This is a genomic window from Achromobacter sp. JCM 18799 (genome assembly GCF_055395645.1).
In genome coordinates, this window is sequence record NZ_AP043866.1 from 4,376,119 (window position 1) to 4,431,368 (window position 55,250).

A 55,250-nucleotide genomic window follows, 5' to 3' on the forward strand; every position below is an offset into this window, starting at 1 on the left:
AACCCTTCGTACAGCGTCGGATAGAACAGCAGGCGGTTCCATTTCTCGACCACCGGCAGCACCGCCTTGCGGCTGCTGGACATGTAGCAGCCGAATATGACGTTGACGCGGTCTTGCGTGATGAGTCTTTCGGCCAGCACGCTATAGGTGGCGGGGTCGGACCTCGGGTCGTAGCGCACCGGCACGATCTCGCGGCCATCCACCCCGCCCGCCTCGTTGATCTCGTCGATGGCCAGCAAGGTGCCATGCAGCTGGGACCGGCCTATGGTCGATGTGGCACCTGTTTCGGAAAACAACACGCCTACGCGGATAGGATCTTTGTTTGCCATGATCGGGAGGCCCGCTGGCGCGGACATCCATCCTTTGTCGAGTTCATCAGTTTCAGCACAGCCGCAGCCGCCGTCAACACGTGGATTCCTGGGGTGGTCATGCCGCCGTCCTGGCATAGGCGCGGATCAGCGCCTGCGGCAATGCCGCCGGGCTTGTCACGATCCGGTAACCGCGAAAACCGAACATCGCGCGCAGCTGCGGTTCGGCCTGCGCGTCCAACGCGACGCAATGCACGCTGACGCCTCGCCCGCGCAGTTCCAGCACCGCCTCGCGGGCATCGTCCACCAGATAGCGCGGGTCGTGCACGTCGATATCGGAGGGTTCGCCATCGGTCACGACGATGATGGCGCGCCGCTCTCCCGGCACCTGCAGCGCCAGCGCGCCGGCATGCCGCAACGCCGCGCCCAGGCGCGTCGAATAACGGGCCTGGGCCCCGCCTATGCGGCCCAACGCGGCCGCGATCGGGGCCCCGGCCTCCAGCAGGCGGTAGTAGTACACCGCCGCCCGCGTGTCCGAGCAAAAGCCGTGCACGGCAATCCGGTCGCCGTCGCCTGAGGTGGCCTGCGCCAGCAGCATTGCCGCGCGCTTCTCCAGGTCCAGCACCGCCGCCCCTGCGTCGGACGCCAGGTCGTTGGCCGACGCCGACAGGTCCAGCAGCACCAGCGTGCTGCTGGCGCAGGGCTGGCTGCCGGGCCGCATGAAGAAGCGGGCGTCGGGGGCCAGGTCCAGGCGCCGGTCGATCAAGACCTCGATCGCGGCGTTCAGGTCGATGTCATCGCCCTCCCATTGGCGCCTCAAACGGCGCGCGCGGCTCAGGCGGCGCGACTGCGGCAGGGCCAGGCGCTGCGCAGGCCCGGCGGGCGCGGGCGGCGGCGTGCCGGTCCAACCCGGCAGCTTCTCGATCACGGTGCACCAGTCCGGCCGGCTGCGGCCCAGCTTGTAGTCCCATTCGGGATATCGGTAGCGTCCCAGCTCCGTTTCGTCGGCGGCTGGCGCCGGCTCGTCCTGGCCTTGCGGTGCGGCGTCGCGCCGCTCGGGCGCCACACCCTGCGATCCCAGGGTCAGCTCAGGCGGCGGCTCTGCCGCGTCGCCGTAGTCCCACAGATAGGCGTTGTCGTCACGATAGGGCACGGGCACGGCGTACTGCTGCGGGTTGAAGCGCACCCGCATCTGGCCCAGGTCGTTGGCCAGCACCGACGCCAGGCGGCGAAAGGCCGCCGTGTCGCGCAGGTCGGCGGCTTGCGCCTCGAACAGCGCCCGCGCCTTGTTCACCCAATGGTTGTCGTCGTGCAGCGACGGATCCATCAATAGCCGGCTCATGCGCTGGATCAGCGCCGCGAATCCCAGGTCCGCCGGATCGGGCGGCGGCGGCACGAAGGGCCGGAACCAGCGGCGCACGCCGGGATAGTCGGCCGCCAGCAGCCGCTCCACCCGCGCATCCTCGATAGCCGACACCACTGCGACGCCCATGGGCTTGAGGCTCAGTACCGGCTGCGTGGCCGGCGAGTAGCGCAGATGGGCCGCGGCATGCGCCACGGCCGCGCGGTACAACGCCCGGCGGTCGGCGCCGTCCAGCACGGTATAGCTGTCCGGCACCAGCAAATGCGAAGGCGCGAGGATGGGGCGCGACGGCGGCCCGTCCAGCGTCGGACGCCGCAAGGCCTCGACCGCCATCGCCCTGCCTGCGAGGCCGCACAAGAGCCACGACAGCCCCGCCTGCGCGGCTTCCAGCTCCTGCGCGCCCGCTTCGCTGTTCAAGGCCTCGCGGGCATAGGCATCGCGCAGCTGGAAATAGGCGCGCAGCGGACCGGGCTGGCGCTCGTAGCGCCGCAGGCCGGCCAGCATCCAGCGCCCCAGCCCGCCGGCCGTCAGCTTCGCCATCAACTGGTCGAAGCGCTCCGCCACCGCGGCGGCGCAATCGGGGTCTTCACGGTGCAGCGCTTCGATCCAGCGCCGCGCTTGAACCGCCTGGTCCTCGCCGCCGCGCGCGGCCAGCCGGCGCAGCTTGTCGCCCAGCGTGCCGGCCAGGCGTGCGCCAGCGCCGGCCCCTTCACCCGCGGACAGGACGGCTCGCATGTTCATTCCAGGTTCGCGTCGACCAGCGCCCGCAGCGCCGCCGCCATGTCGGGATCGTCGGTCAGCGCGCGCGTCATGGTCATGTCGCAACTTTCGGCGGGACTGACGCCGTCGCGGATGAGGATGCCGGCGTAGATCAGCATGCGGGTGGACACGCCCTCGTCCAAGCCGTGACGCTTGAGCTCGCGCGAACTGTGCGCGATGCGCACCAGCCGCTCTGCCAAGCCGGTGTCTATGCCGGCCTCATGCGCCACGATCTCGGCTTCGCGCCCGGGCTCCGGATAGTCGAAATCCAGCGCCACGAAACGCTGCCGGGTAGAGGGCTTGAGATCCTTGGCGCTGCTCTGGTAGCCGGGGTTGTAGGACACCACCAGCTGGAAGTCCGGATGGGCCCGCACCACCTCGCCCTTCTTGTCCAGCGGCAGGATGCGCCTGGCATCGGTCAGCGGATGGATCACCACCGTGGTGTCCTGGCGCGCTTCGACGATCTCGTCCAGGTAGCAGATGCCGCCATGGCGCACGGCCAGCGTCAGCGGGCCGTCGTGCCAGGCGGTGCCGTCGGCATCCAGCAGGTAGCGGCCCACCAGGTCGGAGGCAGTCATGTCCTCGTTGCAGGCCAGCGTGACCAGCGGGCGTCCCAGCTTCCAGGCCATGTACTCCACGAAGCGCGTCTTGCCGCAGCCGGTTGGCCCCTTGAGGATCATGGGCAGCCGGTGCGCGTACGCATGCTCGTATAACGCGGTTTCCCGTCCCGTGGGACGGTAGAAGGGTTCTTGCGCAATCCGGTAGGTTTCGAGCGGAGACGGCACGGTTCATGTCCTCGGAAGGCGTCCGTCCGGCGCGGCGGGCCGGACGGACCGGATGGTCGGCAGGCATGCCTAGCGGTGCTTGGCGTCCTCGTTGGGGATGCCTTCCATGGGGCACTCCGGCGTGCCCACGGTGGACCGGGTAAAGGACTCGACCATCTTGCGCGTGCCCTCCGGATCGTTGATCCAGTTTGCGTAGAAGTTGTACGGGCAGGCCGCGACGCCCGTGGCCTCTTCGCCGGAATTGATCTTGCCGGTGTAGCCGCGGTGCACCAGCTTGAACAGGTGGTTCTGCGACTGCATGTTCTTGCGCGCGTCGCGGATCAGGCTGGTGGACAACTCGGCGTATTGCACACCCATGTCTTCTTCACCGCATTCGCCCAGCGTGCGGCCGTCGAAGCCGATGATGGCCGAATGGCCGAAATAGGAATACACGCCGTCAAAGCCCGCGGCATTGGCCACCGCCACATAGACGTTGTTCATCCACGCCATGGCCTTGGACACCATGACCTGCTGGTCCTTGGCCGGATACATATAGCCCTGGCAGCGCACGATCAGCTCGGCGCCACGCATGGCGCAATCGCGCCAGATCTCGGGGTAATTGCCGTCGTCGCAGATGATGAGGCTGATCTTCAAGCCCTTGGGGCCTTCCGACACATAGGTGCAATCGCCCGGATACCAGCCTTCGATCGGCACCCAGGGCATGATCTTGCGGTACTTCTGCACGATCTCGCCCTTGTTGTTCATCAGGATGAGCGTGTTGTACGGCGCCTTGTTCGGATGCTCTTCGTGGCGCTCGCCCGTCAGCGAGAACACGCCCCATACGTTGGCCTTGCGGCAGGCGTCGGCGAACACCGCGGTCTCTTCACCCGGGATGGCCGAAGCGGTTTCGTACATTTCCTTGGCGTCGTACATGATGCCGTGGGTGGAGTACTCGGGGAAGATGACCAGGTCCATGCCGGGCAGGCCGCGCTTCATGCCCACGACCATGTCGGCGATCTTGCGGGCGTTCTCCATCACCTCCGCGCGGGTATGCAGCCGCGGCATCTTGTAGTTCACGACGGCCACGCCCACGCAATCGTTGCTGCTGGAGATATCTCCGTGTCTCATGACAATGCTCCTCGGTGGTTGACGGTCATACCGTCAGGAAAGATCTGACTTTGTCTTGGTCCAGGCTCTCGCGGCAGGCTTCGTGCACGATGCGGCCCCGGTCTATCACCAGGAAGCGGTCGGCCAGGTCCAGCGCGAAGCTCAGCATCTGTTCCGACACGACGATGGCGAAGCCGCGTTCCTCGCGCAGCGCGTTCAGGACCCGTGCAATGTCCTTGATGATGGAAGGCTGGATGCCCTCGGTGGGTTCGTCCAGGATCAGCACGCGCGGATCGGAAATCAGCGCGCGGGCGATCGCCAGTTGCTGCTGCTGCCCGCCGGACAGGTTGCCGCCCTTGCGCCGGCGCATCTCGTGCAGCACCGGGAAAAAGCGGTACAGGTATTCCGGCACGGCCTTCAGGCCACTGCGCTCCGCGCCGGTCAGGATGTTCTGCTCCACGGTCAGGAAGGGAAAGATCATCCTGCCCTGCGGCACGAAGGCCAGCCCGCTGCACACGCGCTGGTAGCTCTCCATGCCGGCCAGCTCCACGCCATCCAGCCGGATGCTGCCCGAACCCGACCGCAGCATGCCGATCAGCGCCTTGAGCAAGGTGGTCTTGCCCATGCCGTTGCGGCCCATGATGGCCACGGATTCCCGTGGCGCCACGTCGAAGCACACGTCGTGGACGACGTGCGATTCGCCGTAGCTCACGTTCAACTTGTCGATCTGGAACATGGCGCGCCCTCCTCTCAATGGCCCAGGTACACGTCCAGCACGCGCGGATCGGCCTGCACCTCGGCCACCGTGCCTTCGCTCAGCAAGCGGCCCTGATGCAACACGGTGACCTTGTGCGCGATGCGCTTGACGAAATCCATGTCGTGCTCGATGACCACCATCGACTTGCCGCGCGAGATGCGCGCCAGGAGCTCGGCCGTCTGTTCGCGTTCGCGCGGACTCATGCCGGCCACGGGTTCATCCAGCAACAGCAACTGCGGGTTCTGCATCAGCAGCATGCCGATCTCCAGCCATTGCTTCTGGCCGTGGCTCAGGCGGCCCGCCTTCTCCGCCAGGCGGTCCTGCAGGAACACCTGCCCCGCCATGTCCTGGATGCGTTCGCGGATTTCGGCCGTGCGCCGGAATCGCAGCGAGCGCACCACCCCGTGCGCGTTCGGCAGCGAGATCTCGAAGTTCTCCAGCACCGTCAGGTCTTCATAGACCGACGGCGTCTGGAATTTGCGGCCGACCCCGGCGCGCACGATGTCGAATTCCGCCATGCGCACCAGGTCGCGCCCCTGGAACATCACGCGGCCCGCTGAAGGCCGGGTCTTGCCGCAGATGATGTCCAGCAGCGTGGTCTTGCCCGCGCCGTTCGGGCCGATGATGACGCGCAGCTCATCCTGCGCCACGCGCAGGCTCAAGCCGTCCACGGCGCGAAAACCGTCGAACGAGACCGTCAGGTCCTCGACGCTCAGGATGGCGCCGGGCGCCGGGCGGTCGCTGCTCATTTCCATGCTGGCGGGCTCCTGCAGGTCCAGGGTGGCACTCATCGCGCGCTCCCCGCGGCGCGGCGCGCCTGAATCTGGCCGAACACGCCGGCCAGGCCGTTGGGCATGACCACGACGACCGCAATAAAAATGGCCCCCAGGAAATACAGCCAGACCTCCGGGAACGTCTCTGACAGATAGGACTTGAGAAAGCCGATCAGCAAGGCCCCGACCACGGCCCCGGGAATCGAAAGCCGGCCGCCGACCGCCGCATAGATCACCATCTCGATCGACGCGACCACGCCGATCGCGCCCGGAGAGATCAGGCCTACCTGCAGCGTGAAGAAGGCGCCGCCGATGGAGGACAGGATCGCCGCCACGCAAAAGATGCAAGCCTTTACGTGCGCGGTGTCGTAGCCCGAGAACCGCACGCGGTCCTCGCGGTCGCGGATGGCGATCAGGATCTTGCCCAGCCGGCTGCGCACAATCGCCAGCGCCGCCAGCATCGCCACGACCAGCGCGCCGGCTTCGATGAAGTACAGCGCCTGCTTGCCTTCATCGCCGACGATGTCCCAGCCCAGCAGCGTGCGGAAGTCGGTAATGCCGTTGGCGCCGCCCGTGTCTCCCTGCTGGCCGATGATGAGCACGGTCAGCGTCATTGCCAGGGCCAGCGTGACGATGGCGAAATACACGCCGCTGACCCGCTTGCGGAAGATCGCCAACGAAAACAGATAGGCCGCCAGTCCCGGCAGGACCACGATCAGCAGCAGCGTCAACGTCAGCGAATGGAATGGCTGCCACCAGACCGGCAGGCTCTCCACGCTGCTCCAAACCATGAAGTCGGGCAGCTCCGGCGCGGACGCCTCCAGCTTCAGGAACATGGCCATCATGTACCCGCCCAGTCCAAAGAAAATTCCTTGGCCCAGGCTCAGCACGCCGCTGTAGCCCCAGGTCAGCACGATGCCTATCGCCACGAAGGCGAACGCCATGTACTTGCCGACCAGGTTCAGCCGGAACGGATCCAGCGACAGGGGCAGGACGGCCAGGATCAGCGCCGCGACCAGCAGGATCGCGATCTCTTCGGTTTTCCGGTGCAGGGCCTTCATCGCATCACCCCCGAGTCTTGTTGGCGAACAGCCCGTTCGGGCGGAAATAGAGGACCAGGATCACCAGGACCAGGATCGTGACCTTGGCCATCGAGCCGCTCATCAGGTATTCCAGCGTGGTCTGCGACTGTGCGATCGCAAGGCCGGAGAACGCCGTTCCCAGCAGGCTCTGGACGCCGCCGAATACCACCACGATGAATGAATCGACGATGTAGAGCTGGCCCGTGCCGGGGTTGGTCGACCCGATCATGGTGAAGACGCAGCCGGCGATGCCCGCCAGGCCGGAGCCCAGCGCGAAGGTCAGCGCGTCCACGCGCCGCGTGTTGATGCCGACGGCGCCCGCCATCGCGCGGTTCTGGGTGACGGCGCGCACGCGCAGTCCCCACGCGCTGCGGTAAAGCAGCAGATACACGCCCACCGCCACCAGCAGCGTCAGGCCCAGGATGAAGATGCGGTTCAGCGGGAACTGCAGGTCGGGCGTGGGCTCCCACGCGCCGCTGAGCCAGGAGGCCAGCGGCACGCTGACCTCCTGCGCGCCGAACAGCGAACGGTAGGCCTGTTGCAGGATCAGGCTCAGACCCCAGGTCGCCAGCAGCGTGTCCAGCGGGCGGTTGTAGAACCAGCGGATGAAGCCGCGCTCCAGCACATAGCCGAAGGCGAAGGTGACCAGGAACGCCAGCGGAATGGCCGCGAACAGGTAGACGTCCATCCAGCCGGGGGCCCAATGCTGAAACGCCAGCGCGACCAGGTAGGTGGTGTAGGCGCCCATGGCCATCAGCTCGCCGTGCGCCATGTTGATGACGCCCATCAGGCCGAACACGACGGCCAGGCCGATCGCCATCAGCAGGAGGATGCTGAACAGGCTGATCCCGTTGAACAGCTGCATTGCCGCGATGTCGATATTCATGGTCACGTTCCTGGCTGCGCCGGCGGCAAGGCCGCCGGCCAAGGGCTTGCGCACATCCGCAAGCGCGGGCTACAGCTTCGGGAAGGGATTGGGCTCGATCAGGTCGGCCGATTCCCAGACGATGTCGAACTGCCCGTCCGGCCGCGCCCGACCCACCCGCACCTTCTTCCAGACGTGATGGTTGGTCTCGTGCACGCGCACGGTCCCCTCCGGCGCCTGCAGTGTCAGCCCGGCGGAGGCCGCGATCACCTTGTCGGGATCGAACGAACCGGCCTTCTCCACGCCGAGCTTCCACAGGTACACGCTGTTGTAGGCAACCTCCATCGGGTCGCCGATGACGCGGTCCCGGCCGTACTTGGCCTTGAAGGCCTTGACGAATTTTTCGTTGGCCGGATTCTGCAGGCTCTGGAAGTAACCCATGCAGGCGTAGTAGCCCGCCGCGTTGTCCTTGCCGATGCCTTCGATCTCGTTCTCGGACACCACGGTGGACAGCAGCACCACGCGCGTGCCGTCCAGGCCGGCGGCGCGCAGCTGCTTGTAGAACGCCACGTTGGAGCCGCCCACCACGGTGCTGTAGATGCACTCGGGCTTGGCCGCCTTGATCTTGTTGATGATGGAAGAGAACTCGGTATGGCCCAGCGGCGCGTACTCTTCGCCCACCACCTTGGCATTCATGCGGGCAATGGCCGGTTTGGCGATCTTGTTGCAGGTGCGCGGATAGATGTAGTCGGAACCGACCAGGAAAAAGGTCTTGCCCTTTTCACGCGCCATCCACTCCACCGCCGCGATCACGGACTGCGTGGCTTCCTGCGATGGATAGAACACCCGCGCGTCCTGCTCCTGGCCCTCGTAGTAGGTGGGGTAGTACAGCAGGCCCTTGCTGCGCGCGAGCACCGGCAGCAGCGCCTTGCGCGAAGCCGAGGTATAGCAGCCCACGATGGCGGCGACCTTGTCGCGGTCGAGCAGCTTGCGCGCTTTCTCGGCGAACACGGCGTTCTCGCTCGCGCCGTCTTCGACCACGGGTTCGATCTTGCGCCCCATCACGCCGCCCGAGGCGTTGATCTCTTCGATCGCCAGCTTCTCCGCGTCCACCAGCGACGCCTCGGCGATGGCGATGGTGCCGGACAGCGAATGCAGCAGGCCCAGTTTGACTGTGTCTTGGGCGTAAGCCTGGCGGGGCAAGGCTGCCATCCCCGACGCGGCGCTCAGTAGGACCATGGAGCCGCTGTGCTGCAGAAAGCGGCGGCGGTTGTATACGCTCATCGTTGCGCTCCTGTGCGTTTCTGAAGGCAAGCCTCCGGCTAGGGCTTGCACGCAAGCCCTGAACTGCCCGGGATTGGGCAGGCGCCTTTGCCCACCACATCACGACGACTGCCGTCCGCCCGCTGCCTGCCACGTTTCTTCAGGCAAAGCTGCGCCCACGGCGCAGCGAAACGCCATTCGAAGAAAAGCGATGGACAAACGGAAAACGAAAAGGCCCGAGCCGGAAATTCCGGCTCGGGCCTTTTTGCCCTACGCCTGACTGGCAACACTGGCAGTCGGCGAAAATTTGAAGACGAACTTGCGTCTGGAAGGCATTCTGAAGAAGCGTGTGGCGCTATGCCATGCGTATTTTCCCTTAGCGGCCGCGGCTCGCTGCCAGGGCGCGGCGCAAGGCTGGCGCGGCATTCTGCAAGTAGTGCCACAAGCGGTTCGAGACCGGGCCTTGCGCGCGGTCCGTGCGGCGCGCGGCGACCAGTTCTTCGACACTGCCCGGCAGATGGCGGTTGGCGATCGAGATCAGACGTCCGTCGCGCAGTTCGTCTTCGACGAGAAAACGCGGCATGTGACCCCAGCCCATGCCTTGCAGGATGATTTCCTTCTTCATCAGCTGGTCCGCCACCGTGCACTGGCGCGCGCCTTCCACGGTGAAGTAATCCTGCGGCGGCATGTGCCTGGCGGTGTCGCGCATGACGCATTGCGTGTAGTCGCGCATCAGCGCGGGCTTGATCGCGCGCGGCACGGGTTCACGCAGAAAGCCCGGCGCCACCACGGGTACGAAAGGCACCTTGGCCAGGTCGACCCATTCGATGCGGGCGTCGTTCTTGGCGACGCGATGCAGGATGAGGTCGGCCTCGCCGTCGTAGAGGCGTTCCTGCGGCCCGGACACGGCCTCGAAGTGCAGGTCCAGGCGCGTGGCCGGACAGCCTGCGAAAAAACGGCTCAGCAAGCCCAGCACGTAGGGGCGCGGACAGAAGTCGCCGATCACGATGCGCAGCTCGGTTTCCTCGCCCATGGCCAGTTGTTCGGCGTGCGCGCGCAAGGCGGTCAGCTCGCGCAGCAGCGATTGCGAGCGCGCATGGAAGGACTGCCCCGCCGCCGTCAGGCTCACGCGGTAGCCGCTGCGGTCCAGCAAGGCCAGACCCAACTGCCGCTCCAGCTTGGCCACGGCGGCGAATACCGCCGGATGCGAACGGTGCAGCGTTGCCGCAGCCGCCTGGAAGCCGCCGGCGCGCGCCACCGCGTCGAAGCATTGGAGATCGTGCAGCGTGAATTCGCTCATGTCTGTTTTTCCGACAATGATTGTGCAAACTTTGTAATTTTTTCTTTAATGGCGCGCAACTACGATTTGCCTCACACCAACCACCGCGAGGCCAAGCATCATGCAAGACATCTCCTACTACACCGCCGGCGACGGCGCGCGCATCGCCTACCGTTACGATGGCCGCGCGGATCTGCCCACGCTGGTGCTGGCGAACTCCATCGGCACCACGCTGCACATGTGGGACGCGCAGATTCCCGCGCTGACTCGCCACTTCCGCGTGCTGCGCTATGACTACCGCGGCCATGGCGCGTCCAGCGTGCCGCAAGGTCCTTACTCGCTTGACCGCCTGGGCCGCGACGTGCTGGAGCTGATGGACGGGTTGGGCATCGAGCGCGCGCATTTCCTGGGGCTGTCGCTGGGCGGCATCGTCGGTCTATGGTTGGGCGTGCATGCGCCACAGCGCATCCATCGCCTGGTCCTGAGCAATACCTCGGCCTATCTGGGACCCGTGCCGCAATGGGACGAACGCATCGCCGCCACGCTGCGGGCAGAGAACATGTCGAAAACGGCCGAGACCTTCCTGAAGAACTGGTTTCCCGCGTCCTGGCTGCAGCAGAGCAATCCCGCCGTCGAGCCGTTCCGCACCATGCTGCTGAACACCGACAAGCATGGCCTGGCGGGCGCATTCGCCGCCGTGCGGGACTTCGACCTGCGCCGCACCATGGCGCTGATCCCGAATCCGACGCTGGTCATCGCGGGCCAGCACGACACGGTCACCGCGGCCAGCCACGGCGAGCAGATCGCCGCCGCCATCCCTGGCGCCAGGCTGCTGACGCTGCCGGCCGTGCACTTGGCGAACATCGAATTGCCCGAGGCGTTCGAGGCCGCGGTGCTGGAATTCCTGCTCACGGCCTGAAGCCCGCGTCCCTACTCCGCGCCGCGCTCCCAGCGGCGCTGGATGGCCTTGGCCGCGACCACGCCGTCGGCCATGGAGGTGACCACGCAGGGATGCATGCGGTGTGCCACTTCGCCCACGGCATAGATATCCGGCACGCTGGTTTCGGCGGTGGCGAAGTCCGTGCGGATGTAGCCGCGCTCGTCGCGGGCCAGATGCAGGCTGTCGGCAAAGCCGGCCTGGGGCTCCCAGCCGTAGAAGACCAGGATCAGGTCGTACTGCTCGCCGTCCACGCTGCGGGTGGCGGGATCCACCTTGTACGGTCCGATATGCACGCCTTCGCGGCCGGCGCGCGTCACCCATTGCTGCTGGGCGCGGACGCTGCGGGCATAGAGATGCACGCTGCGGGCGCCGCGGTTACGCACGTAGACGTAGTTTTCGAAGGCGTTGTCGCCGCCGCCCAGCACCGCCACCGACAGGCCCGAATAGTCCTGCGCCACGATGGGCGAGCCCGGGCCGATCAGCACGCCGGGCCAGGATGCGCCCGGCGGATGGTCCGGCAGCCCCTTGGCGCGCACGCCCGAGGCGATCACCAGGGTGCGCCCGCGCACCAGGGATTCGGCGCCGTCGGCGCCTGCCAGCGTGGCCTCGATGCCGCCCTTGCAGGGACGCACCCCGGTTACGCGGGTTTCCAGCCGCAGCGGCACGCCGGCCGCACGCACGCTGGCGTCGATATTGGCGGCCACCTGCTGCCCGGTCACGCCGGGCAGCACGGCGATCCAGTCGTCGGCGAAGGGATTGTCATTGCCCAGCCCGCCCAGCCGTGGGCCCGCCTCGACCAATAGCGGGGACAGGCCCAGGCGCGCCAACCACAGGGCGCAGGAGGCGCCGGCGGGGCCGCCGCCTACAATGACCGAATCGTGCATCTGTTGCATTTCACCCCTTATTGACTGCGCCGGCGCCTCGCGGACGCCCGGACATGGCCGGATTGTAGCCAGCGCGCCGCCCCCGTTCCGCTGTCGCCTTACAATTCCGGGCTACCCCACCCAGGTTTTCATCATGCCTACACGCCGCATCATTCTTTCCGGGCTCGCGCTCGACGCCCGCATCGGCATCCTCGAGCACGAGCGCCGCGCCACCCAGCCCCTGCATGTCGACGCCGACTTCGACGTGGACATCCAGCGCTCGGTCGACGACCATGACATCCACAGCGTGCTGGACTACCGCCGGCTGCGCGAGGCCATCGTGGAAGAATGCACGCAGGCGCACGTGAACCTGATCGAAACCCTGTCGGAGCAGGTCGCGGCGCGCCTGCTGGCCGACTTCCAGGAAATCCGCGCGCTGCGCCTGCGCATCAGCAAGCCCATGGCCTTTTCCGACTGCGCGGCGGTGGGCGTGGAAATCCAGATCACTCGCTGACCATGAACGACATAGCTACCCCCGAGGTGCGCTTTCGCACCGAGGCCGAAGAAAAGGCCCGCCACGAAGGCAACAAGCTGACCAAGCGCCTGGCCCGCGAAACCACGCGCGCCCTGTCCGACTACAACATGATTGGAGAAGGCGACCGCGTCATGGTCTGCCTGTCGGGCGGCAAGGACTCCTACGCGCTCCTGGACATCCTGCTGCAGCTGCAGAAGCGCGCTCCCTTCAAGTTCGAGCTGATCGCGGTCAACCTGGACCAGAAGCAGCCGGGCTTTCCCGACCACATCCTGCCCCAGTACCTGACGGAACTGGGCGTGCCCTTCCACATCGAGACGCAGGACACGTATTCCATCGTCACGCGCGTGCTGGAAGAGGGCAAGACCATGTGCTCGCTCTGTTCGCGCCTACGCCGCGGCATCCTGTACCGCGTCGCCTCCGAACTGGGCGCGACCAAGATCGCGCTGGGCCATCACCGCGACGACATCCTGGGCACGTTCTTCCTGAACCTGTTCTACGGCGGCAAGGCCAAGGGCATGCCGCCCAAGCTGGTGTCCGACGACGGCCGCCACACAGTGATCCGCCCCCTGGCCTATGTGCCGGAAACCGATCTGATCGCCTACGCCGAACTCAAGCAGTTCCCCATCATTCCCTGCAATCTCTGCGGTTCGCAAGAGAACCTGAAGCGCAAGGAAGTGGGCCGCATGATCAAGGAATGGGACAAGCAGCATCCGGGCCGCTCGTGGAACGTGTTCAACGCGCTGTCGCGCGTGGTGCCTTCGCACTTGATGGACCGCGACCTGTTCGATTTCGTGGGCTTGAAGCCCACCGGTCTGCCTGACGCCAATGGCGACACGGCGTTCGATGCCGAAGACCCGCAGGAAGATGCCGGCGAAGCCTGTGGCGATACACCGCAAGCGCTGGAGCCCGGCGCCATCGTCGAGAAGAAGGTGACGTTCACGCGCAGCTGAAAACGGCGCGCGGGAATTGAAAAAGGCTGCCCAGGGCAGCCTTTTTCATTTGCAGGCGCTACGCCTACGCATTCAGCACGCGAATCGGCTGGCCCGACTTCCACGCCTTCACCGCCTCCAGCGCGTTCTGGTAGAAGGCTTCGAAGTTCTCGCGGCTGACGTAGCCCAGGTGCGGCGTCAGGATCACGTTGTCCAGGTCGCGCACGGAATCCGTGGGCGACAGCGGTTCCTCGGGATAGACGTCCAGGCCGGCGCCGGCGATGCGGAACTTCACCAGCGCGTCCATCAAGGCTTCCTGATCCACCAGGCCGGCGCGCGAGGTGTTGACCAGGTAGGCGGTCGGCTTCATCGCGGCCAGGGCTGCCGCGTCGACCACATGGCGGCTGCGTTCGGACAGGATCAGATGCAGGCTGACGACGTCGGACGTGGCGAAGAGCTCGTGCTTGTCCACCCGCTTCACGCCCGCCGCCTCGGCGCGCTCATCGGTCAGGTTGGGACTCCAGGCCACCACGTCCATGCCGAAGGCCAGCCCCACCTTGGCCACCGCCGCGCCCAGCTTGCCCAGACCCAGCACGCCCAGGCGCTTGCCCGCCAGCGGCTCGGGCATGCCCGTCTGCCACATGCCGCGGCGCATGGCGGCGTCTTCGGTGGGCAGATGCTTGAACAGGCCGAGGATGTGCGCCCAGGCCAATTCAGCCGTGGCGGTGTTGGCCTCGGCGCTGCCGGGCGCGCCGCACACGACGATGCCCTGCTCGGCGCAAGCCTGCATGTCGATGGCGTTGTTGCGCATGCCGGTAGTGACCAAGAGGCGCAGGTTCGGCAGCGCGCGGATCCGCTCCGCAGGGAATGGTGTGCGCTCGCGCATCGCGACGATCACCTCGAAGGGTTCGAGCGTGGGTTCGACCTGCCCCTCGGGAATGAAGTTGTTGAAGATCCGCACCTCGGCGTTGCCGCCCAGCGAGGTCCAATCCGCATAGCGCTTGGCTACGTCGTGGTAATCGTCGAGTATTGCGATTTTCAAGAGCTGTCTCCGGGGGCTTGGCGCCTGTGGCGCCAGCCTCCCGGCCGGCGCCGCGCGCCGGTCAGTTCAAGCGGGCTTTGAATTGCTCCAGCGGCAAGGCGCCGCTGACGCGCGAGCCGTCTGCAAAGAACGTGGTCGGCGTGCCGCGCACCATCAGCTTCTGGCCCAGGGCCAGCAGCTTGTCCTCGGGTACGTCGCAATTCGCGGTGGCGGGCTTCTTGCCGCGCAGCATCCAGTCGTCCCAGGTCGCGCCCGGGTCCTTCGAGCACCACACGTCGCGCACCTTGTCCTTGGAATCGGGCGACAAGATGGGATAGAGGAAGGTGTAGACGGTGATGTTGTCGACGTTTTCCAGTGTCTTGCGCAATTGCTTGCAGTAGCCGCAATTGGGGTCTTCGAAGATCGCGACCTTGCGCGAACCGTCGCCCTTGACCTGCTTGATGGCGAGGTCCAGCGGCAGCTGGTCGAACGACACGGCGCTCAGGCGCTCCTGCGTTTCGCGGGTGACGTCGCGGCGCGTCATGGCGTCGATCAACGGACCTTCCATGACCCAGGTCACCTTTTCATCCGTATAGATCAGGTCCATGCCCAGCTGCACTTCGAACAGCCCGTAGGGCGTGCGGCGCACGGCCGTGACATCCATGCCGTCGAAACGCTGGCGGAAGCGGTCCTTGACCGCGTCCGCCACGGGATCGGCCGGCGCCACCTGGGTGGTGGAGTAGCTCTTGTCGCCCTTGCCGGGCTGGCCCACGGACTGGGTGGAGACGGACTTGTCGCCCTGGGCCGCCGCGCCGGCGGACATGCCCAGGCCCGCGGCCAGGAAACAAGCGGCCAAGGTGGCGGATATGCGGAAATTCATCGGTACTCCTGTACTTATCTATCGTGTTCTTGTGCGGAAAGGGTAACCGATCCGCGCCTGGGCGAATCCGGCCTGCACGGGCAGGCACCCCCTATGAGTCAGACAATCCGGCCGCGGGCGAGGTTCCGCGGGACGGATCCGGCCCTAGTTGGCCGAAGCGCCGGTGATCAGGCGGCGCTTGATCAGAGGCGCCCGTTCGACCCAGTGCATGCCGGCATTGCGCAGCCAGACCAGCGGCGTCGCCCGCGACGCGAACAGCTTGTGCAGGCCGTCGGTGGCCAGGCGCATGGCCAGCACCGGCTCGGCGCGCGCGCGCTGGTAGCGGTGCAGCACGCGCAGGTCGCCCGCCGCGCGGTAGGCTTCGCGGCCGGCGACGACGCGGGCCAGGGCCTCGACGTCGCCCAGGCCCAGGTTCAGCCCCTGGCCTGCCAGCGGGTGCAGGCGGTGCGCCGCGTCGCCCGCCAGCGCGATGCCGGGCGCAACCATCTGGGCGCGCTCCAGCGTCAAGGGGAATCCATGCAGCTTGCTGCGGACCTTCAGCGCGCCCAGGCGGCCTTCGGCGGCGTCGGCCAGCAGGGTTTCCAGGCGGGCAGCCTGCTCCTCGGGCGGCAAGGCCAGCAGCGCCTGGGCCAGTTCGGTGCGCATGGACCAGACCATGGAAACCTGCGCACCGGCGGAGGTATCGGGCAGCGGCAGCAGAGCCAGCACGCCGTCGTCGCGGAACCACTGGAAGGCGGCGCCCTGATGTGAACGCTCGGCGTCCAGATGCACCACCAGACCCGTGTCGTCATAGGACACGGATTCATGCTTCAGGCCGGCGGCCTCGCGCAGCGGCGACGCCGCGCCATCGGCGCCCACGAACAGCTCGGCCTCGATGCGCGTGCCGCTTTCGGTGTCGATGGCGCCGTCGCGGTAACCCGTGCAGCGGTCCTCCAGCCAGGGAATGCCGAACATGCGGACGGCCTGGATCAGCACGCGCTCGATTTCGCCGGACTCGACGATCCAGGCCAGTTGCGGCAGCGCCGCCTGCCAGGCGCTCAGATTCACCTGGCCGTCGGCGTCGCCGTGGATTTCCATGGCGTTGACCGGCGTCAGCCGGGACGCGGGCATGGCGTCCCACACGCCGAGTTCGGCCAGAAAGCGCTGGCTGGCGGGCGAAATGGCGTAGACGCGCGGATGGTAGCGGTCGGGATCGGCCGGCGGCACGCTGGCGCGCGGCGCCAGCACGGCCACGCGTTGGCCGCGGCGGGCCAGCGCCAGGGCAGTGGACAGGCCGACGATGCCGGCCCCGCAAACGACGATCTGATGGCTCATCTTGCGCTCGGCTCCCCGGCCTGTTTCGGCCACAGCACCCACATCTGGCCGCGCTGCTTCATGCGGCCGGCTTGCTGGCCGGCGTCGTCGCCGTAGCCCCAGTAGAAGTCGGCGCGCGCGGCGCCGCGGATGGCCGTGCCCGTGTCCTGGGCCAGCACCAGGCGCTGCAGCGGCCGATCGGACGCGGGATAGGTGGTGGCCAGGAATACAGGCGTGCCCAGCGGCACGAAGCCCGCGTCGACCGCGATCGAACGCATGGGGGCCAGCGGCACGGCGTAGGCGCCCTTGGGGCCTTGCTCCGGGTCGATCACCGCCTCTTCGCGGAAGAACACCACCGCCGGGTTGGCGTTGAGCATTTCCGGCACGCGCTTGGGATTGCGCTGGGCCCAGGCGCGGATGTTCTGCATGGAGGCCTGGTCGGCCGACAGCTCGCCCCGGTCGATCAGCCAGCGGCCAATCGAGGCATAAGGCTGGCCGTTATGGTCGGCGTAGGCCACGCGGATGGTCTTGCCGGAATCAGGGCCGTCGGTCAGCTGCACACGGCCCGAGCCCTGCACCTGCAGGAAGAAGTTGTCGACGGGGTCGTCCACCCACACCAGCACGGGCGGACGGCGGCCTGACGATTCGATGGCGGCGCGCGAGTCATAGGGCACCACCCGCTTGCCGTCCAGCTTGCCGCGCACGCGCTTGCCCGCCAGTTCCGGATAGATCGAACCCAGGTCGATGGTCAGCAGGTCCGCCGGCACGGTGTACAGCGGCCATTGATGGCTGCCGCCCTGGCGGCGCGAGCCGCGCACCAGGGGCTCGTAATAGCCCGTCACGGTATTGGCGGCCGGCTTGCCGTCGGCCGCGTTCAGGCGCCAGGGCTGCAGATAGGTCTGGAGGAAGCGGCGCACGCCCTCGCCATCGCCCGCGGCAGGCGCGCGGGACGGATCCGCCGCGGCGGCGCAGACCGGCTGCCAGGCCCGCGGCGTGGCGCGCGCCGGCGCGGCCAGGTTGCCGCTGGTCGGCCGCATCAGGCCGCGGCAATTGCGCAGGAACAGAGGCCAGAAGCGCGACAGGTCATCGTTGGTCCAGCCGGGCATCTCGGCCCAGTTCGCCGCCTTGTACTTGCCCGCCAGCGCGCGCGGCGGGGTATCGGGCAAGGACGCCAGCGACGGCACCACCAGCGGGCCGTCGGCTGCGGGCGCGGACGGGCCGGGGATGCCGGTCGAACCGGAGTCGGGAGGGATATCGGAGGGGGTGGAACATGCCGCCAGCAGGACGGACAGCACGGACAGACTGAGAATGCGCTTCATGAGCAAATGAAAAAACGTGCGACGGATAGCCGGGCCATTCAATGCAGGGTACGCGGCATGGCCAGGACGAATTCGGAGATCGGCACTTCGAACGGAATGCCGTTCTCGCCGACGCAGTGGTAAGTGCCGCGCATCGTGCCCACCGGCGTGGGCAGGGGACAGCCGCTGGTGTACTCGAAGGTTTCGCCGGGCGCGAGCAAGGGCTGCTGCCCGACGATGCCCAGCCCGCGCACTTCCTGCACGCGCTGGTTGCCGTCGGTGATGATCCAATGGCGGCTGATCACCTGGGCGGGATGCTCGCCGGTATTGGTGATGCGGACGGTATAGGCGAACACGAACTGCTGTTCGCCAGGATCGGACTGTTCAGGCACGAAGCGCGGAGAGACAGAGACGCTCAGGTCGTAAGGTTTCACAGTCCTTCCCTGTGTGGTGCTGGCGGGCGGCCGTGGTACGGCGCCTGACGCTGGAAAAGACACGGTTCCCGGACCCGCCGGGCCGGGCCATTCCCGGTACCGCGCCTCAAACTGCAATAATGGCACATTATGCCCTCCCCGATCCCGAACATCATGTCTACCCAACAGGCTTCCACCCGCATCACCCCCAGCATCCTGTCGGCCGACTTCGCCCGCCTGGGCGAGGAAGTCCGCAACGTCGTCGCCGCCGGCGCCGACTGGATCCACGTGGACGTGATGGACAACCACTATGTCCCCAATCTGACCATCGGCCCGATGGTGTGCGCGGCCATCCGCCCCCACGTCCAGGTGCCGATCGACGTGCATCTCATGGTGGAACCGGTGGATGACCTGGTGCCGATGTTCGCCAAGGCTGGCGCCGACTACATCAGCTTCCACCCGGACGCCAGCCGCCACGTGGACCGCACGCTGTCGCTGATCCGTGAAAACGGCTGTAAGGCCGGCCTGGTGTTCAATCCCGCCACCCCGCTGTCCTACCTGGACTACGTGATGGACAAGATCGACCTGATCCTGATCATGTCGGTGAATCCGGGCTTCGGCGGCCAGAGCTTCATCCCGGGTGCGTTGACCAAGCTGCGCGAGGCGCGCGCCCGCATCGACGCCTGGACGCAGGCCGGCGGCCAGGAAATCGTGCTGCAGGTCGACGGCGGCGTGAAGATCGACAACATCGCTGAAATCCGCCGCGCCGGCGCCGACACCTTCGTGGCCGGCTCCGCCATCTTCGGCAAGCCGGACTATGCCGGCATCATCAAGTCCATGCGCGAACAGATCGCCATCGGCGAAACCACCGCCATCTGAGCCGGGGAACCGACATGACCGCTTTTCGCGCCGCGCTGCTGGACCTGGACGGCACCCTGCTGGATTCGATTCCCGACCTGGCCTTCGCCGCCAATGCCATGCGCGTGGAACTGGGCATGTCGCCCCTGCGCGAAGACGTGGTGGCCACCTTCGTGGGCAAGGGCGTGGACAACCTGGTGCGCCGCAGCCTGGCCGGCAGCCTGGATGCAGCCGACCCCTCGGCCGCCGAGTTCGACGTGGCCCGCGCCGCCTTCTATCGCCATTACCACCTGTCCAATGGCGAAAAGGCGCAGATCTATCCCGGCGTCATCGACGGCCTGAAGCTCATGCGCGAGCAAGGGCTGAAGCTGGCCGTCGTCACCAACAAGCCCACCGAATTCACCCTGCCGCTGCTGCAGCGCACGGGCCTGGCGGGCTTTTTCGACGCCGTGGTCTGCGGCGACACCTGCGAGCGCCGCAAGCCCGATCCGGATCAGGTGGTGCATGCCTGCGACCTGCTCGGCGTCGCCATGCACGAAGCCGTGACCATCGGCGATTCGGTCAATGACGCCCAGGCCGGCCGCAGCGCCGGCACCCAGGTCCTGGTCGTGCCTTATGGTTACAACGAAGGCCGGGACGTGCGCGAGCTGGATGTCGATGGTATAGTTGACACGCTAGTCGCCGCCGCCCAGTGGGTCGCGCTCTGGAATCAAAACCAGAACGCGGCAAGAACAGGCTCCTGAACACCCGGCGGCGCACCGCGAATTCAATACTGAACAAAGCTCAATGAACGTTTCCATCCAGAACCAAATGCTCGGCGCCTCGTGGCGCTGGTGGCGTTTGTCTTCCGGGTGGCGATGATCCCTCCCGGCCCTGGACGCGTATGCCGCCTAGTGCCGTAGCTGTGTAAATAATCACAGAGCCAAGCCCGGAACCAGTAACCTGGACCGGGCTTTTTTGTTGCGCGCCTGGTCCGATAGCAGATAAATCGCTCACGAGACCCGACATGACCGAAATCGAATTCAAGGCCCTCGCCGCACAAGGCTACAACCGCATCCCGCTGGTCGCGGAAACCTATGCCGACCTGGACACCCCGCTTGGCATCTACCTGAAGCTCGCGCACGCCGGCCCCCAGGGCGGGCGCATGACCTGCCTGATGGAATCGGTGGTGGGCGGCGAACGCTTCGGCCGCTATTCCTTCATCGGCCTGCCGGCCCGCACGGTGATCCGCGCCAGCGGCACCCGCACCGAGGTGCTGCACGACGGCAAGGTCGCCGAGACCCATGACGGCGATCCGCTGGCCTTCATCGAGCAATACCAGAGCCGCTTCAAGGTCGCCCTGCGTCCCGGCATGCCGCGCTTCTGCGGCGGCCTGGCCGGCTACTTCGGTTACGACACGGTGCGCCACATCGAGCCCTGCCTGGGCCCGGCGGTCAAGCCGTTTCCCGCCGGCATGGAAGGCGGCACGCCCGACCTGATGCTGATGCACGTGGACGAGCTGGTCATCGTCGACAACCTGGCCGGCCGGATCTACCTGATGGTCTACGCGGACCCGAGCCAGCCCGAAGCCTACAGCCGCGCCCAGCAGCGCCTGCACGACCTGCGCGCCCGACTGCGACGCCCGGTGGAAATTCCCTACAGCCACGCCAGCATGCAGACCGAAGAGCGGCGCGACTTCAAGAAGGAAGACTATCTGGCGGCCGTGCACCGCGCCAAGGAACACATCGCCGCCGGCGACCTGATGCAGGTGCAGATCGGCCAAGTCATCGCCAAGCCCTTCCGCGATTCCCCTCTCTCCCTCTACCGCGCCCTGCGGTCGCTCAATCCCTCCCCCTACATGTACTTCTGGAACTTCGGCGACTTCCAGGTGGTCGGCGCGTCGCCGGAAATCCTGGTGCGCCAGGAGCGCGTGGTGGAAAACGGCGAGCCCAAGTCGCAGATTACGATCCGTCCCCTGGCCGGCACCCGCAAGCGCGGCGGCACGCCCGAGGAAGACGCCGCCCTGGCCGCCGAACTGAAGGCCGATCCCAAGGAAGTGGCCGAGCACGTGATGCTGATCGACCTGGCGCGCAACGACGTGGGCCGCGTGGCCCAGGTGGGCTCGGTCAAGGTCAGCGACACCATGGTGATCGAACGCTACTCGCACGTGATGCATCTGGTGTCCAACGTCACCGGCACGCTGAACCCCGGCATGAGCAGCATGGACGTGCTGCGCGCGTCCTTCCCCGCAGGCACCCTGACCGGCGCACCCAAGGTCGAGGCCATGAAGATCATCGACGAGCTGGAGCCCGTGCGCCGCGGCATCTACGGCGGCGCGGCTGGCTACCTGAGCTACGGCGGCGAAATGGACGTGGCCATCGCCATCCGCACCGGCGTCATCAAGGACGGCACGCTGTACGTGCAGGCCGCCGCCGGCATCGTGGCCGACTCCAACCCCGAAGCCGAATGGGCCGAAACCGAAGCCAAGGCCCGCGCGGTGCTGCGCGCCGCGGAACAGGTGCAGCACGGCCTGGACGAACCCATCTGAGGCCCCGCCCCCACCGGACATATCCGGGCCGCCGGGCGGCCCCACAGGAGAATTAAATGCTGTTGATGATCGACAACTACGACTCTTTCACCTACAACCTGGTGCAGTACTTCGGTGAACTGGGCGAAGACGTGCGCGTGGCGCGCAACGACCAGATCACGCTGGAAGAGATCGCCGCCATGAATCCGGACCGTATCTGCGTGTCGCCCGGCCCCTGCTCGCCGGCCGAAGCAGGCATCTCGGTGCCCGTGATCCAGACCTTTGCCGGCAAGAAGCCCATCCTGGGCGTGTGCCTGGGCCATCAGGCCATCGGCGCGGCCTACGGCGGCGACATCGTGCGCGCGCAGCAGATCATGCACGGCAAGACCGTGCGGATCTCGCACACGGGCACGGACATCTTCACCGGTCTTCCCACCCCGTACACCGTGATCCGTTACAACTCGCTGACCATCGACCCCGCCACCCTGCCCGACTGCCTGGCCGTGACCGCGACCGCGCCGGACGGCGACATCATGGGCGTGCGCCACAAGACCTTGCCGCTATACGGAGTACAGTTCCATCCCGAGTCGGTGCTCAGCGAGCACGGCCATGCCCTGCTCCGCAATTTCCTGAACCTCGCCTAAGAAGGACGCATCGTGACTATTTCCCCCGCCGAAGCGCTGACGCGCTGCATTGAACACCGCGAAATCTTCCACGACGAAATGCTGCATCTCATGCGCATGCTGATGCGCGGCGAAATGTCGCCGCAGATCGCAAGCGCCTTGCTGATGGGCCTGCGCGTGAAGAAAGAGACCATCGGCGAGATCACCGCGGCCGCGCAGGTCATGCGCGAATTCGCCACGCCCGTGGTCACGCCCAACCCCGCCGACCTGCTGGACATGTGCGGCACCGGCGGCGACGGCAGCCACACCTTCAACATTTCCACCACTGCCATGTTCGTGGCGGCGGCGGCCGGCGTGCCGATCGCCAAGCACGGCAACCGCAGCGCCTCGTCCTCCAGCGGCAGCGCCGACGTGCTGGAAGCCCTGGGCGCCAACCTGGTGCTGACGCCCGAACAGGTGGCCGAGTGCATCCAGGCCACCGGCATCGGCTTCATGTTCGCGCCCGCCCACCATGGCGCCATGAAGAACGTGGCCGCCGTGCGCAAGGAACTTGCCGTGCGCACCATCTTCAATATCCTGGGCCCGCTGACCAACCCGGCCGGAGCCGCCAACCAGCTGATGGGTGTTTTCCACCCCGACCTGGTCGGCATCCAGGTGCGCGTGCTGGAACGCCTGGGGTCGCGCCACGTGCTGGTGGTGCACGGCAAGGACGGCATGGACGAGGCCTCGCTGGGCGGCGCCACCCTGGTCGGGGAACTCAAGGACGGGAAAGTCCTCGAATATGAGATCCACCCCGAGGACTACGGGCTATCCATGATGTCCAACCGAAGCATCAAGGTGTCCAATCGCGAACAATCGCGTGAGCTTGTCATCGAGGCGCTCGAAAATGTCGAAGGCACCGCCCGCGACATCGTCGCGCTCAATGCGGGACTCGCCATCTATGCTGGCAATAAGGCCGATTCCATTCCCGAGGCATTGGCTCTAGCATTTGAACTTATCTCCACCGGCGCGGCGCGAGCCAAGCTGGAAGAATTCTGCGCATATACCCGGAAATTCCTGAAATGAACGATATTCTCGCGAAGATCCTCGCCGTCAAGGCCGAGGAAGTCGCCGCCGCTCGCCAGATGCGCAGCGAAGCCGAAGTCCTGCGCGAAGCGCAGGCGCGGCAAGACGTGCGTGGCTTTGCCCAAGCCATCGAAGACAAGATCTCGCAAGGCAAGCCCGGCGTCATCGCCGAAATCAAGAAGGCCTCGCCGTCCAAGGGCGTGCTGCGCGACCCTTTCAATCCCCCGGAAATCGCCGCCACCTATGCGGTGCACGGCGCGGCCTGCCTGTCGGTGCTGACCGATGTGCAGTTCTTCCAGGGCTCCCACGACCACCTGCGCCAGGCGCGCGCGGCCTGCTCGCTGCCGGTGCTGCGCAAGGACTTCGTGATCGACCCGTACCAGATCATCGTCGCGCGCGCCATGGGCGCGGACTGCGTGCTGCTGATCGTGGCCGCGCTCAGCCCCGCGCAACTGCGCGACTATGAAACGCTGGCAATGGAACTGGGCATGGACGTGCTGGCGGAAGTGCACGACGCCCAGGAACTGGACGTCGCGCTGACCATGAAGACGCCGCTGCTCGGCATCAACAACCGCAACCTGCGCACCTTCGAGACCAGCCTGTCGAACACCCTGGACCTGCTGCCCCGGATCCCCGCCGGCAAGCGCGTCGTGACCGAAAGCGGCATTCTCAAACCGGAAGACGTGCAGCTGATGCGCCAGCACAAGGTCGACGCCTTCCTGGTGGGCGAAGCCTTCATGCGCGCCAAGGATCCGGGCGCGGAACTTGCGCGCCTGATGGGCTAGGCGAAAAACTACCTCGCACGCGGCGCGCCCAGCGCCGCAACGCGGCGATAAAGCGTGCTGCGGTGCACGCCCAGCGCGCGCGCAGCGCGGCTGACATTGCCGCCATGGGCGGCCAGGGCATTGTGGATCGCGGCGTCCGTCATGGCTTGCAGATTCGCAGGATCAACGTCTGTGCCTGCGGCTTGCGGCGCAGACGCCGCGCCGCGGATGTCGGCGGGCAGCATGTCGGCCTCGACGACGCCGGCAGGTCCCGCCAGCACGTGCAATGTGCGCAGCACGGCCGCCAGTTGCCGGTAGTTGCCGGGCCATGAATAGGCGGCCAGGATGGCTTCGATCTCGGCCGGCAGCACAGGGCCTGCGCCTTGCGCCGCCCACAGGCCACGCAGCAGCTCCAGGCGGTCGGCGCGTGCACGCAACGGTTCCAGCGTGACGGTGTATTCGGCGATGCGGAAGTACAGGTCCGGGCGCACCGGCGCGTCGGGCCCCTCGTGCGCCAGCGGCCGGTGTGTCGCGCACACCAGCGCGAAGTCCACGGACACCGGCCTGGCCGCGCCCAGCGGCGAGACTTCACGCGTCTGCAGCACGCGCAGCAAGCGCGATTGCAGCATCAGCGGCATGTCGCCGATCTCGTCCAGGAACAGCACGCCGCCGTGCGCCTGGCGCAGCAGTCCCTTGCTGCCCTGGCGCCTCGCGCCAGTGAAGGCGCCGTCTTCATAGCCGAACAGCTCGGATTCGATCAAGCTTTCCGGCAACGCCGCGCAGTTCACCGCCACGAACGGCCCGCAGGCGCGCTTGCTGCGCGCATGCAGCTGGCGCGCGAACACTTCCTTGCCCACGCCGGTTTCGCCTTGCAACAGAATCGACACGCCCGCATCCGACAGGTGGACGGCGCGTGCCAGCGCGCCCAGGGTTGCGGCATCGAAACTCGGTTCAGCGGGGCGCGGGCCGGCCGCGGGCGGCAGCGCCGGCCGCGCTGGCGCCTGTGGCGCGCGCGAACGCGGCCAACGCAGACGCGCGTGGTACACGGCGCCCGAGCGCGCCTGCACCCTGCCGGCCGCGTCGGGGCAGCGCTCCATGTCGCCGTCGAATACGTCGGCGTAGCGGTACACGCCCAGTGCGGTGGGCGCCAGGCCCAGCGCCTGCAAAGCGCGGCGGTTGGCGCCGATCAGCAGGTCGCCCTGGAAGGCCAGCAGGCCCTCGCCGGGCGCGCCCAGTCCGGAATGGTCCACATGCAGCCGCAGCACGGCGTGCTGCTCGTAGGCTTGTTCAAACAAACGGTGCTCGATCAGGTCCACGGAGGCGCGCACCAGTTCCAGCACATCGGGCCGCAGGTCGCGCGCCGGGCTGGACAGGTCCAGCACGCCCAGCGTGCGGCCCTCGCTGTCGGTAATGGGGACGGCGGCGCAGGTCAGGATGCGGTTGGGTTCGAAATAGTGTTCCGCGCCATGCACGGCGATGGGCCGGCCTTCCACCAGCGCGGTGCCGATGGCGTTGGTGCCTGCCGCCGCTTCGTCCCAGGGCGCGCCGGGCATCAGCGCCACGCGCGAGGCGCGCTGGGCGAAACCGGTGTCGCCGTCGGAGTCCAGCACCAGGCCTTGCGCGTCGGACAGGATCACCAGGCCGCCGCTGCCGCCGGCCTGGCGGCGCAGCAGGGATATGGCGGGTTCGGACAGCCTGCGCAGCGCCTCGTTGCGCTGCTGGGCCTCGCGCAACTCGCCCTGGGTCATGAGCTCGGCGCGGCGCACGCCGCGCATGTCGAAGCCCAGGTCGGCGCAGCGACGCCACGACCGCAGGATGGGCTCGGCGACCATGCCGCCGGGCACCGCGCCTTGCTGGTTGAACAGCAGGCGCGCTTGCGTCAGCGCGTGCTGACGGGAATGAGTGGCCATGCATGTCTCCTGGGACAGGCGTTCTGCGACACCTGTTCCGCGACGATGTCGCAAAAAGCGACAGGGAGCGAGCCCTCACGCCGCGCCCGCTACGCGGACTGCCTGCCCCCCGGGGAGCTGACCCGCCCAGGGGCGGCCCGGCGGCGGGCCGGCCCTCTGGGGCATTGCTGCACGTCGCCCCATTTTGGAAACCTACTTTCGCATGCAAGCCGCGGGCTGTCCAGCGGGGAAGCACCGACTGGCACGCTCCTTGCTTGATAAAGGACAGGCAGCCGACTGCCGCACCCCCACAATACCGGAGACAAGCATGGACATCGCGACCCGCATCACCCCCGACTCCTACGGCACGCGCCTGGACCTGAAGACCCAGTACGACAATTTCATCGACGGCAAATGGCAGAAGCCCTCCGACGGCGAATACTTCGACAACGTCACGCCGGTCACGGGCCAGGTGCTGACGCGCAATGCCCGCTCCAAGGAGCGCGACATCGAGCTGGCGCTGGACGCCGCGCATCGCGCCGCGCCGAAATGGGGAGCGACCCCGGCCGCGCAGCGCGCCCGCATGCTGATGCAGATCGCCGACGTGATGGAGGCGAACCTGGAGCGCCTGGCCACGGCCGAAACCTGGGACAACGGCAAGCCCATCCGCGAAGCGCGCGCCGCCGACATCCCGCTGGCGATCGACCACTTCCGCTATTTCGCCTCTTGCATCCGCAGCCAGGAAGGCTCGCTGTCCGAGATCGACCACGACACCGTGGCCTATCACTTCAACGAACCGCTGGGCGTGGTGGGCCAGATCATTCCGTGGAACTTCCCCATCCTGATGGCCGCGTGGAAGCTGGCGCCGGCCCTGGCCGCGGGCAACTGCGTGGTGCTCAAGCCCGCCGAGCAGACGCCGCTGGGCATCCTGCTGCTGATGGAACTGATCGGCGACATCCTGCCCCCGGGCGTGGTGAACGTGGTCACGGGCTTCGGCCTGGAAGCGGGCAAGCCGCTGGCCTCGAACAAGCGCATCGCCAAGATCGCGTTCACCGGCGAGACCACCACCGGCCGCCTCATCATGCAGTACGCCTCGCAGAACATCATTCCGGTCACGCTGGAACTGGGCGGCAAATCGCCCAACATCTTCTTCGCCGACGTGGCCGCGCAGGACGATGACTTCCTCGACAAGGCGATCGAAGGCTTCGTCATGTTCGCGCTGAACCAGGGCGAGGTCTGCACCTGCCCCAGCCGCGCGCTGATCCAGGAATCCCTGTACGACAAGTTCATGGAACGCGCCCTGAAGCGCGTGGCCGAGATCAAGCAGGGCAATCCGCTGGACGCGGACACCATGCTGGGCGCGCAGGCATCCACCGAGCAGCTGGAGAAGATCCTGTCGTACCTGGACATCGGCAAGCAGGAAGGCGCCGACGTGCTGGCCGGCGGCTCGCGCGCGCAGATGCAGGGAGCGCTGGAAGGCGGCTATTACGTGCAGCCCACGGTGTTCAAGGGCCACAACAAGATGCGCGTGTTCCAGGAGGAAATCTTCGGGCCGGTGGTGGCCGTGACGACCTTCAAGGATGCCGACGACGCGCTGGCCCTGGCCAACGACACGCTCTACGGCCTGGGCGCGGGCGTGTGGTCGCGCGACGCCAACACCTGCTATCGCATGGGACGCGCCATCAAGGCGGGCCGCGTGTGGACCAACTGCTATCACGCCTATCCTGCGCATGCGGCGTTTGGCGGCTACAAGCAATCGGGCATCGGGCGCGAGAACCACAAGATGATGCTCAACCACTATCAGCAGACCAAGAACCTGCTGGTGAGCTACTCGCCGAAGAAGCTGGGTTTCTTCTGACCCGGTTGTGTTCCGGCGCCGGGCCGCGAGGCCCGGCGCGCCTCAAAGGAGCCTGACATGGCAGAGCAAACGCCGCGCGTGGTCGCCACCGACGAGGCGCGCAGCCTGATCGAAACGCTGCGGGCCAAGCACGGCCCGCTGATGTTCCACCAGTCCGGCGGCTGCTGCGATGGCAGTTCGCCCATGTGCTATGCCCAGGGCGAATTCATGGTGGGCGGATCGGATGTGCTGCTGGGCGAACTGGAAGGCTGCCCGTTCTACATGGGCGAGGACCAGTTCGCGTATTGGGAGCACACCCAGCTCATCATCGACGCCGTGCCCGGCCGCGGCGGCGCGTTCTCGCTGGACAGCGCGGAAGGCAAGCGCTTCCTGCTGCGCTCGCGGCTGTACTCGGACGAGGAGTGGGCGCGGGTGGCGCCCGTCAGCAAAGGCTGAGCCCCTAGCCGGCTGGTCGCGCGGGGTCCTAGCGGCCCCGCGGCCCGCCTTGCGGACTGCCCTTGTCCGGTGTGCCGGCATCGGCAGCCTGTTTCCACTGGAACGACACGCGCCGGATGCGCGCGGCGCGGAACTGCGTGAACGAACGGCCGCCCGGCATGGGCGCGCCGCGATAGGCACTGCTGGCGTTTTTCATTGCTGAAGTTGCGTTGACGAAAAAACTTGCTTGGGCAGCGCTCAAGTGCGCGCGGCCGATGTGCTCCAGGCGCTGGCGGGCGCCGCGCGGCGGGTCCATTCCAGCGCATCTTCGAGGCGGTCGTTGCCCCAGAACATCTCGCCGTCCACAAAGAATGTGGGCGCGCCGAACAGGCCCAGGTTGCGGGCACGGTCGACCTGGCGGCGCAGCGCCTCCTTGGCGGCTTCGGACTTGCCACGAGCGATCAAGGCGGCGGCGTCCAGCCCCAGGTCCGTCAGCAGCCCATGCACGACGTCCTCGGACTGGATGTCCAGGTCGTGCTGGAAATTGGCGCGGAACACGGCCACGCAGAAATCGCGGCCCCAGGGCTCGTCCTGCCCCAGCAGCGCGATGCGCGCGGGCAGCACGCTCATGCGCGGAAACAGGCGCGGACGGTTGTAGACCAGGCCGTACTTTTCAGCCAGGCGGGCAATGTCGCGCATCATGTAGGCGCCCTTGCCCGGAAACAGCCGGAACGGCGTGTCGTTCCAGCCCTGGGCCTGGAAGATCGGACCCAGCAGGAACGGCCGCAGATCCACCCGGACCCCGGCCTCTTGCGCCAGGGCGTCGACGCGTTCGATGGCCAGATAGCTGTACGGGCTGGCGAAATCGAACCACATCTCGATGCGGGGCGTATCGGGCAGGGGCGCGGTCATGACTGGAGCTCCGGGACAAGCTGCTACGAAATTAGCGCGACCTGCGCATCCGGCAGGCCGCTGAGAACGACATCGCGATCGCTGCCGACGGTGATGGAATCACCGGCTTGAAGCACGCTGTCATCGAAACGCTGATATTCGGACAGCCACAAGGTGCCGGCGTGACACACGATGCGGACGCCCGAGGCGCGTTTGAGCAGCATAGTCGAGCCGCCGGCCAGACGAAATGACATTCCCGCAGTGCAACATACCTGGATCATGGCGTACCCCTGGGCCGCGGCGGCGGCGATCGCGGCGGATGGCGGGGCTATGCGCCCTACACCCGTCGTCTGAGTCCTATTGAACGCCCTGGAGGTACTATTGCTCAAGCGACATTTCCGTCCGACACGCATGAGTTTTACGAATGCCATATCCGCTGGCCAAACTCCCGCCGCTTGATCTGGTCCGAGGCTTCGTGGCCGTGGGCCGCCGCATGAGCATCACCCTGGCCGCGCAGGATCTGCATGTGACCCAGTCGGCCGTGAGCCGCCAGATCCGGGCGCTGGAGGCCCACCTGGGCGTGCCCCTGCTGGTGCGCGGATTCCGCAGCGTGTCGTTCACCTCCGAGGGCGCGCAGCTGTTCCGCATGGCCGACGTATGGCTGAGCCAGCTGGGCGACCTGACCGAGCAGCTGCGCGCCCCCGAGCGCCGCACGCCCGTTACCGTGACCACGACCATAGGCGTGGCCTCGCTGTGGCTGCTGCCGCGGCTGGGGGACTTCCAGGCGGCGCATCCGCACATCGACGTGCGCGTGGCGGCCGACAACCGGCTGATCGACATAGACCGCGAAAGCGTGGATATCGCCATCCGCTACAGCCTGCGCGACGGCGTGCCGGACAGCGCAACCTGGCTGTTCGGCGAGGCCGTGGTGCCGGTGGCCCACCCCTCGCTCAAGGCCCGCCTGCTGGATGCCGAGGAACTGCAACGCCACGTGCTGCTGGAATTCGACGACCCGACGCGTCCCTGGCTGCAATGGTCGGAATGGCTGAATGCGCGCGGCCTGGCCCGCGTGCCCACCCGGGGCATGCTGCGCTTCAACCAGTACGACCAGATCGTGCACGCGGCGCTGGCGGGCCACGGCATCGCGCTGGGCCGGCTGGCGCTGATTGCGCCGATGCTGGCGGACAAACGTCTGGAGGCCGTCGGCGGCCAGGCCGCCAGCGCCACCGAGCACGCCTACTGGCTGGTGCGCAATACGCGCCGCGCCACGCCGGACGCCGAGGTCGTCACACGCTGGCTGATCGAACAGGCCGAAGCCACCGCGCGCGACCTGACCGCGTAGGCGCGGCGCCGCGCTACAAAATTTATACAGATCTTCATAACTTGGGATGGTTGCTCCGGTAGATTGCGGCGCTGATCCGTAACCCTGCTCCCAAGATGTTGATTAGGCATTTCCGTCCGGCGCTCGGGTGGCAAGACTGGTTCGTCAATTTTCAGCGATCCTTCCTGGTCCTGCTGGCCCCTTGGCTGATCAGCGTCCTGGCGCAAAGCGCCGGACGCGGCTACCTGCTGCTGCGCTATGCCGCGCCGGGCACTTATGACGCGCTGCCGCAGGACGTGCGGCGCAGCCTGACGACAGGGCTGCTGTTCGACATCAAGGTCGCCAGCATCGCCTGTTCGGCGCTGCTGCTGCTGTCCATGGCGGCGGCGGCCAGACCCGGGCTGCAACGGCGTTGGCAGCGCCATCTGCCGGGACTGGGCGCAGCCATGGCGACGCTGTTCGCGGCCATCACGATCGTCAGCGTCTTCTACTTCGCCACATTTTCCCGTTCCATCGACATCTTCGTGTTCGGGCTGGTGGACGACGACACCCAGGCCATCCTGATGACCCTGTGGCATGGCTACCCGTTGGCGCAGGCAGGCCTGCTGCTGGCGGCGGTGCTGGCGGGGACCTGGTGGCTCGGCCGCCGTTGGCGCGGCTGGGTGCAAGGCAGGCGGTTCAAGCGCCGCGCGTTCATTCCCAGCCTGTTGCGGTTTGCGCTGATCATAGGCATCACCGTGCTGGCCTGTAGAGGATCGCTGGGCAAGTTTCCGCTCAACAAGGACGACACCAGCATCTCGTCGCTGCGCCTGCTCAATGACATCGCGCCCAATGGCGTCTCGGCCTTTTCGTGGGCCCTGTCCGACCGCGGCAACGACAAGCGCTTCGAACCCGTCACCTTGCGCGAGGGGCGCTTGCTCTACGAGCGTTTTCTGGGCTGGCCGGACAACGGCCTGCGGCCATTCATGGCCACAACCGCACCCAACTCCGCGGCAGCCGCAAGACCGCCCCACGTGGTGCTGCAGGTCATGGAGAGCATGGGCGCGCATCTGAACGCTTATGACAATCCCGACCGCGACCTGCTCGGCGCACTGCGTCCGCACTGGCGCGAAGACTGGGTATTCGAGCGCTTCGTGGCTGAAGGCAACGGCACCATAGAATCCTTGAGCCTGCTGCTGGTGCGCAGCCCCATTGCCGCCGTCGGCCAATCGTCGGCGGTGGACACGCCATTCGCCAGCAACGCCTTCAGGCCCTTTCTGCAACGCGGCTACCGGGTCGTCTTCGTCACCTCCGGCGCCGCCACCTGGCGCAACCTCGGCGTCTTCGCCACCAAGCTGGGCGCGCATGAATTCGTGGATCAGCAGACCCTCAGAATGCGTTATCCCCAAGCACGGACGGGAACCTGGGGCGTGCCCGACGAGTACATGTTCCGCTACATCGAAGAGCGGCTGGCGCAAGGCACCCAGGACGGCCAGCCGCTATTCATCGTGGCCTTGTCCACCACCCATCATCCTCCGTTCATCGTGCCCGACGGCGGCCAGCGCGGCGGCCTGCCCCTGGACAATGTGGCCAGCCTGCCCTACTTCAAGACCTGGGACACGCTGGCGGCCGCATTCGACACGCTGCGCTATGCCAACGATCAGTTGGGGGGCTTCCTGACGCGCCTGAAGGCATCGGACTACGCGTCGCGGACCATCGTCGCCGTGACCGGCGACCACAACATCCTGGGCATCGACTATCAGGATCCGAAGGACGCTGCGCTGGCGCGCGCCGTGCCGTTCTACCTGTATGTGCCGCCGGCCTACCGGACACAGGCGCGTTACGACCCGGCGCGCGTAGGCAGCCACAAGGACATCCTGCCCACGCTGTATCACCTGAGCCTCCCGGAGACTCCCTACTTCCGCAGCGGCTGCGACCTGCTGGCCGCCCAGCCCGATCCGGCCTGGTGTTTCGGCTTCAACAACAAGCACGTGCTGCTGACCGATGAAGGGGTGTTCCGGCAGGGCAAACCCGGCCGCATCCTGCCCTGGGCAGGTCCATCGGGACTGGCGCTGGAGGCGGAGCAGGACGCGACGGCGGAACAATGGGCGGAGCAGGTCCGCCTGAACGCCTACACCGAGCTGCTGCACTGGCAGATCAACTACCAGGTGCAGGAATTGGGCCGCGCCGGCCAGGCGCGCTAGCGCCCAGGCCTGCCAGGGGTTTTCAGTCGACGCGCACTTCAGGTTCGCCCGCCCGCATGTCGCCGATGACGGCCGCTTGCTCGAAGCCGTGCTGGCGGAACAGGTCCAGCACCGCCTGCGCGGCGTCCGGCGAGCAGGCCACCAGCAGTCCGCCCGCGGTCTGCGGATCAGTCAACAAGGCGCGCTCCGTGTCGCTCACGCCCTCGCCCAGGCGCACGGACGCGCCATAGGAGGCCCAGTTGCGGCCGGACGCGCCGGTGATGACGCCGTCCGCGGCAAAGGCCTGCACGCCGGGCAGCCAGGGCAGCGCATCGCGCCGCACATGCGCCGTCAGTTGCGCGCCGCGCGCCATTTCCAGCGTATGCCCCAACAGGCCGAAGCCGGTCACGTCGGTGATGGCGTGCACGCCTTCCATGGCGGCCAGCGCCGGGCCGGGCCGGTTCAAGCGGGTGGTCTCGGTGATCATGGCGCGGTAGCCGGCGTCGTCCAGCCGGTTCTTCTTCAGCGCGGCCGACAGAATGCCCACGCCCAATGCCTTGCCCAGGATCAGCACATCGCCGGCGCGCGCGTCGGCGTTGCGCTTGATGCGGGCGGGATGCACCAGGCCCATCGCCGCCAGGCCATAGATGGGTTCAACGGAGTCGATGCTGTGGCCGCCGGCCACCGGAATGCCGGCGTCCTTGCAGACGGCTTCGCCGCCGCGCAGGATGTCGGCGATGACGCTGTGCGGCAGCACGTTGATCGGCATGCCCACGATGGCCAGCGCCATGATGGGCGTGCCGCCCATCGCGTAAACGTCCGACAGCGCGTTGGTCGCGGCGATGCGGCCGAAGTCGTAGGGGTCGTCGACGATGGGCATGAAGAAATCGGTGGTGGCGATGAGCGCCTGTTCGTCGTTCAGACGGTAGACCGCCGCGTCGTCGGCCGTCTCGGTCCCCACCAGCAGATCGGGGTAGCTGACCGCCGGGCCGAAGCGCTTGAGCAGCTCGGACAGCACGCCGGGCGCGATCTTGCAGCCGCAGCCGCCGCCGTGCGAAAGCGAAGTCAATCGCGGCACCGCCGCGCTGGCAACATCCTGGGTGGTCATCTGAATCTCCATAGGTCAGTGGAAAAGGATAGCACCGCCCCCGGGATTGGCCCTATGATGATCCAGCAGCACGCAGCAACGGACGGCCGCCCGGCCCCGGGCGCACCGACAGCCAATCTTCACCGTGAGTGAGGGCTACATGGATCGCCGACATTTCCTCCGTTTCTCGGGCGCCCTGTGCGCCGCCAGCGCGACCCTGCCCAGGGCGGCGCGCGCGGGACTCGCCCCCGTCAGCACCGGATGGCGCGCCTTCGAACTGACCACCGACATCACCGTGCAGGATCCGGGCGCGCACGCGCGCATCTGGATTCCGGTTCCCTACGCCACGGACACCCCTTACCAGCGCGGCGCACAGAGCGCCTGGCAGGTCAGCGGCGGCGGCGTCGCCCAATTGACCCAGGCGCCCGGCTACGGCGTGCAGATGCTGGCCGTGCAATGGCCTGACGCGCAGGCGCCGCGCCAGGTCACGGTCACCAGCCGCTTCCAGACCCGCAACCGGCGCGTGGACCTGAGCCAGCCGCCCTCGGCCGGCGCCCCCCGCGAAAGTGCCGCCGCGCTGCGCGAGTTCCTCCAGCCCACCGCGCTGCTACCCACCGACGGCATCGTCAAGAGCACCGCCGACCGCATCACCCGCGGCCACCGCGGCGATCTGGCGCAGGCCCGCGCCATCTACGAATGGGTGGTGGAGAACACCTGTAGGACCGCGTCCACCCGCGGCTGCGGCGTGGGCGACGTGCGCTACATGCTCACGGCCAACGATCTGAACGGCAAGTGCGCCGACATCAACTCCCTGTTTGTCGCGCTGGCCCGCGCCGCCGGCATACCCGCCCGCGACGCCTACGGCCTGCGCGTGGCGGACTCCGAGTTCGGCTACAAAAGCCTGGGCAAGGCTGGCGACGTCACCAAGGCGCAGCACTGCCGCGCCGAGTTCTATGCCGCGGGCTACGGCTGGGTGCCGGTGGACCCCGCCGACGTGCGCAAGGTCATGCTGGAGGAGCCGCCCGGCGAACTGCCGCTGACCGACCCCAAGGTGCGCGCCGCGCGCGTCATGCTGTTCGGCGCCTGGGAAATGAACTGGGTGGCGTACAACCACGGCCACGACGTGGTCCTGCCGGGCGCTACCCACGGTCCCGTGCCGTTCCTGATGTACCCCAACGGCGAAACCTCGGACGGACGGCTGGACAGCCTGGATCCCGCCAGCTTCAGCTACAAGCTCAGCGCCAAGCCACTTTCCATCTAAGCCCGCCTACTGTCCACCCACGGGGACCGCCATGATCAGCCGCCGCCTACTCCTGCAGTCCGGCCTGTCGCTGGCGGCCCTGCCCTGGTATGCCCGGGCCGCCAGCGACGATGCGCTCAAGAAGGCCACCGGCCCGGACTGGGCGCCCTGGACCGCGTCCACGCCGCCGCTGGCCTTGCCGGACCTGGCCGGCCGCGAAAAGAAACTCGCCTCCTGGCGCGGCAACGTGATCATCGTCAGCTTCTGGGCCACCTCGTGCGACCCTTGCCGCGATGAAATCCCCATCATGTCCGCCATGGCCAAACGCCATCGCGAGGAAGGCCTGCGCCTGGTGGCCGTGAACGTCGGCGATTCGGCGGCCAGGATCAACGCCTTTCTGGCGAAATGGCCGGTCGCGGGCACCGTGCTGCACGACAGGAACAGCACGGCGTCAAAGCAATGGGACGCGGTCGGCCTGCCCGCCAACTATCTGGTGGACCGCGGCGGATCCGTCCGATATTGGCATCTGGGACAGCTGGACTGGAACTCGGACCGGGTAGGCGGCGTGGTGACGGGGATGCTGCGGGCTTAGTGCGCCGCGCAAGAGATGGCGGAAGGCAGCAGGAGTCGAACCTACCTGGGAACGTCTGACGCCCCCAACTGGGTTTGAAGCCCAGCCGTGCCACCGGGCACGAATGCCTTCCACGGTGGCCGCCCATGATACCGGTTACTGCGCCTGCCGCGGGCTTCCGTAGGCGCTTTCCTGGCGCAACACGTGCGCATCGCGCAAGCGCCGGGTATATCCCACGCGGTCGAAGAACTCGAGGATCTGGATCGCGCGCTTCCTGCCCAGACCGGTGGCGTCGCGGAACGAGGCGGCGTTCAAGCCCTCGGGCTGCGCCGCCAGGCCTTGCGCCAGCGCCGCCAGCGCCGCCACCTGGTCGCGATGATAGAACAGGTCCTTCACCACCTGGGCCACTTCGCCGCGCCGCAACAGCTTGCGCAGCAGTTGCCGCATGCGGTCTTCGGGCTCACCCAGCGTGCGGGCGAGATCGCGCACCCAGGGCGGATCGAAGGCGCCGGCCGCCAGCAGCGGCAGCACGCGCCCGGCCAGCGCCGATTCCTCGGGCGCCAAGGTCGCGCTATGGCCCGGCAGGTGCAGCCAGGGGCCATTGCGCACGATGCGGCCATCGCGCTGCAGATCGTCCAGCGCCGCCTGCCACAACGCATCCGGGCCGGCGGGCATGGCCATGCGGCGCAAACGCGGACCGTCGGGGCCTGGTTCGTCGGGCGCGCCTTGATGGAAAGCAGCCAGCGCCTGCTCCACGCGGGCGCGCAGCGCATCCCAATGCGCCGCCAGGATCAGGGTGCGCGGCGCCTGCGGCGTACGCGCCTCCAGCCACACCGCTGCGGGCGGCGCAGGGATCTCGCTCACGGGCTTGCCCGTCAGGCGCTGCAAGGCGTCTTCGTCCAGCCCCAGCGCGGCATGCTCCAGCACGGGATGCAGGCCGGCGCCGTCCAGCATGGCCGCCAGCGCCTGCAGCCACTGCATGCGCGCGGCGGACCGGCGCTTGCGGTCCGGGGCGTTCGGATCCAGCACCCGGCCGCCGCCGACCGTGCGCGTGGCCTGCGCGTTGCGCACAATGTAGCGGTCGCCCGGCATGACACAAACAGGATCGTCGAACACCAGCTGCACCCAGCCGGACTGTCCGGGCGCCAGCGATTCCGCGCTCAGCGGCACCACGTGCGCCACGTGGCGCGCGGCGCCGATGTGCACATGCAGCGGCGCCCAGGCGCGCACCGGCGCGTCGGCGGATGCCAGCAGCGTCAGCGCCACGTCGACATGGCGCGACGGCAGGAAGCAGCGCGCATCCGCGATCCAGTCGCCGCGCGCGATGGCGTTCTTGTCCATGCCTGCGAGATTCAAGGCGCAGCGCTGGCCCGCCGCGCCGGTTTCGCTGGCCTGGTTCTGGGCATGGATGCTGCGCACGCGTACGCGCGTGCCGGCAGGCATCAGCCGCAAGTCGGCAGCGTCGTCGTCCGCGCGCGCCAGCCCGGCATGGGCCGTGCCTGTCACCACCGTGCCATGGCCGGCCAGGGTGAACACGCGATCGACCGCCAGCCGGAACAGGCCCGCGCTGTCGCGCTGGCGCAGGGCTTGCGCCTCGGCGTGCAGATAGGCCTTCAGTTGCGCCACGCCCGGGTCGTCGGCCTGCGCCGCGCATACGGCGTACAGCGGGGCGTTCTGCAAGAAGGTGCCCGCGGACAGTTCGGCGATTTCCGTGCGCACTGCCTGCAATCTCGCGGCATCGGCGCGGTCGGTCTTGGTCAACGCCACCGCGCCGCGTTCCACGCCCAGCAAAGCCAGGATCGCCAGGTGTTCGCGCGTCTGCGGCATGACGCCGTCGTCCGCCGCCACCACCAGCAGGCCGAAATCGATGCCGCTGGCGCCGGCCGCCATGGTGTGCACAAGCTTCTCGTGCCCCGGCACGTCGATGAAGCCCAGCACGTCGCCGTTGGGCAGCGGGGTGTATGCGTAGCCCAGCTCGATGGAAATCCCGCGCGCCTTTTCTTCCTTGAGCCTGTCGGTATCGACGCCGGTCAGCGCCCGCACCAGCGTGGTCTTGCCGTGGTCGATATGGCCTGCGGTGCCGATGATCACGCCAGGCGCTCCGCGAGTTGCGCGGCGAAGGCCGCTTCGTCGCGCGCTTCCAGGCAACGCAGGTCCAGCCAGAGGGCGTCGTCGGCAATGCGGCCGATCACGGGCACGGGCAGGCGGCGCAATTGCGTCTCCAGCTTGTCCAGGTGCCGTCCGGCGCGGCCGCTGCCGGTGTAGCGCACGGCCAGGCCGTAGCTGGGCAGTTGGTCCACGGGCAAGGCGCCGCTGCCGATCTGGCTGAACATGGGTACGGCCTCGACCGCGTAGTGTTCGCCCGCCGCCTGCGCCAGGACGCCGCGCAGGCGTTCGGCCTGCGGCTGGATGTCGCGCTGCGGGCGGGTCAACAAGCGCAAGGTGGTCAAGCGCTGGGCCAGGAACTCGGGCGCACGGTACAGACCCAACACCGGCTCCAAGGCCGCCAGCGTCAGCTTGCTGACGCGCAGGGCGCGCTTGAGCGGGTTCTTCTTGATCTTGCGGATCAGGTCCTTGCGGCCCACCAGCAGGCCGGCCTGCGGCCCGCCCAGCAGTTTGTCGCCGCTGAAAGTGACCAGGTCCGCGCCGGCCGCGATGGTTTCGCGCACGGTGTCTTCCTTGGGCAGGCCGAACTGGGTCAGATCAACCAGCGTGCCGCTGCCCAGGTCCACGGTAGCGGGCAGGCCGCGCGCGTGCGCCAGCGCCGCCACCTCGGCGACGCTCACGCTCTTGGTGAAACCGGTGACCGCGTAGTTGCTGCAATGCACCTTCATCAGCATGGCGGTGCGCGGGCCGATGGCGTTTTCGTAGTCGGCGGCATGGGTGCGGTTGGTGGTGCCGACTTCGACCAGCTTGGCCCCGGCGCGCTTCATGATGTCCGGAATGCGGAACGCGCCGCCGATTTCGACCAGTTCGCCGCGGGACACCACGACTTCGCGCCGGTCCGCCAGCGCGTTCAGCATCAGCAGCACGGCGGCCGCATTGTTATTGACGACGGTAGCGGCCTCGGCCCCCGTCAGTTCGCACAACAGTTCGTCGATCAGGTCGTCGCGGTCGCCGCGCCCGCCGGTGTCCAGGTCGAACTCCAGGTTGGCGGGGGTGGTGAGCGCGCGCAGCACCGAGGCCACCGCCTCGTCGGGCAGCAGCGCCCGGCCCAGGTTGGTGTGCAACACCGTGCCGGTCAGGTTGTACACGGCCCGCAGCTTCGGCTCGGCCGTCCGGGCCAATGCCGCGGCCACGCGCGCGGCCACGGCGTCGGCGTCGAGCTCCTGGCGCGGCAGCCCGCCGGCCAGCGCACGTTCGCGCATCGCGTCCAAATCCCGGCGCAGCGCCGCCACCACCTGGGTGCGGCCGTGCTCGTCCAGCGCGGCGCGCATGGCCGGCGCATTCAGCAACCGGTCCAACGAAGGGATCTCCGATACCGCGGCCACGCCGCCTTCGGGCGCTTGTGCGGCCATTACTGCTCTGCTCCCTGATCCGACGCCGGCTCCGATCCGTGCCACAGCAACGGATTGCCGCTGGCCCGCGAATAGCCCGCCTCGCCGACCAGCACGTCCAGCATCAGGCTGGCCAGGTCGTCGGCCACGGGCTCCACCTGCAGGTCCTTGTCCTGGTAGAAGATCTTGCGATAGGTATGGCAGTGGTCGCAGGTTTCCGCCTTGATGGCGGGCGTACGGCCCTCGATGGCCTGATACGCCACCGATTCCACGTCTTCGCAATGCGAGCATTTCACCCGCACCATGTGCCACTGGGTCGCGCACAGGCTGCAGCACAGGTAGCGGTAGCCTTCGAACTGCCCGCCCACACGCACCACGCTGGCCACCGGCAGGCTGGCGCACACCGGACAGACGCCAAAGGGGCTGGCCACGGGCAACTGCTTTTCGTCGAAACGGCTGGCCAGATCGGTCCAATAGACTTGCAGGGCCGCCATCACGAAGGGCGCCGCGGCGCCGTCCACGCCCTGGTCCTGTTCGGACAGCACCGCCTCGGCCAGATCCTCCAGCGACTCCGGATCCTCGGCCAGCGCACGGCGCAGGCCGGCGCAGACTTCGATGGCCTCGGCCGGCACGTCCTTGGCGCCGGCGACATGGTCCAGCAGCTGGCCCAGGATGTTGCGCCACAACGGGTCGCGCGGCCAGCCCACGGCCTGCAGGGGCGGCATGCCATGCGCCTGCGCCAGCGAAATGCGCTCCTCGGAAGCCTCGGGCGCGGCGCAGCCCTGCAGGGCGCGATGCTGGGCGTCGACCAGATGCGCCATCAGCAGCAGGTAGTCGGCCACCGGGCTATCCGCCGCCAGTTGCCGCAAGCGGGCTGCGCGCGTGGCGAAAACCGACGCGCGGTCCGGCAGGCTGACTTGGGGAATGCGGTTGTGATCTAGCGCTTCGATCTCGCCGCGCGGAAGAATTCGCTGCACTTGCGTCTCCAGTAAAAAAACACGGCTGCCAGCCTTCAAGGAGAAGGATAGCAGCCGTTGGGCGGGTGCGTGGGGGCCAAGAAAGCCCCATTTGCCGCAGCGCAGAGGGAACGCGCAAACTGCGCGTTCCGTTTTGCACTATTTTCTGATTTGCTCGCGGAACCAGGCGCGATGATGCTTCCACGCCCAACCCGCCGTGACATACCCCCGCAGCATCGCGGTCAGGGAACCCTTGACCCAAATGGCAGCGTAGATGTGCACGATGATGGCGCAGATCAGCACCAGCGCGCTGACGGCATGCACCACCGAAGCGGCGCGGATGACCCAGATCGGGAAGTAGAACGCGAAGTACTCGCGCCAGATCACGATGCCGCTGACGAACAGGCCCAGCATGCAGAGGATCAGCACGTAGAACAGCAGCTTCTGGCCGGCGTTGTACTTGCCGACTTCGGGCAGCTTTTCCTCGCGGTTCTCGACCACATCGTTCAATTGCCGCATCCACTGGCGGTCGGCCTTCGTCATGAGGTTGTGCCGCCACATGTGGCCGGCGAACACGACGAAGCAGGCGAACATCACCACCCCGATGAAGGGATGCAGGATGCGCGTCCAGGGTCCGCCCCCGAACAGGTTGCTCAGCCAGTACATGGACGGGTGGAACAGCGCCAGCCCGGACAGCGCCAACAGGATGAACGTGAAGGCGATGATCCAGTGGTTGGTGCGCTCGCCCGGCGTGTAGCGCTTGATCCGGCGGTAATGGCGGTCTTCACTCATGGCGCACCTCCTCTTCGGCACGGCGTTCGTCTTCCTCGGACACCTCGTTGCGGCCAACGCGGGCGTAGTGGAAGAAGCCCGCCAGCGCGGTCAGGGCCATGGCGGCCACGCCCAGAGGTTTGGCCAGGCCCTTCCACAGCGAGACCATGGGGCTGATCTGCGGGTCCTTGGGCAGCCCGTGGTACAGCCCGGGCTGGTCGGCGTGATGCAGCACGTACATGACGTGAGTGCCGCCCACGCCCTGCGGGTCATACAGGCCAGCCTTGTCGAAGCCGCGCGACTTGAGGTCGACGATCCGCTCCTCGGCGTGCTGCGTCATGTCTTCCTTGGTGCCGAAGACGATGGCGCCGGTAGGACACGCCTTGACGCAGGCCGGCTCCTGGCCGACGGCCACGCGGTCGGAACACAAGGTGCACTTGTACGCCTTGTGGTCCTTCTTGGAGATGCGCGGCACGTTGAACGGGCAGCCGGTGATGCAGTAGCCGCAACCGATGCAGTTCTCTTCGTGGAAATCCACGATGCCGTTGTTGTATTGGATGATGGCGCCCGGCGACGGACAGGCCTTCAGGCAGCCCGGATCCTCGCAGTGCATGCAGCCGTCCTTGCGGATCAGCCATTCCAGGTCGCCTTGCGGATTCTCGTATTCGGAGAAGCGCATGACGGTCCAGGAATGCTCGGTCAGGTCGGCCGGGTTGTCGTAGACACCCACGTTGGTGCCGATCTCGTCGCGCAGATCGTTCCATTCCATACAGGCGCTTTGGCAAGCCTTGCAGCCGATGCACTTGGAGACGTCGATCAGCTTGGCCACCGAGCCCGTGACGGGCTCGCGGATGCCCGGCGGCGGCGTGGTGGTGGCGGAGCGCCGCTTGATGTCTAGGGATTGCATGGACATGTCGGTTCTCCTAAGCCTTCTCGACCTGCACCAGGAACGACTTGAATTCCGGCGTCTGGGAATTCCCGTCGCCCACGAACGGCGTCAGGGTGTTGGTGAGGAAGCCGGGCTTGGCCAGGCCCACGAAGCCCCAATGGATGGGGATGCCCACGTGGTGCACCGTCTTGCCCTCGATGGTCAGCGCGCGCAGGCGCTTGGTGACCAGCGCCACCGCCTTGATGTAGCCGCGGTTGGACGACACCTTCACGCGCGAACCGTTGGCGATGCCCAATTCCTTGGCCAGCGCCTCGCCGATTTCCACGAACTGCTCCGGCTGGAGGATCGCGTTGATGCGGACGTGCTTGGTCCAGTAGTGGAAGTGCTCCGTCAGGCGGTAGGTCGTGGCCACGTAGGGGAACTTGTCCACCGTGCCCATCGCGGCCAGGTCGTCCTTGAAGACCCGCGCGGCGGGGTTGCTGGTGACGCCCTTGGCCTTCGGATACAGCGGGTTGTAGCCCAGCGGCGTCTCGAAGGGTTCGTAGTGCTCGGGGAACGGCCCTTCGGCCATGCCCGCGCGCGCGAAGAAGCGCGCCACGCCCTCGGGGTTCATGATGAACGGTCCCATGCCGCCGTCCGGATTTTCGTCGCCCTTGAAGTCGGGGATGTCGGCGCCGGTCCAGAACTTGCCGTTCCAGGAGATCAGGCTGCGGCGCGGATCGAACGGCTTGCCCGCCACGTCACAGGAAGCGCGGTTGTACAGGATGCGGCGGTTGGCCGGCCACGCCCAGGCCCAGTTCAGGGTCTGGCCGATACCGGTCGGGTCGCTGTTGTCGCGCCGCGCCATCAGGTTGCCGGTAGGCCCCCAGGCGCCCGCGAAGATCCAGCAGCCGCTGATGGTGGAGCCATCGTCGCGCAGTTCCGCGAAGCCGGCCAGTTGCTCGCCGGCCTTGCGGGTGACCTTGGAAGGATCCTTGGGATCGGTCAGCTCCACCAGCGCCTTACCCGTGTATTCCTTGGCCAGTTCTTCCGCGGTGGGATTCTGCGGATTGGAGTACGGCCAGGACAGGTTGACGATGGGATCGGGATACTTGCCGCCCTCGTCCTGGTACATCTTGCGCAGGCGCGTGAACAGCAGCGCCATGATCTCGATGTCGCTCTTGGCCTCGCCCGGAGGCTCGGCGCCCTTCCAGTGCCATTGCAGCCAGCGGCCGGAGTTCACCAGCGTGCCGTCTTCCTCGGCGAAGCAGGTGGTGGGCAGGCGGAAGACCTCGGTCTGGATCTTGGAGGGATCCACATCGTTGGCCTCGCCCGCGTTGCGCCAGAACTCGGAGGTCTCGGTGACCAGCGGGTCCATGATGACCAGGAACTTCAGCTTGGCGAACCCGGCGTTCAGCTTGGCCTTGTTGGGCGCGGCCGCCAGGGGGTTGAAGCCCTGGGCGAGGTAGCCGTTCATCTTGCCCTGGTTCATGAGCTCGTAGACTTGCAGCATGTCGTAGAGCTTGTCCAGCTTGGGCAGGTAGTCGAACGCCCAGTTGTTTTCGGCCGTGGCGGACTTGCCCCACCAGGCCTTCATCAGGCTCACGTGGAACTTGCTGTAGTTCTGCCAGTAGCTCAGCTGGTTGGGCCGCAGAGGCTTCTGCGTGCGCGACTCGATGTACTTGCCGTAGTCCTGCTCGGGCTCGTTGGGCAGGGTCATGTAGCCGGGCAGCAGGTTCGACATCAGGCCCAGGTCGGTCAGGCCCTGGATGTTCGAATGCCCGCGCAGCGCGTTCATGCCGCCGCCGGCGATACCGATGTTGCCCAGCAGCAGTTGCACCATCGCGCCCGTGCGGATGATCTGCGAACCGATGGAGTGCTGCGTCCAGCCCAGCGCGTAGAGGATGGTCGCGGCGCGGTTGGTGGTGGCGGTGGACGCCAGCATCTCGCACACCTTCAGGAACTTGTCCTTGGGCGTGCCGCAGACGCGCTCGACCATGTCCTCGGTGTAGCGCGAGTAGTGCTTCTTCAGCAGCTGGTAGACGGTGCGCGGATGCGCCAGCGTCGGGTCCGTCTTGACGTAGCCGTCGTCGCCGCGCTCGTAGTCCCAGCTGGCCTTGTTGTAGGTGCGCTTCTCGGCGTCGTAGCCGGAATACAGGCCCGCGTCGAACGCGAAGTCCTCGCGCACGATGAAGGAAAAGTCCGTGTAGTTGCGCACGTACTCGTGCTGGATCTTGTCATTGTCCAGCAGATACTTGATGACGCCGCCCAGGAAAATGATGTCGGTGCCGGTGCGTATGGGCGCGTAGAAGTCCGCCACGGATGCCGAGCGCGTAAAGCGCGGATCCACGACGATCAGCTTTGCCTTGTTGTGGGCTTTTGCTTCCGTGACCCATTTGAACCCGCAAGGGTGGGCCTCGGCGGCATTGCCGCCCATGATCAGTACTACGTCCGCGTTCTTGATGTCGACCCAATGGTTCGTCATCGCTCCACGGCCAAACGTCGGGGCAAGACCTGCCACCGTCGGGCCATGTCAGACACGGGCTTGGTTATCGAATGCCAGTATCCCCATGCTGCGCACAGTCTTGTGCGTGATGTAGCCAACCTCGTTGCTGCTTGCGGAGGCCGCCAGCATGCCGGTGGTCAGCCACCGGTTGACGGTCTTGCCGTCCGCGGTCTTCTCGACGAAGTTCGCGTCGCGGTCCGCCTTCATGAGCTTGGTGATGCGGGTCAGGGCATCGTCCCACGACATCCGCACCCACTTGTCCGAACCCGGCGCCCGGTATTCCGGGTACTTCAGGCGGTTGGGGCTATGGATGAAGTCGATCAGGGCAGCGCCCTTCGGACAGAGCGTGCCGCGGTTGACGGGGTGGTCCGGGTCGCCTTCGATGTGCATGATGCTGGCGCGGGCGTTCTTGGAGCCGTCGCCCAAGCCGTACATCAGCAGTCCACAGGCGACCGAACAGTAGGGACAGGTGTTGCGCGTTTCAGTCATGCGCGCAAGCTTGTACTGGCGGACTTCGGCCATGGCCGTGCCGGGGGCTGCCCCCAGCAAAGCCAGGCTGGAGCCTGCCAGCGTCGCACCGGTCACCTTGAAGAACTGGCGGCGATTCATGTTGACCATGAAACACTCCTCTCCGGGTGAAATGAAGGAAGCCGTTGGCTGGCCGAAGCAAAAGCCCTACGAATTCCAAGGATATTTTTCCAAGTATAGGCTTTGCGGGACGGGTACGCCATGGGACCCGTCTTAAGGACGACCTTCCTTATGTCTGAGATTTAGCGGCCAAATCGGAGGTTTTCGCAGATTTTGGATGATCCGCCGGCTGCTACCATCTGCGGCTGCCTGGACTGGCCCGCCGACCCTCCCTTTTTGGGGGAGGCCGCGCCGCCAGCCTTCTTTCCCGCATGACCGTAGGAGCGCCGATGCGCCGCCTTGTTGCCCTGGCCTTGTCCATCACCGCCACGCTCGCGCCAGCCACGCTGACCCGCGCGGCCCCGGCCGCCCTGACTCCCGCCGCGGCCGCCACCGAAGCCGCCCACCAAGCGGGCATGGAAGGCTATCTCTACTTCTACCCGCTGGTCACGATGGACCTGACCCGCCGCCAGTTCACCCACCCGTCCCGCGGCGCCGAGGGCGCGCCGGCCAATACCTTTCTGCATGCACGGGCGCTGCCGCAGCCGGGCGCGGCCACGCCCTGGGCCAATCCGGACATGCTGCGCAGCGTCGGCTGGCTGGACCTGACGTCCGGGCCGGTGGTGCTGTCGGTGCCGGATACCCAAGGCCGGCTCTATGCGCTGACGCTGCTGGACATGTGGACGGATGTATTCGCCACGCTGGGCAAGCGCAGCACCGGCACGGCCAAGGGCAATACCGTGATCGTGCCGCCGGGCTGGAGCGGCGTGCTGCCCTCGGGCATGGCGCGCATCGACGCGCCCACGGCCTACGTATGGGCCAAGAATCTGATCCAGGCGGATGGACCCGCCGACTACCCCGCGGTCCACGTCTTGCAAGACGGCTTCCAGCTGACGCCGCTGGCGCAATGGAACCTGCCCGTGCAAGCGCAGCGGGCGAAGGCCGATCCCTCCCTGAATCTGCGCATCCCGGTGCGCGAGCAGGTCGAGTCCATGCCGACCGACGCCTACTTCGAATATGCGGCCGAGCTGCTGCGCAAGAACCCGCCGCATGCCACCGATCAGCCCGTGCTGGCCAGGCTGCGCGGCGCCGGGCTGGCCGCCGGCCGGCCGTTCGACTTCGCCCAGCTCGACCATCCCGCCAAACAGGGTTTGCGCCGCGGCCTGCGGGCGGCGCGCGAGCGCATGACGGCGGCGGCCGGCGCCACGGTGCGCAGCGTCAACGGCTGGCACCAGGAAACCGCCAGCATCGGCGTCTACGGCAATTCCTATCTGCGGCGCGCCCTGGCGGCGCAGGCGCAGCCAGGCGCGGGCCTGCCCGAAGACCTGAGCGTGCTGCTGCTGGCGGCCGACAGCCAGGGCGCACCGCTGGATGGCGCGCGCGGCTACACGCTGCATTTTGAAAACGGCCAACTGCCGCCCGCCGCGGCGCTGTGGTCGCTGGCGGCCTACGACGCGCAAGGCATGCCGTCGGCCAATCCGCTGAACCGCTACGCGCTGGGCGACCGTGATCCTTTGCGGTACAACGCCGACGGTTCGCTGGACCTGCGCATCAGCCATGCGCCGCCCGCGCCCGAGGAACAGTCCAACTGGCTGCCGCTGCCCGCAGCCGGCGCAGTCAGCGTGCTGCTGCGCGTCTATGCGCCCGAACCCGCGCTGCTGGACGGATTGTGGACGCCGCCCGCCCTGCTGCGCGACACCCCGCCCGAAGACACCCCGCAAGAATCCCCGGAAGCCGCTGAAAAGACGCAGCCATGACAGGCGCCTGCCGCTACCATAGGCGTTTTATCCAAGATTGAACGCCCGCCATGGACGAAGCCTTTAGCCACCAATTGTCGATGACCATCCTGATGACGCCGGACATGGCGAATTTCTCAGGGAATGTGCACGGCGGAACCATCCTCAAGTACCTGGACCAGGTGGCCTACGCCTGTGCCAGCCGGTACGCCGGCCAATATGTGGTGACCCTGTCCGTGGACCAGGTCGTGTTCCGCGAACCCATCCACGTGGGCGAACTGGTGACTTTCCTGGCGGCGGTGAACTACACCGGCCGCACGTCCATGGAAATCGGCATCAAGGTCGTCACCGAGGACATCCGCAAGAAGCTCGTGCGCCATACCAATAGCTGCTATTTCACGATGGTTGCGGTGGATGAGCAGGGCGCGCCGACCGCGGTGCCGCCGCTGGAACCGCGCAACCTGGAAGAAAAACAGCGCATGGAAGCCGCCCGGCTGCGCCGCGAACTACGCCAGGAAATGGAACGCAGGCACGGCGAGATCAAGCGGGAAACCACGCACGACGCGCAGCCCTGACACGGGATTCCCTGCACGCCCAAAGCAAAACGAGCCCAGCGGGCTCGTTTTTTCATGCGTGGTCTTTCATGCGCGGCCTCTGAGGCCAGACCGGCTTCAGGCGCGTTCCGCCGAGGCCGGAGGCGACGGCGGCGCGGCGGCGGGTTCGCGATCGCGGCCCACCATGCGCTTCAAGCCCAGCCACTGCTGCGACCAGAAGCCGCGGCCGTAATCGCGTCCGCCCAGCTCCGCCTGCTGGTCATGGATGCCCGTGGGGCCGTAGCCCACGCCGAAGCGGGCGGTGCGGAACAGCACATCCCAGATGGGGAACAGCGCGCCGAAGTTGTAGCCGCCCACCGGTCCCGGCGACGAGGCGTCGTAGGCGATGGAGTGGTGGTGCCGGTGAAAGCGCGGGCTGACCAGCAGGCGCTCGCCGATGGCGCCGAAATGCATGCGCAGGTTGGCGTGCGAGAAGCTCTGCGCCAACTGGGTGATGGCCACCACCATGACGAACTGCGCCGGCGGCACGCCCACCAGCTGCGACACGAACACCACCAGCACGTCGCGCAGCATGTCGTCCAGCAGGTGGTTGCGGTCGTCGCTCCACATGGTCATCTGGCGTTGGCTGTGGTGCACGGCGTGCAAGGCCCAGAGCCAGCCGAAACGGTGCTGGGCCCGGTGGTAGAAGTAGTCCACCGCGTCGAACAGCAACAGGTAGATGATCAGGCTGACCCAGGCCTTGTCCGTCACGCCGGGCCAGTACTGGTCCAGCTGGAACGGCGCGAACCCCCAGACGTGCAACTGGCCGAACACGCTATCCCATAGCGGCTCCACCGTGAAGAACAGCACCAGCCGGAAAGCGCCCAACCGGTGGATCAGCGTGTAGAGCACATCGATGCCGATCTGGCGGCGGTCGGTGACGGCCTCGACCGGACGCAGGCGCTGCAGCGGGCCGAACACCAGCACCAGCACGGCGACCTGCAGCAGGCCGACCAACAACCACATGGTGGCGTCGTAGCCGTCCTCGATGAAGTTGCTCATGCCCAGGTGGAACAGCGCGGGCTGAATCGCCGTTTCGAAGAGCCATTGCTGGCACTCTCCGAACAATTGACTAAGCGTATCCATGATCAATGATGCGTAGCGATCCAATCGCGGTAGGACGGATGCGTATCCAAGGTAGCAAAACAATAGCCCTTGCGCTGCAAACCTTCAATCAGCGGCTCCAGCACGGCCGGCGCCCAGGGGTCCTGGCGCGACCAGATGCCCAGGTGCGCCAGCAGGATGTCGCCGGGCTTGATGGTGCGCAGCGCCTGGTCCAGCAGGCGGGCGTTGGGGTATTTGTCGCTGGGCAGTTCGTCGCCCAGGAAACCGGCGGGCGCCCAGCCCACGTGCTCGAAGCCGCAGGCCTTGGCCGCCTTCAGCAGCGCGGGCGAGGTCTTGCCGCCCGGCGCGCGGTAGATCGGCAGCATGTTCTTGCCCGTCATCTGATGGAAACGGGTGACGGACCGCTTGATCTCGGCGCAATACTGCTCGGGCGTCCATTCGGCGCGCTTGCCCGCGTCCGGACCGGCGCTGGGCTTGACGCGGAACTTGCCGTCGGGGAGATCCGCCTGCCAATAGACGTGGTCATAGGTGTGCGAGCCGAAGACATGGCCTTCGGCCGCGCGCGCTTTCCACCAGGGCGCCCACACGTCGTCCAGGCTGGAGCCGTCGGTCAGCGTGCGCTCGTTGGCCAGGAAAAACGTCACCTTGACGTTGTGTCGGGCCAGCACGTCGGCGATCAGCGGGGCCACGCCCATGTGGCCGGTATCGAACGTCAGGTAGACCGGTTTGTCGCAGGTAGCGGGCGCGGCCATTCCCATGGCGGGAAAGGCCAGCGCGAACACGACCGCCGCGCGGAGGCGTTTTGCCGCCGGGCCGTCCCAAGGCAAAACCGCCCCCTTGGGGGGCAGCAAGCCCGCGCAAGCGGGCGCGGCGTGGGGGCTCTTGCTACCGCGTGGGAGCATGGTTCAGCGTCCAGACGCCATGGGGCGACTTGCCCACCGGCACCTGATTGACCACCTTTTTCTGCTCCAGGTCCACCACGGTGAGCTTGCGGGCCCAGCGCGAGGTGACCAGCAGGGTCTTGCCGTCGGCCAGCACGTCCATGCAGTCCGGACCGCCCGGCACCGGGAAGGTATCGGTGACGGCCAGCGTCTGCAGGTCGATGCGGCTGATGGAATTGGCGGTACGGTTGCTGACGAACAGGTGGCGGTGGTCGCCCTGCGCGCGGAAGGCGTGGGCGCCCGCGGCGGTCTTGATGCGCGTCACCAGCTTGGCCGGGCCGTTGCTGACGTCGTAGGCCTCGACGTAGGAGTCGCCGGTCAGTGCCACCAGCAACGTCTTCTGGTCGGGCGTCAGGAACACGTCGGCGGGCGTCTTGCCCACCGACACCGTCCATTTCGGCGTCTGCGTGGCCAGGTCGATGGCAATGAGCTGATCGCTGTCCTGCAGCGTCACGTAGGCCGTGGTGCTGTTCTTGTCGATCATGATGTGGCTGGGCGTCTTGCCGGCCTGGATGCGCTTGACCAGCTTGAGGTCGAAGCCCTTTTCCAGCGGATGCCAGGAATAGATGTCGATGTGGTCCAGGCGGTTGGCCGCGGTCACGAACCACTTCATGTCCGGCGAGAATTGCAGCTGGTAGGGATCGACGATGCCGGTCAGCGTGCGCTGCACTTCACCGGTCTTGGGATCCATCAGCGTGATCGAATCGCTGGTGGCGTTGGCCACCATGAGCGACTTTTCGTCGGGGGTCAGGTACAGGTGATGCGGCTCTTTGCCCGTGGGCACGCGCCGCAATTCCTTGTAGGTGGCCGGATCAACGATGCTGACGTTGGCGTCCAGGGAGTTCAGGACGAAAATCGGGGCCGAGGCGGCCGCGGCGCTAAGCGCCATCCCTACGCCGAACAGGGCGTAGCGGACAAAATGCATGGGGTTCAATTTCTAGGTCCGGCAAAGGGGTATCGGGCAGGGTCCCGGTGCTCGCCATTTTAGGCACAGCGGGCTGACAAAAGGGCATCGTGCCGTGCCAGCCGGACAAACGGACACGCCTGTTGCGACCCAGCAACAGGCGTACGCCGATTACTCCCCGAAAACCGGAAAAATCATTTGCTGCCAACGGGTTGCACGTCGGCATCGGTCCAGGTTCCGGCACGGATATCGCGTTCCCGCAAGGCCGCGGCGCGCGCTGCGGACGAGGGTCCCAGGTCGGCCTCCAACACGCGCCCGTCGGGGCCGACGACGAAGGAGTCGATGCCGGTCTGCCCGTAACGCGCCGGCCAGGCGACGATGTGATACGAGCCGCCGTCCGCGCCCGGTATCACCTTGTACCGGTAGCCGTAATAAGCATCGTCCAGCGGCACCTCCGGCCCCATGCTGAGCGCGTCCAAGCCATAGGCCTGCTGCGGGGCGCCCGGCACCTCGGGCCAGTACAGCCCGTCGCGTTGCCCCGGACGGCTGACCAGGCGGCTCGCGTAGCGCCCCTGGCCCACGCCGTCCTTGTAACGACCTTGCGCGGCCTGCAGCTCCCGCAGGGTCTCGATGGCGGTCAGTTCGTTGCGGCCGATCGCGCGGCGGCGGATTTCCGCCGTGCCCGCCGCCGGGTCGAAACGCCAGCCCTGCCCGGCGCGCACGATGGGCACGGGCAGGGTCCAGCCCGAATCCCCGACCGCCAGCCAGGAACGGCCGCCATCGGCCACGATCTCGTGCTTGCGCGACCAGGCCGCCAGGAAACGGTAGATGTCGTCCTGCGCCACGCCGCCCGGCACGATCTTGCTGTGATTCGGCCCCAACACCTTGGCCAGTCCGTCGAGGTCGCCAGTGGCCATGGCGTCGACGAAGGCGTCGGCGGCGGCCTGCGGGCTCGGATACAGGCTTTGCGCCGCGGCGGGGGCCGCAAGGCCCAGCGCCAGCAGCGACGCGGCGCCCAGCGCGCGCAAACGAGCAATGGTCATGAGAGTTCCCTTGTCCATGGTGCTTATCTCCGGCCGCCGAAATGTCCGCCGCCGCCGCCACCACCACCGCGTCCGCCGCCTGCGTGTCCGCCGCCGCGCGGACCGCCGCCACCGCCGCCGCGGTTCATCTCGCTGCGCGTGTGCTGCTGCCGCATTTGGTCGCCGTTGCCGGCGCCGCTCAGCGCGTTGGCGCTATTGGAGGCGCGGCCACGATCGCGCGCGGCCGCTTCGTCGGCGCGCTGGCGCTGGGCTGCAGCTTGACGGTCCTGCGTGGACACGCTGTTGGACGGCCGGTTGTGCTGCGCCTGCCCGCCGCCTTGCGCCCGGTCGCGAGCCCCTTGCCCCCCCTGCCCGCCTTGTCCAGCCCGTTGTTGCCCTTGGCCTTGCCCGCGGTTCGCCGCAGCATCGCCTCGGCCCGCCCCCTGGCCGCGCCCCGCGCCCGGTTCGGCATGGCCGGGGATGGACTGCCCGGTGCGGCCTTCGAACGACTGCGCCGCGCGCTGGCGCGCGGCATCGCGGGAGTTCGGCGCTGCCGCCGCGCCCGGCGAGCGGCCGCCCTGGCCCTGCGCCCGGTTCTGCACGCCAGCCTGACGCTGGCTGTCGAAACGTTGGCGGCTGGCCTGGTCCGCATACGGGGTGTTGCCGCGGTTGGCCGGGTTGTGCTGCCAGGTGGTCCTGTTGTTGTTGTTGATGTTGTTGCGGTCGATTCGCTGGTTGACGTTGATGTTGTTGTAGCGATTGACGTCGATGTCGACGTCGTTATGCCCCCAATCGAACCCGCCCCACATGGAGTTGACCGCAGCCACGCCCAGGCCGAAGCCGATGCCGGCCACCAGCGAGGTGGCGAACACCGAACCCGGAGGCGGCGGGTAGTAGTAAGGCGGATAGGAGGGGTAGGCCCAGGTGCCGTACACCACCGTCGGGTTGTAGCTGGGCACGTACACGACCTGCGGATCGGCCGGCTCGATCACCACGACGGTCTTGTCGTTGGTCGTGCTGGAGGTGACCTTCTGCTGCGGCGTGCTCTTCAGGTTGCCGGCCTTCTGCGCCTGGACGCGCAGCCTCTGGACCGAATCCATGACGGCGTCGGGCTGCGCCAGGAAGGCGTCGCCCACGGATTTCACCCAGTCCGGCTGGCGGCCCATCATGTCCATGACCGACGGGAAGGCCACCAGGGATTTGACGCTGGGATCCCAGGATTCGCCCTCGACCGCCTTGACGGCCTGGTCGCCGGATTCCGAGGTATGCGCGGCCGACCATTTGGCGGCCGCCGCGACATCGTCGGGGTAGGTCGCGCCCATGAGGATTTGCGAGAGCAGCGAATCCGGATACAGCGCCACGGGCGCCATCAATTGATCCAGTTGCGCGTTGTCCAGCTTGGTCTGCGCCGTGGCGGGAAGGCAGACAGCCAACCCCAGGCATAACCAGCCGATGAACCATCGTTGCAGTCGACGCATTTTCCGTTCTCCGTGAATCGCCAAGCGTAAAGCCACAAGCCAGGAGGAACTGCCGGATATCGCGCTGACAATATATGCCTAACCCCGGCGCAGGGGAAGCGCCGGCGCGGATCTGCTTCGGTTCACAGTTTGGCGACGGAAACCTCGGTCGCCTTGACGAAAGCCAGCACCTCGGTGCCGACCTCCAAGCCCAGTTCCTTGACCGACCGGGTGGTGATCACCGAGGTCACGATGCCGGCCGGCGTATCCACGTCCACCTCGGACACCACCGGACCCAGGATGATCTCCTTGATCTTGCCGCGGAACTGGTTGCGGGCGTTGATGGATTGAATGCTCATGGTCTTGCTCCTGGAGTGAAGAGCGGCGTCATGCCGCCCATGGGGGAATCGCCGAGCGCGGTCTCAGACCGCCAGCCGCAGGTGTCGGATCTGGATGACGGGCGCCAAGGGCCGCGCGGCGTCCGGCGTGTCTTGCAGACGCAACGCGGCGCGCAGCACGCGGGCCTCCAGCGCGGCGAATGCGGCCGAGCCGCGCACCCGAGGACGCGCCAGGCCGACGCGCTCGTCCAGCGCCACGCCGCCTTCGTCCAGCACCAGGATGCGATCCGCCACCGCCACGGCCTCGGCCGCGTCGTGGGTCGCCAGCACGGCGGTAAATCCCTGCCGGCGCCAGATATCCTCCAGCAGCCGCTGCGCCTCGATGCGGCTCAGCGCGTCCAGCCCCTGAAACGGTTCGTCCAGCAGCAACAGGCCGGGACGGCGCGCCAGGGCCCTGGCCAGCGCCACGCGCTGGCGCTGCGGCTCGGACAACTGCGCGGGCCAGTCGCCGCCGCGGCCGTCCAGGCCCACCTGGCGCAACGCTTCGGCCGCCTGCGCCGTGCCGGGCAGGCCCAGGGCGACGTTGTGCAGCACGGTCTTCCAGGGCAGAAGGCGCGCGTCCGGCAGCAGGAGGCGCACGCGGCCGTCACGCTCCCAGACGGGAAAATTGTCGAACAGCAGCGGCGGACGGGCCGGCTCGCCGCCCTGCTCGCCGCTGGGCGCGAGCTTGCCGGCCAGCAGATGCAGCAAGGTACTCTTGCCGCTGCCTGCGCGCCCGACCACGGCCACGAACTCGCCGGCCGCAATCTCCAGGTCCAACGCCTGCAATGCGATGCGGTCGCCATGGCGCTTGGCGAGCTTGCGCAAGGTTACGCGCAGCGCAGTTCGCGGCTCGGCCTCGGGCATTTCGTCCGGCTCCGTACGCTGGCGCACGTCCAGGTGCTGCAGCAGTTCGAACTCATTGGGATTGATGAACATCATCGCGGCCTCCAGCGCAGCAGCCAGCGCTCCAGCGCGCTTACCAGCGCCCCCGAGCCCAAGCTGAGGACCGCGTAGAGCGCAATCGCCAGCAGCAGGATCGTCACGTCCGGCGGACCGTTGCCCAGCCATTGCGGAATTCCCGGCGCAGTCGGCGTCGCGAACAGTTCCAGTGCTATCAGGGTCAGCCATAGCAGTCCCAGCCCCTGCTTCAAGCCCGTCAGGATGAACGGCAATGCGCCCGGCAGATGCACATGCCAATAAAGAGACCAGCCGCTCAGGTCATGGGACCGGCCGGTGTCGACCAGCGCCGGATCCGCCGCGCGTATGCCGCGCACCGCCTGGTACAGGAGCGGTGCAAGCAGGCTCAGCGCCGGCAGCGCCTGCCTGGCCGTCTCGCTGCCGCCCAGCCACAGCGCCGCGAGCAACGCGCCTCCCAGCCAAGGCAAGGCCGGCGTGTCGGGAGCGGCGCGGACGCGGGTGCGGCGCATCGGTCAGACGCTGAAGCCGCCCGCTAGCGCGAGCCGGCCCAGATCGTAGGATGGGTTGGAAACGGCGGCGCGCGGCAATACCAGCTCGGACAGGCGCTCCACCGAGTCCTCCAGCCGCCGGCGGACTTCCCCGTCTATCTCGCCCGCGCCGAACTCGTCCACGCGTACCTGGGTATCGGTGGCGTAGACGCCCGCCAGGATGTGGCGCGCACCCAGCGCCGACAGCACGGGCTTCAAGCCGTACTCCAGCGCCAACAGATGCGCCGGGCTGCCGCCCGTGGCGATGGGCAACACCACCTTGCCGGCCAGCGCCTTCGGATCCAGCAGGTCCAGTACCGCCTTCAACCCGCCGGAAAAGGAGGCCTGATAGACCGGCGAGGAAATCACGACCGCATCTGCCGCCGCCACGCGGGCACGCAGCGCGTTGGCCGCGGCGCCGGCGTAATTGCCTTCTATCAGGTCTTCGGCGGGGATATCGCGCAAGCCCAGTTCGCCCACGCTCAACCCGCGCGGCTGCAGGATCCCGGCGGCGTGCCGCAGCAGCACCGCGGAACGGGAGCGCTGCGACGGACTGCCGGCGATGGCGAGTACACGGGCGTGAGCCTGGTGACGTGGCGATGACATGGAAGGTTGTTTGCGGCTGTGGGTTCAAGGAGTCGAACCGATTCTGTCATCGCCGCGCTGCGTCGAAAAATACTTAGTCGATATGAGGTTATGTTGAAACGCAGGTTCGGCCGCTTTGGGAAATATGCGAAAAGC

The 55,250-nt window shown here is 67.2% G+C and carries 53 protein-coding genes and 1 tRNA gene (1 of these 54 running past the window's edge); 17 read left to right on the top strand and 37 right to left on the bottom strand.

The window, feature by feature from the left end:
• From ACZ5YA_RS20590 to ACZ5YA_RS20635, 10 genes are all read right to left on the bottom strand, one after another.
• Nucleotides 1-329 carry the start of a transporter substrate-binding domain-containing protein gene (locus ACZ5YA_RS20590; protein WP_059377640.1) on the bottom strand. 826 nt of this gene lie to the left of the window's left edge, so the window shows 329 of its 1,155 coding nt (coding positions 1-329); it begins with the start codon at nucleotides 327-329; its stop codon lies off the left edge, out of view.
• Between the two features lie 97 nt (nucleotides 330-426).
• Entirely contained in the window at nucleotides 427-2,406 is a 1,980-nt protein-coding gene (locus ACZ5YA_RS20595; RefSeq protein WP_464091159.1) for a nitric oxide reductase activation protein NorD, read from the bottom strand.
• Nucleotides 2,407-2,408: 2 nt separating this feature from the next.
• On the bottom strand, nucleotides 2,409-3,215 hold the full coding sequence (locus ACZ5YA_RS20600) for an AAA family ATPase (RefSeq protein ID WP_464091160.1): 807 nt from the start codon (nucleotides 3,213-3,215) through the stop codon (nucleotides 2,409-2,411).
• Between the two features lie 69 nt (nucleotides 3,216-3,284).
• Entirely contained in the window at nucleotides 3,285-4,322 is a 1,038-nt protein-coding gene (locus ACZ5YA_RS20605; protein ID WP_013391115.1) for an aliphatic amidase, read from the bottom strand.
• A 25-nt stretch (nucleotides 4,323-4,347) separates the two neighbouring features.
• Entirely contained in the window at nucleotides 4,348-5,037 is a 690-nt protein-coding gene (urtE, locus tag ACZ5YA_RS20610) for an urea ABC transporter ATP-binding subunit UrtE (RefSeq protein WP_464091161.1), read from the bottom strand.
• 14 nt (nucleotides 5,038-5,051) lie between these two features.
• Nucleotides 5,052-5,813, bottom strand: coding sequence for an urea ABC transporter ATP-binding protein UrtD (gene urtD / locus ACZ5YA_RS20615; protein WP_118933397.1), 762 nt, complete (start codon nucleotides 5,811-5,813; stop codon nucleotides 5,052-5,054).
• A 32-nt stretch (nucleotides 5,814-5,845) separates the two neighbouring features.
• Complete coding sequence (gene urtC / locus ACZ5YA_RS20620) at nucleotides 5,846-6,892, bottom strand: urea ABC transporter permease subunit UrtC (RefSeq protein ID WP_251878646.1); 1,047 nt, start codon at nucleotides 6,890-6,892, stop codon at nucleotides 5,846-5,848.
• 4 nt (nucleotides 6,893-6,896) lie between these two features.
• Complete coding sequence (gene urtB / locus ACZ5YA_RS20625) at nucleotides 6,897-7,799, bottom strand: urea ABC transporter permease subunit UrtB (protein WP_464091162.1); 903 nt, start codon at nucleotides 7,797-7,799, stop codon at nucleotides 6,897-6,899.
• A 69-nt stretch (nucleotides 7,800-7,868) separates the two neighbouring features.
• Nucleotides 7,869-9,062, bottom strand: coding sequence for an urea ABC transporter substrate-binding protein (urtA, locus tag ACZ5YA_RS20630; RefSeq protein ID WP_464091163.1), 1,194 nt, complete (start codon nucleotides 9,060-9,062; stop codon nucleotides 7,869-7,871).
• 355 nt (nucleotides 9,063-9,417) lie between these two features.
• The gene (locus ACZ5YA_RS20635) at nucleotides 9,418-10,341 is read right to left on the bottom strand and encodes a LysR family transcriptional regulator (RefSeq protein ID WP_464091164.1); all 924 of its coding nucleotides are present in this window, start codon (nucleotides 10,339-10,341) and stop codon (nucleotides 9,418-9,420) included.
• A gap of 100 nt (nucleotides 10,342-10,441) precedes the next feature.
• On the opposite strand from ACZ5YA_RS20635, the gene pcaD reads away from it, so the two are divergent.
• On the top strand, nucleotides 10,442-11,239 hold the full coding sequence (gene pcaD / locus ACZ5YA_RS20640; protein WP_464091165.1) for a 3-oxoadipate enol-lactonase: 798 nt from the start codon (nucleotides 10,442-10,444) through the stop codon (nucleotides 11,237-11,239).
• 11 nt (nucleotides 11,240-11,250) lie between these two features.
• On the opposite strand, the gene ACZ5YA_RS20645 is transcribed toward pcaD, so the two are convergent.
• Entirely contained in the window at nucleotides 11,251-12,153 is a 903-nt protein-coding gene (locus ACZ5YA_RS20645; protein WP_464091166.1) for an NAD(P)/FAD-dependent oxidoreductase, read from the bottom strand.
• A 124-nt stretch (nucleotides 12,154-12,277) separates the two neighbouring features.
• Here ACZ5YA_RS20645 and folB point away from each other — a divergent pair, with 124 nt between their 5' ends.
• Both folB and ttcA read left to right on the top strand, forming a co-directional pair.
• Nucleotides 12,278-12,637 carry a dihydroneopterin aldolase gene (gene folB / locus ACZ5YA_RS20650; RefSeq protein ID WP_008164827.1) on the top strand — a complete coding sequence of 120 codons (360 nt, stop codon included), beginning with the start codon at nucleotides 12,278-12,280 and terminating at the stop codon, nucleotides 12,635-12,637.
• Between the two features lie 2 nt (nucleotides 12,638-12,639).
• On the top strand, nucleotides 12,640-13,608 hold the full coding sequence (ttcA, locus tag ACZ5YA_RS20655) for a tRNA 2-thiocytidine(32) synthetase TtcA (protein ID WP_059377215.1): 969 nt from the start codon (nucleotides 12,640-12,642) through the stop codon (nucleotides 13,606-13,608).
• 64 nt (nucleotides 13,609-13,672) lie between these two features.
• On the opposite strand, the gene ACZ5YA_RS20660 is transcribed toward ttcA, so the two are convergent.
• The 5 genes from ACZ5YA_RS20660 to apaG all read right to left on the bottom strand — a co-directional run bounded on the left by ACZ5YA_RS20660 (nucleotide 13,673) and on the right by apaG (nucleotide 18,513).
• Nucleotides 13,673-14,629, bottom strand: coding sequence for a D-2-hydroxyacid dehydrogenase family protein (locus ACZ5YA_RS20660; protein WP_059377213.1), 957 nt, complete (start codon nucleotides 14,627-14,629; stop codon nucleotides 13,673-13,675).
• A gap of 61 nt (nucleotides 14,630-14,690) precedes the next feature.
• Complete coding sequence (locus tag ACZ5YA_RS20665) at nucleotides 14,691-15,488, bottom strand: DsbC family protein (protein ID WP_059377211.1); 798 nt, start codon at nucleotides 15,486-15,488, stop codon at nucleotides 14,691-14,693.
• A gap of 144 nt (nucleotides 15,489-15,632) precedes the next feature.
• Nucleotides 15,633-16,802, bottom strand: a complete 1,170-nt coding sequence (locus tag ACZ5YA_RS20670; RefSeq protein ID WP_059377208.1) for a UbiH/UbiF family hydroxylase — start codon at nucleotides 16,800-16,802, stop codon at nucleotides 15,633-15,635.
• A complete protein-coding gene (mltA, locus tag ACZ5YA_RS20675) occupies nucleotides 16,799-18,100 on the bottom strand; it encodes a murein transglycosylase A (RefSeq protein WP_251878635.1) in 1,302 nt (433 codons plus the stop codon). The genes ACZ5YA_RS20670 and mltA overlap by 4 nt, the downstream gene beginning before the upstream one ends.
• A gap of 38 nt (nucleotides 18,101-18,138) precedes the next feature.
• The gene (gene apaG, locus ACZ5YA_RS20680) at nucleotides 18,139-18,513 is read right to left on the bottom strand and encodes a Co2+/Mg2+ efflux protein ApaG (RefSeq protein ID WP_039882644.1); all 375 of its coding nucleotides are present in this window, start codon (nucleotides 18,511-18,513) and stop codon (nucleotides 18,139-18,141) included.
• Between the two features lie 129 nt (nucleotides 18,514-18,642).
• Here apaG and rpe point away from each other — a divergent pair, with 129 nt between their 5' ends.
• The 6 genes from rpe (at nucleotide 18,643) to trpC (ending at nucleotide 24,329) form a co-directional block, all read left to right on the top strand.
• A complete protein-coding gene (gene rpe / locus ACZ5YA_RS20685) occupies nucleotides 18,643-19,371 on the top strand; it encodes a ribulose-phosphate 3-epimerase (protein ID WP_054455236.1) in 729 nt (242 codons plus the stop codon).
• Nucleotides 19,372-19,385: 14 nt separating this feature from the next.
• Nucleotides 19,386-20,093: a phosphoglycolate phosphatase gene (locus tag ACZ5YA_RS20690; RefSeq protein WP_059377203.1), complete on the top strand. Its 708-nt coding sequence runs from the start codon at nucleotides 19,386-19,388 to the stop codon at nucleotides 20,091-20,093.
• 263 nt (nucleotides 20,094-20,356) lie between these two features.
• A complete protein-coding gene (trpE, locus tag ACZ5YA_RS20695; protein ID WP_118935212.1) occupies nucleotides 20,357-21,877 on the top strand; it encodes an anthranilate synthase component I in 1,521 nt (506 codons plus the stop codon).
• A 56-nt stretch (nucleotides 21,878-21,933) separates the two neighbouring features.
• Nucleotides 21,934-22,500 carry an aminodeoxychorismate/anthranilate synthase component II gene (locus tag ACZ5YA_RS20700; protein ID WP_059377201.1) on the top strand — a complete coding sequence of 189 codons (567 nt, stop codon included), beginning with the start codon at nucleotides 21,934-21,936 and terminating at the stop codon, nucleotides 22,498-22,500.
• A 12-nt stretch (nucleotides 22,501-22,512) separates the two neighbouring features.
• Nucleotides 22,513-23,544, top strand: coding sequence for an anthranilate phosphoribosyltransferase (gene trpD / locus ACZ5YA_RS20705; RefSeq protein ID WP_054455246.1), 1,032 nt, complete (start codon nucleotides 22,513-22,515; stop codon nucleotides 23,542-23,544).
• Nucleotides 23,541-24,329, top strand: a complete 789-nt coding sequence (gene trpC / locus ACZ5YA_RS20710; protein ID WP_464091167.1) for an indole-3-glycerol phosphate synthase TrpC — start codon at nucleotides 23,541-23,543, stop codon at nucleotides 24,327-24,329. Before trpD ends, trpC begins: the two co-directional genes overlap by 4 nt.
• A gap of 8 nt (nucleotides 24,330-24,337) precedes the next feature.
• On the opposite strand, the gene ACZ5YA_RS20715 is transcribed toward trpC, so the two are convergent.
• Nucleotides 24,338-26,218 carry a sigma-54-dependent Fis family transcriptional regulator gene (locus tag ACZ5YA_RS20715; RefSeq protein ID WP_464091168.1) on the bottom strand — a complete coding sequence of 627 codons (1,881 nt, stop codon included), beginning with the start codon at nucleotides 26,216-26,218 and terminating at the stop codon, nucleotides 24,338-24,340.
• Between the two features lie 307 nt (nucleotides 26,219-26,525).
• Between ACZ5YA_RS20715 and adh the strand changes: the two genes are divergently transcribed.
• Together adh and ACZ5YA_RS20725 are read left to right on the top strand one after the other, a co-directional pair.
• Entirely contained in the window at nucleotides 26,526-28,055 is a 1,530-nt protein-coding gene (gene adh / locus ACZ5YA_RS20720) for an aldehyde dehydrogenase (RefSeq protein WP_059377164.1), read from the top strand.
• A 57-nt stretch (nucleotides 28,056-28,112) separates the two neighbouring features.
• Nucleotides 28,113-28,490 carry a DUF779 domain-containing protein gene (locus tag ACZ5YA_RS20725; RefSeq protein ID WP_054455269.1) on the top strand — a complete coding sequence of 126 codons (378 nt, stop codon included), beginning with the start codon at nucleotides 28,113-28,115 and terminating at the stop codon, nucleotides 28,488-28,490.
• 28 nt (nucleotides 28,491-28,518) lie between these two features.
• Here ACZ5YA_RS20725 and ACZ5YA_RS20730 read toward each other — a convergent pair whose 3' ends face one another.
• From ACZ5YA_RS20730 to ACZ5YA_RS20740, 3 genes are read right to left on the bottom strand one after another with little or no spacing between them, the layout of a single operon-like run.
• Complete coding sequence (locus ACZ5YA_RS20730; protein WP_165867821.1) at nucleotides 28,519-28,686, bottom strand: hypothetical protein; 168 nt, start codon at nucleotides 28,684-28,686, stop codon at nucleotides 28,519-28,521.
• Between the two features lie 41 nt (nucleotides 28,687-28,727).
• Complete coding sequence (locus ACZ5YA_RS20735) at nucleotides 28,728-29,381, bottom strand: 2-hydroxychromene-2-carboxylate isomerase (RefSeq protein ID WP_118932348.1); 654 nt, start codon at nucleotides 29,379-29,381, stop codon at nucleotides 28,728-28,730.
• A 23-nt stretch (nucleotides 29,382-29,404) separates the two neighbouring features.
• Nucleotides 29,405-29,614: a DUF2917 domain-containing protein gene (locus ACZ5YA_RS20740; RefSeq protein ID WP_118932355.1), complete on the bottom strand. Its 210-nt coding sequence runs from the start codon at nucleotides 29,612-29,614 to the stop codon at nucleotides 29,405-29,407.
• A gap of 170 nt (nucleotides 29,615-29,784) precedes the next feature.
• Between ACZ5YA_RS20740 and ACZ5YA_RS20745 the strand changes: the two genes are divergently transcribed.
• Nucleotides 29,785-30,702 (top strand): LysR substrate-binding domain-containing protein, encoded by a 918-nt coding sequence (locus ACZ5YA_RS20745; protein WP_118932347.1) that lies wholly within the window; start codon nucleotides 29,785-29,787, stop codon nucleotides 30,700-30,702.
• Between the two features lie 95 nt (nucleotides 30,703-30,797).
• A complete protein-coding gene (locus ACZ5YA_RS20750; protein WP_464091169.1) occupies nucleotides 30,798-32,864 on the top strand; it encodes an LTA synthase family protein in 2,067 nt (688 codons plus the stop codon).
• Nucleotides 32,865-32,886: 22 nt separating this feature from the next.
• Here ACZ5YA_RS20750 and selD read toward each other — a convergent pair whose 3' ends face one another.
• Entirely contained in the window at nucleotides 32,887-33,951 is a 1,065-nt protein-coding gene (gene selD, locus ACZ5YA_RS20755) for a selenide, water dikinase SelD (protein WP_118932345.1), read from the bottom strand.
• A gap of 139 nt (nucleotides 33,952-34,090) precedes the next feature.
• Here selD and ACZ5YA_RS20760 point away from each other — a divergent pair, with 139 nt between their 5' ends.
• Nucleotides 34,091-35,191, top strand: coding sequence for a transglutaminase-like domain-containing protein (locus ACZ5YA_RS20760; RefSeq protein ID WP_251878626.1), 1,101 nt, complete (start codon nucleotides 34,091-34,093; stop codon nucleotides 35,189-35,191).
• Nucleotides 35,192-35,222: 31 nt separating this feature from the next.
• Nucleotides 35,223-35,762, top strand: coding sequence for a TlpA disulfide reductase family protein (locus tag ACZ5YA_RS20765; protein WP_251878624.1), 540 nt, complete (start codon nucleotides 35,223-35,225; stop codon nucleotides 35,760-35,762).
• A 16-nt stretch (nucleotides 35,763-35,778) separates the two neighbouring features.
• Here the strand turns inward: ACZ5YA_RS20765 and ACZ5YA_RS20770 are convergent.
• From ACZ5YA_RS20770 to fdnG, 7 genes are all read right to left on the bottom strand, one after another.
• A tRNA-Sec gene (locus tag ACZ5YA_RS20770) sits at nucleotides 35,779-35,874 on the bottom strand.
• A 23-nt stretch (nucleotides 35,875-35,897) separates the two neighbouring features.
• Entirely contained in the window at nucleotides 35,898-37,832 is a 1,935-nt protein-coding gene (gene selB, locus ACZ5YA_RS20775; RefSeq protein WP_251878622.1) for a selenocysteine-specific translation elongation factor, read from the bottom strand.
• Nucleotides 37,829-39,259, bottom strand: a complete 1,431-nt coding sequence (selA, locus tag ACZ5YA_RS20780; protein ID WP_059377146.1) for an L-seryl-tRNA(Sec) selenium transferase — start codon at nucleotides 39,257-39,259, stop codon at nucleotides 37,829-37,831. Before selA ends, selB begins: the two co-directional genes overlap by 4 nt.
• On the bottom strand, nucleotides 39,259-40,215 hold the full coding sequence (fdhE, locus tag ACZ5YA_RS20785; RefSeq protein WP_251878620.1) for a formate dehydrogenase accessory protein FdhE: 957 nt from the start codon (nucleotides 40,213-40,215) through the stop codon (nucleotides 39,259-39,261). The genes selA and fdhE overlap by 1 nt, the downstream gene beginning before the upstream one ends.
• Before the next feature lie 138 nt (nucleotides 40,216-40,353).
• Nucleotides 40,354-40,986 (bottom strand): formate dehydrogenase subunit gamma, encoded by a 633-nt coding sequence (locus tag ACZ5YA_RS20790; RefSeq protein WP_059377141.1) that lies wholly within the window; start codon nucleotides 40,984-40,986, stop codon nucleotides 40,354-40,356.
• Nucleotides 40,979-41,878, bottom strand: coding sequence for a formate dehydrogenase subunit beta (gene fdxH, locus ACZ5YA_RS20795; protein WP_054455293.1), 900 nt, complete (start codon nucleotides 41,876-41,878; stop codon nucleotides 40,979-40,981). The genes ACZ5YA_RS20790 and fdxH overlap by 8 nt, the downstream gene beginning before the upstream one ends.
• A 10-nt stretch (nucleotides 41,879-41,888) precedes the next feature.
• A complete protein-coding gene (gene fdnG / locus ACZ5YA_RS20800; protein WP_251878618.1) occupies nucleotides 41,889-44,957 on the bottom strand; it encodes a formate dehydrogenase-N subunit alpha in 3,069 nt (1,022 codons plus the stop codon).
• Between the two features lie 299 nt (nucleotides 44,958-45,256).
• On the opposite strand from fdnG, the gene ACZ5YA_RS20805 reads away from it, so the two are divergent.
• Together ACZ5YA_RS20805 and ACZ5YA_RS20810 are read left to right on the top strand one after the other, a co-directional pair.
• Nucleotides 45,257-46,723, top strand: a complete 1,467-nt coding sequence (locus ACZ5YA_RS20805) for a DUF1254 domain-containing protein (RefSeq protein ID WP_464091170.1) — start codon at nucleotides 45,257-45,259, stop codon at nucleotides 46,721-46,723.
• A 50-nt stretch (nucleotides 46,724-46,773) separates the two neighbouring features.
• Nucleotides 46,774-47,277, top strand: a complete 504-nt coding sequence (locus ACZ5YA_RS20810; protein WP_059377136.1) for an acyl-CoA thioesterase — start codon at nucleotides 46,774-46,776, stop codon at nucleotides 47,275-47,277.
• Between the two features lie 96 nt (nucleotides 47,278-47,373).
• On the opposite strand, the gene ACZ5YA_RS20815 is transcribed toward ACZ5YA_RS20810, so the two are convergent.
• From ACZ5YA_RS20815 to ssuE, 9 genes are all read right to left on the bottom strand, one after another.
• Entirely contained in the window at nucleotides 47,374-48,381 is a 1,008-nt protein-coding gene (locus tag ACZ5YA_RS20815) for a sterol desaturase family protein (RefSeq protein ID WP_280016742.1), read from the bottom strand.
• Nucleotides 48,382-48,383: 2 nt separating this feature from the next.
• Entirely contained in the window at nucleotides 48,384-49,118 is a 735-nt protein-coding gene (locus tag ACZ5YA_RS20820) for a polysaccharide deacetylase family protein (protein WP_118932354.1), read from the bottom strand.
• A 127-nt stretch (nucleotides 49,119-49,245) separates the two neighbouring features.
• Nucleotides 49,246-50,226 carry a YVTN family beta-propeller repeat protein gene (locus ACZ5YA_RS20825; protein WP_013391071.1) on the bottom strand — a complete coding sequence of 327 codons (981 nt, stop codon included), beginning with the start codon at nucleotides 50,224-50,226 and terminating at the stop codon, nucleotides 49,246-49,248.
• A 173-nt stretch (nucleotides 50,227-50,399) separates the two neighbouring features.
• On the bottom strand, nucleotides 50,400-51,248 hold the full coding sequence (locus ACZ5YA_RS20830) for a DUF2950 family protein (protein ID WP_240633235.1): 849 nt from the start codon (nucleotides 51,246-51,248) through the stop codon (nucleotides 50,400-50,402).
• 23 nt (nucleotides 51,249-51,271) lie between these two features.
• Nucleotides 51,272-52,705, bottom strand: a complete 1,434-nt coding sequence (locus tag ACZ5YA_RS20835; protein WP_251878614.1) for a DUF3300 domain-containing protein — start codon at nucleotides 52,703-52,705, stop codon at nucleotides 51,272-51,274.
• A gap of 122 nt (nucleotides 52,706-52,827) precedes the next feature.
• Nucleotides 52,828-53,043, bottom strand: a complete 216-nt coding sequence (locus tag ACZ5YA_RS20840) for a TOBE domain-containing protein (protein WP_054455309.1) — start codon at nucleotides 53,041-53,043, stop codon at nucleotides 52,828-52,830.
• 63 nt (nucleotides 53,044-53,106) lie between these two features.
• The gene (locus ACZ5YA_RS20845; RefSeq protein ID WP_118932334.1) at nucleotides 53,107-54,003 is read right to left on the bottom strand and encodes an ATP-binding cassette domain-containing protein; all 897 of its coding nucleotides are present in this window, start codon (nucleotides 54,001-54,003) and stop codon (nucleotides 53,107-53,109) included.
• A complete protein-coding gene (locus ACZ5YA_RS20850; RefSeq protein WP_118932333.1) occupies nucleotides 54,000-54,491 on the bottom strand; it encodes an ABC transporter permease in 492 nt (163 codons plus the stop codon). The genes ACZ5YA_RS20845 and ACZ5YA_RS20850 overlap by 4 nt, the downstream gene beginning before the upstream one ends.
• Before the next feature lie 3 nt (nucleotides 54,492-54,494).
• On the bottom strand, nucleotides 54,495-55,115 hold the full coding sequence (gene ssuE / locus ACZ5YA_RS20855) for an NADPH-dependent FMN reductase (protein ID WP_118932332.1): 621 nt from the start codon (nucleotides 55,113-55,115) through the stop codon (nucleotides 54,495-54,497).
• Nucleotides 55,116-55,250: the final 135 nt, after the last annotated feature.

Coding starts and splice junctions, on each gene's coding strand:
- ACZ5YA_RS20595 (WP_464091159.1), bottom strand. CDS start 2,406: ATGCGAGCCGTCCTGTCCGCGGGTGAAGGGGCCGGCGCTGGCGCACGC.
- ACZ5YA_RS20605 (WP_013391115.1), bottom strand. CDS start 4,322: ATGAGACACGGAGATATCTCCAGCAGCAACGATTGCGTGGGCGTGGCC.
- urtE (WP_464091161.1), bottom strand. CDS start 5,037: ATGTTCCAGATCGACAAGTTGAACGTGAGCTACGGCGAATCGCACGTC.
- urtD (WP_118933397.1), bottom strand. CDS start 5,813: ATGGAAATGAGCAGCGACCGCCCGGCGCCCGGCGCCATCCTGAGCGTC.
- urtC (WP_251878646.1), bottom strand. CDS start 6,892: ATGAAGGCCCTGCACCGGAAAACCGAAGAGATCGCGATCCTGCTGGTC.
- urtB (WP_464091162.1), bottom strand. CDS start 7,799: ATGAATATCGACATCGCGGCAATGCAGCTGTTCAACGGGATCAGCCTG.
- urtA (WP_464091163.1), bottom strand. CDS start 9,062: ATGAGCGTATACAACCGCCGCCGCTTTCTGCAGCACAGCGGCTCCATG.
- ACZ5YA_RS20635 (WP_464091164.1), bottom strand. CDS start 10,341: ATGAGCGAATTCACGCTGCACGATCTCCAATGCTTCGACGCGGTGGCG.
- pcaD (WP_464091165.1), top strand. CDS start 10,442: ATGCAAGACATCTCCTACTACACCGCCGGCGACGGCGCGCGCATCGCC.
- ACZ5YA_RS20645 (WP_464091166.1), bottom strand. CDS start 12,153: ATGCAACAGATGCACGATTCGGTCATTGTAGGCGGCGGCCCCGCCGGC.
- folB (WP_008164827.1), top strand. CDS start 12,278: ATGCCTACACGCCGCATCATTCTTTCCGGGCTCGCGCTCGACGCCCGC.
- ttcA (WP_059377215.1), top strand. CDS start 12,640: ATGAACGACATAGCTACCCCCGAGGTGCGCTTTCGCACCGAGGCCGAA.
- ACZ5YA_RS20665 (WP_059377211.1), bottom strand. CDS start 15,488: ATGAATTTCCGCATATCCGCCACCTTGGCCGCTTGTTTCCTGGCCGCG.
- ACZ5YA_RS20670 (WP_059377208.1), bottom strand. CDS start 16,802: ATGAGCCATCAGATCGTCGTTTGCGGGGCCGGCATCGTCGGCCTGTCC.
- mltA (WP_251878635.1), bottom strand. CDS start 18,100: ATGAAGCGCATTCTCAGTCTGTCCGTGCTGTCCGTCCTGCTGGCGGCA.
- rpe (WP_054455236.1), top strand. CDS start 18,643: ATGCCCTCCCCGATCCCGAACATCATGTCTACCCAACAGGCTTCCACC.
- ACZ5YA_RS20690 (WP_059377203.1), top strand. CDS start 19,386: ATGACCGCTTTTCGCGCCGCGCTGCTGGACCTGGACGGCACCCTGCTG.
- trpE (WP_118935212.1), top strand. CDS start 20,357: ATGACCGAAATCGAATTCAAGGCCCTCGCCGCACAAGGCTACAACCGC.
- ACZ5YA_RS20700 (WP_059377201.1), top strand. CDS start 21,934: ATGCTGTTGATGATCGACAACTACGACTCTTTCACCTACAACCTGGTG.
- trpC (WP_464091167.1), top strand. CDS start 23,541: ATGAACGATATTCTCGCGAAGATCCTCGCCGTCAAGGCCGAGGAAGTC.
- ACZ5YA_RS20715 (WP_464091168.1), bottom strand. CDS start 26,218: ATGGCCACTCATTCCCGTCAGCACGCGCTGACGCAAGCGCGCCTGCTG.
- adh (WP_059377164.1), top strand. CDS start 26,526: ATGGACATCGCGACCCGCATCACCCCCGACTCCTACGGCACGCGCCTG.
- ACZ5YA_RS20725 (WP_054455269.1), top strand. CDS start 28,113: ATGGCAGAGCAAACGCCGCGCGTGGTCGCCACCGACGAGGCGCGCAGC.
- ACZ5YA_RS20730 (WP_165867821.1), bottom strand. CDS start 28,686: ATGAAAAACGCCAGCAGTGCCTATCGCGGCGCGCCCATGCCGGGCGGC.
- ACZ5YA_RS20735 (WP_118932348.1), bottom strand. CDS start 29,381: ATGACCGCGCCCCTGCCCGATACGCCCCGCATCGAGATGTGGTTCGAT.
- ACZ5YA_RS20740 (WP_118932355.1), bottom strand. CDS start 29,614: ATGTCATTTCGTCTGGCCGGCGGCTCGACTATGCTGCTCAAACGCGCC.
- ACZ5YA_RS20745 (WP_118932347.1), top strand. CDS start 29,785: ATGCCATATCCGCTGGCCAAACTCCCGCCGCTTGATCTGGTCCGAGGC.
- ACZ5YA_RS20750 (WP_464091169.1), top strand. CDS start 30,798: ATGTTGATTAGGCATTTCCGTCCGGCGCTCGGGTGGCAAGACTGGTTC.
- selD (WP_118932345.1), bottom strand. CDS start 33,951: ATGACCACCCAGGATGTTGCCAGCGCGGCGGTGCCGCGATTGACTTCG.
- ACZ5YA_RS20760 (WP_251878626.1), top strand. CDS start 34,091: ATGGATCGCCGACATTTCCTCCGTTTCTCGGGCGCCCTGTGCGCCGCC.
- ACZ5YA_RS20765 (WP_251878624.1), top strand. CDS start 35,223: ATGATCAGCCGCCGCCTACTCCTGCAGTCCGGCCTGTCGCTGGCGGCC.
- selA (WP_059377146.1), bottom strand. CDS start 39,259: ATGGCCGCACAAGCGCCCGAAGGCGGCGTGGCCGCGGTATCGGAGATC.
- ACZ5YA_RS20790 (WP_059377141.1), bottom strand. CDS start 40,986: ATGAGTGAAGACCGCCATTACCGCCGGATCAAGCGCTACACGCCGGGC.
- fdxH (WP_054455293.1), bottom strand. CDS start 41,878: ATGTCCATGCAATCCCTAGACATCAAGCGGCGCTCCGCCACCACCACG.
- ACZ5YA_RS20805 (WP_464091170.1), top strand. CDS start 45,257: ATGCGCCGCCTTGTTGCCCTGGCCTTGTCCATCACCGCCACGCTCGCG.
- ACZ5YA_RS20810 (WP_059377136.1), top strand. CDS start 46,774: ATGGACGAAGCCTTTAGCCACCAATTGTCGATGACCATCCTGATGACG.
- ACZ5YA_RS20815 (WP_280016742.1), bottom strand. CDS start 48,381: ATGGATACGCTTAGTCAATTGTTCGGAGAGTGCCAGCAATGGCTCTTC.
- ACZ5YA_RS20820 (WP_118932354.1), bottom strand. CDS start 49,118: ATGGGAATGGCCGCGCCCGCTACCTGCGACAAACCGGTCTACCTGACG.
- ACZ5YA_RS20825 (WP_013391071.1), bottom strand. CDS start 50,226: ATGCATTTTGTCCGCTACGCCCTGTTCGGCGTAGGGATGGCGCTTAGC.
- ACZ5YA_RS20830 (WP_240633235.1), bottom strand. CDS start 51,248: ATGACCATTGCTCGTTTGCGCGCGCTGGGCGCCGCGTCGCTGCTGGCG.
- ACZ5YA_RS20835 (WP_251878614.1), bottom strand. CDS start 52,705: ATGCGTCGACTGCAACGATGGTTCATCGGCTGGTTATGCCTGGGGTTG.
- ACZ5YA_RS20840 (WP_054455309.1), bottom strand. CDS start 53,043: ATGAGCATTCAATCCATCAACGCCCGCAACCAGTTCCGCGGCAAGATC.
- ACZ5YA_RS20845 (WP_118932334.1), bottom strand. CDS start 54,003: ATGATGTTCATCAATCCCAATGAGTTCGAACTGCTGCAGCACCTGGAC.
- ACZ5YA_RS20850 (WP_118932333.1), bottom strand. CDS start 54,491: ATGCGCCGCACCCGCGTCCGCGCCGCTCCCGACACGCCGGCCTTGCCT.
- ssuE (WP_118932332.1), bottom strand. CDS start 55,115: ATGTCATCGCCACGTCACCAGGCTCACGCCCGTGTACTCGCCATCGCC.